This window comes from Marivirga lumbricoides, from assembly GCF_014636295.1.
Lineage (GTDB): Bacteria > Bacteroidota > Bacteroidia > Cytophagales > Cyclobacteriaceae > Marivirga > Marivirga lumbricoides.
The window spans coordinates 115,343-173,013 of sequence record NZ_BMEC01000001.1 but is presented as its reverse complement, the minus strand read 5'-3'; the positions used below and the strand labels follow the sequence as shown (position 1 = coordinate 173,013).

Here is a 57,671-nt window from a genome sequence, read left to right as displayed (position 1 = left end):
GGCTGTTGAGAAGCTTGGGCCGGAGAGAGTAATGATTGCACCCTCTTGTTCTCTGCTTCATTCGCCTTGCGATTTGGAGTATGAAAATAGCCTGAATGAGGAACTTAAACAATGGCTTTCTTTTGCCAGGCAGAAAATTGATGAAGTGGTTACATTGAAGGAGTTGGCTAACATAGAATACCTGCCTGCTGAAAATTTAACGCAATCAGGAAATCAGAAGACTTTAGAGAAATTACAGGCGAATCAGCTGGCGGTTAAGAGTCGTAAAAGTTCTGCACTTATCCATAATGAAAAGGTTAAAAGGAGGGTAGAGGCTATTACTGAAGCTGATGCAAAACGTGATAGCATTTTTGGCGAGCGAGTGGAGAAACAGCATAAAGGATTGAATTTGCCTTTATTCCCTACTACCACAATTGGTTCATTCCCTCAAACAAAGGAGGTGCGGAGTTGGAGGTCAAAATTTAAAAAAGGGGAGTTGAATGAAGCTCAATATGAAGGATTATTGAAGCAGGAAACGGAAAAAGCTATTCGCTGGCAGGAGGAAATAGGACTTGATGTATTGGTGCATGGTGAGTTTGAGCGTAATGATATGGTAGAGTATTTCGGTGAACAGCTGGAAGGAGTGGCATTTACCAAAAATGGATGGGTACAAAGTTACGGAAGCAGATGTGTAAAGCCCCCTATCATTTTTGGAGACATCCATCGTCCGAAGCCGATGACAGTTTTCTGGTCAGCATTTGCGCAGTCGCTTACCAAAAAGCATGTAAAAGGAATGCTTACTGGTCCGGTAACAATTTTACAATGGTCGTTTGTACGAAATGATCAGCCGAGGGCAGAAACCTGTACCCAAATAGCTTTGGCCATTAGAGATGAAGTAGCCGATTTGGAAGAGGCTGGTATTAAAATAATCCAGATTGATGAACCGGCCATTCGCGAAGGGCTTCCATTAAGAAAGGCGGACTGGCAAGCGTATTTGCAATGGGCAGTAAAAGCATTTCGTATAGCCTCTTCAGGTGTGAAAGATGAAACGCAAATCCATACTCATATGTGTTATTCTGAATTTAATGATATCATTCAGAACATTGCTGCAATGGATGCTGATGTAATAACCATAGAGTGTTCCCGTTCTCAAATGGAATTGCTGGATGCTTTTGCCGAGTTTAGGTATCCGAATGAAATTGGTCCCGGAGTGTATGACATCCATTCGCCTAGGGTGCCTTCTAAAGAAGAGATGCTTGCACTTTTGGAAAAAGCAAAAGCGGTTATTCCTGCCAGGCAGCTATGGGTAAACCCGGATTGTGGACTAAAAACACGAAATTGGGAGGAAACCAAGCTGGCATTAATTGCCATGGTAGAGGCTGCAAAACAAGCTTCTGTCTCTTTCGCAGAGTCCGAAGAAGTAAGCAACCATTAATTATTGAAGCTTGATTAATAAATTATTTCGTGATACCGCAAAATTAAGACTTACGTTTTGAGAAGACTTAATTTATGCGGTATCTAAAAATACTATTAGGTAGCTTAGCCGGACGAAATAACTTCTGCTTTTTAAATTAATGGGATAAAATATTTATATCTAAACAGAATGCATGTTAAATGATTAAACACGAAGAAAAATATTGCCCGCGATGTAATACACTTTTTGAGTGCAAAGTGGGCTCTATTTCTTTGTGCCAATGTACTGCTGTGATACTTACGGAAGAAGAAAGAAACTTTATGCGGAATAAATTTGATGATTGCCTTTGTGCAAGCTGTATGAAACAGGTAAAATCAGCATACCAAAATGAAAAACTCCGGCAGAAGATGAAATCAATTTTAGGAGGCTTTTATAAGAAACCCGGGGATAAGTAAAGTCTTATAAAAGGTGGAAACTTATTAATGACCGGTATGATATATTGAATAAATTGAGACAACTATTTTCTATCATTAAAGCTGCAACTGCCGGATAAGGAGTTGCAGCTTTATTTTATTGACTATTAGAAATATAGTAGGTCTTAAAATCTGATATAATTTCTTCTTTGTGAGTCTTAAAATCTTCAGGATTGTATGCATTCATATAAATGTCTGTGTAAATAGATTGAAGGCTTATATCTTTCCCTTGCTTATCAAACACTATAAAGGAAAGGGTTTCTTCTTCATTGTAGGTGTCATAATAGGTGAATACATAGAAAGAATAAGTTGTGTTATCTATTTGCTGTTCAAACTGTTTGAGATAGGTAACTTCCACATCATAGTAATCTTCAGAGGCAAGATGAGATTTTAAGTATATTCTTGCAATGGTTTCCATATCCAGGTATTTGGAAATAAAAGATTGATCATTGGTTCTCTCTATTCGTTTGAGCAGGAAGTCTGCCTCTTCTTCATTCTTTAATACTTCATCAGCTAGTTTTCTTTTTACAGGTTTACCACTATACATCATTCCAAGCAGGCTTACCATTTTAATGCCGGAACTTTTGGCTTTAGATAATGCTTTAAATTCGGCAGTCAGCTGCTTAGGGTTATTACCTGAAGCCATTGTTAAATCGAGCAGGTGGCCGAGGAAATAATAATCCCAATTATATTCATCTTCCAAATTGATAGTATCGGCTGTGTGTTTAAAACTTTTCAAAAAGGTGTTAGCATAAGGTTTTAAAATTTTTGCCAGATCATCGCTATTCTTCAATTGATTCACCAATACAGGAGCAATTATTTGCTGATTTTCAGTTTTTTGGAATAAATCCATAACGATGGGAAGGTCAGCTACCAGAAGAGCGGTGCTATCACGGTATTTTTCAAGATCCCAATATTCAATTTCTGTTGTTTTATTGGCGAGCAGCTTGCGATAATATTGAATGGCCAATTCAGAATTGAGTTCTTGCAAAGATTCCAAAATGGAGGATTCATAGTGAGGGTTGTTTACATACAGGCTGTCCAGAAAACCTATTGCGCTATCTTTTTGTAATTTAGTAATACGGGAAATGATATCGGCACCCGGGCTATTCCAGCTGTAACTATCCAGAGGAATGCCTTTGCGTAAAGTGTTTTTTAATTTATAAACCTCTCTTTCTTCCACCGGATAATCAGTAAATAAACCTTTTACCTGCTGAAAAATGGAGCTGTCATTACTTTGAATCATGGCAAGAACGGTATCCAGTTTGGACTCGAAAAAATTGAATTGAGTTGAGTCTGAGATTTGAAATGATTCAAGTACTTCTAGTGCATAAGTAGAATCCAGATCCAGAGGAGTAGCGATATCCACATTAAAGATTGAATTTCCACTCCATAAAAGCTTGTTGTAGTTTACATAGTTGTATAAACTATCTCTAAATATATTGGTAAAATAACCACTATGAATACTAGTAACAGTGTCTTGTTTAAGTATTAGTTTACCAGAGGCGTCTGGTTCATGAAAATAGGCAATAAGGCTATCTGCATTTTTAAAGAAAGCAAATTTGCTCACGTCATATTGGTATACCCTCACAGTAGTACCCGTACCCGGATCCATTGAGCTATAGGTCACTATGCTGTCTATTAAATTGTCATATGATTTCAATCCATTAACAGAAGAATTTGAACCCATTAATACTGAAAATTTAGGGTTGGTGTACTTTTCAAATGTAGGTTTTTCCCACGGAAGCATTTCCCAATCATATAAAAAAGATTTGAGTTCAGGTATTGGTTCTCCAACATACTCTGACATCCAGTAATATGCATAATTTCCCCTTGTGAAAAATACTTCTGAAAGCGTTACAGTATCCTGCATTGTGTAATTTACCATGTTTACTGTATAAGCTCCCTTTTGAAATGAACTGTCTAAAACTATTTTTGCATTTCGCTCTTCTTTAGTCATGTCAACAAGTGTGCTCTTTACTTCTTCATTAGTTGAAATTTCGTAGTTAGGAGGATAATTAAATCGCTGAAAAATTCCTGAGAAAGGATATGCTTTATCAATGAAAGTGATAGTATGCGCAATCATCAAATCTTCTCCTGAGAAATCTACAGGTATTTCTTGTTTAAACTCATTGGTAGTGAGAGGTAGTAATAAGTTAATATCATATTGTTGCTGATTTGTTTGATGCCAGGATAGACTTTCAAAATCGGCAATATCATAAATTTCTATATGATCAAAAAACGGAATTTTCTCGGGCAATTCTATTTTGGAATTCAGACTCCAATAAAAGAATACATATGCTTTTCCATTTTTTAGGAAATATCTCATTTTTCCATTTTGTATGCCCTGCATACTCATAATTAACTCTCTACCGGGAAGTCCGTCAAGCATCACTTTATGATTAGAAATAATTTCAAATTTTTGCTGAAGTCTGAAATTGTCAACCATTTCTTCTATCACGGCTTCTTTGTCTGCAAATATTTGCGGATAATCCACAGTCATGAGCATTTCCACTGAGTTATTCTTGATGTCCTGATATACAATACCTTTTATATTTGTATTGGGAACATTTATATCTAATGGCTTACCGGACATTTGAACTGAAAAACCAGAAGCGATATCTTCATATCTATACCCTGGTGCTGCTTCCCATTTTTTCTGTATCTTCTTTGCCATGCCGGTGAACGAGGCATTTACAGGAGTTAGCTGGTATCCTAATTCTTTCAATAGATCAATCATTCCTTTTTTACCAGCCAGATGCCCCGCACCAATGGCACAAAACACACTTGAATGTTGCATTAATGAATCCAGGCGTAATGCCATTATTTCATTTCTCCGGATCATATCATATTTTTCCATTTCATTATCTTCAAACTGAGATAATATAGCCTGGATATCTCCCTCATGATATATCTCTATCATTTTGTCAAATCCCTTATTGATATATTCTTTCAGAAATTTATTCATATCAAAAGAGGAGAGGGAGTCCCTTTGTTTTATATACCTCTTAACAAAATAGGCACGCTCCATTTCTGTACTGAAGCCTTTTCCGGCTCTTATACCCTCATTTGTTTTTTCCAATCCTACTATCTCTTTGCCCAGGCGCTTAGCTGAATAAAAAAGATAATTGTCGAGATCCAACTTGTTTTTATCTTCCGGATTAGTATGTTTACGGTTTAGCAAACGCTCTATGAGCATAGGACTGGCATTATCCAGCTCGTCCAGATCTATTTTAACTTCATCGAGCATTTTTTCTCGAAGCGTATTATAATTTTCTTTTCCAAGTTCCTCTTTAAACTGATTAGGAATGTCTCTTTTTCTACTAGTGTTAGCTATTGATTGTTTTAAGTAGTCATCGGAGCTCACTTCTAGGGCTAGCACATCGGATGCTTGTAAAGCTACAAGTACGGAATCGCTAAAGTCAAATGCTCGTTCATCATTCACATGCACAGTTCCAAAAAGATAGGATGCTTTTTCAATTCCATTACCTTCTATTTTCCAAAGTAATTTGTAGGTGTCCTCCCGTTGCTGGCTATAGGAGGCTACAGAAATAAAGAGTACACTTATTAACAGAAATATTCTTATCATCTTTTGTTTTTTTCAAACCCTAAAGTAAGCCGATTTATTAATATTATACCATGTGATGTAAGAATTATCATGATTGTATAGCAGAGAGTAGAGAGAGTCCTGCTAAAAATCGGGTGGCTTGTTACTTTCTATTACCACTTCATCAACTATTCCATTCGGACAAAGTCTAAGGATTTTGAATTCGATATTATGATTAGTGTTAATAGCGATTTTATCCTAAAACACATGGGTGCTGATGATTTTACAAAATCTTTAGCACTTTGATTAAAGCTTCTATCATCAACTTCTATCATTATTGAGTGTCTTCTTTGCGTTTATTAACGCAACTAAGTTGCATTAATAAAGAAATGTTGTAAATTTGTCTCTACAAGAATTTAATTGATTAAACATGACAGATAATAAGTACTTTGATGCAATAATAATAGGAGGGAGTTATGCAGGTCTTTCGGCTGCAATGGCTTTAGGCCGCTCCTTGCGCACAGTTTTAATTATTGATAGTGGGTTACCATGTAACAGGCAGACACCTCATTCGCATAATTTCCTAACACAGGACGGGGAAAAGCCGGCTGCTATAGCTGCAAAGGCAAAGGAACAGGTTTTGCAATATGAAACTGTTAAATTCTTTAAAGGAGAAGCAATAAAGGGTAAAATAAACGACAAGAGTTTTACTGTTACCACCACAGAAGGAGAAGAGTTTAATGCTGGAAAGCTTGTATTTGCTACAGGAATAAAAGACATATTGCCCGATATTAAAGGATTTGCAGAGAGCTGGGGAATTTCCTTAATTCATTGCCCTTACTGCCATGGGTATGAATTCAGGGGGAAAAAGACGGGAATAATGGCTAATGGGGACAAAGCTTTTCACTTGGCTTCTTTAGTAAAAAATTTAACGCAGGAAGTAACAATCTTAACCTCAGGAAAGAGCCTTTTTACACCTGAACAATCAGAGAAGCTTCAGGAACATGCTATTTCTGTTGTAGAGACTGAAGTGGAGGAGGTACACCATAAAAATGGATTCATCGAACATTTCAGTTTTACTAATGGAAGTCAATTAGCATTTGATGCAGTTTATGCAGCTGTTCCATTTCAGCAGCACTCAGATATTCCTGCTTCTTTAGGCTGTGAATTAACCGAGCATGGTTATATTAAGGTAGACCACCTTCAGAAAACCACTATTCCCGGTGTTTATGCCTGTGGTGATAACTCAATGATGCTACGCTCTGTAGCGAGTGCTGTGGCAGGAGGCAATTTGGCAGGGGCAATGGTAAATATGGAGCTTACTCATGAAAGCTTCTGAAAGATGACGGCTGGTTAAACTACTCTCTTACAGGATAGTCTTATTATTTCAGTAAGGCTATCCTGTATATAGTACTATACCTATTCACTTTTTCACTACTTCTGCCTTATCCAATATATAGTTGCAATGGTAAATATCTTCCTTATTAAGTCGCAGTATTCCTTTCATAGTTACCACCTGATCCATATCAAATTTATCCTTTTTATTTTTTAAGCCTAATTCAATAATAGATTCAGGACCCGCAGAACCACAAAAAAAACAGGAAGCAAAGGGGTTTTGTGATAAAATATAAAAATTGTTTTCAGGATCAATAGGAAGAACATATCCTCTTATCACCACTTCCTTACCCTCCAGATCTTTTACACTAGGGCCAAATGTAGGAAAGTAATAGTAGGCATCTACTTCATCACTCCATTTGTCAATAAAGCTAACATCTTTTAAAGTGAGCCAGTTAATTTCTGTTTGGCTATAGCTAATACTACATGAAAAAAAGAAAAGTAGGATTAAAGTAATTCTAACCATTTTTTAGAGTTTTAGAGATGTTGAGATTGAAAGCATTGAATGCAGGAATTATGGCAGCAATAATAGCTATGATAATAGTTATTAGAAGTAGCCATACTTCTTGTGGGATAATTAATGAAGCAGTTGAACGAGTTGATGAAAAGGCACTTCCCAGGTAAAAGTTAATAAACAGAAGCCCGATCCTGCTGATGAGCAAACCGCAAATGAAGCCAACTAACACCAGTAGTAATGCTTCTAAAAGCAATATGCCACCCAGCTGTAATCTTTTGGCTCCATAAATACGCATTAAAGCCATTTCTTCTTTTCTATCTTTCAAATTATTGTAGAGGCTAATAAACACACTGATGCCGGCTACAGTAATAATTAAATAAGCAATTAGCTTAATCAGTTGTACTGCATTTTCACTTAATTTGAGTAACCTGTTTACCTCAAAGATTGGGAAAGCAGCTTGCATTTGTGTGTTTTCGTTAATTTGTCGGGGAATTTGCATTAAGCCTAAAGGATTTCTGACCGATACAAGTAAAGCAGTGATAGCCTTATCTTCCTCGTGCCGGTGGCCTTGGCTTTCAGCCTGATGAGTTGACTGATGCTCCTCATTTTGAACATGATCGTGATGATCTTCTTCATTTTCTTTAGAAGAATCACTTTCAGAATCAGAATGTCCGTCATGGGCCTGCCAAATGCTTTCAAGCGAAGTTAAAATGAGCCTGTCAACAACTGAATTGGAGCGGTTCAAAATTCCCGTTACTTTATACATGTGTTCATCGTGAGCTTCCCCACCTTCCATAAGGCCATGTGCGCTGGCAAAGGAATCGCCTACTTTTAAGTTAAGTTGTTTTGCTACCTCTAAACCAATAACAGCATCAAATGCTTTACTCCATAATTCTCCTTTCATTATTGTAGCTTCGTATAAATCCAGATAAGAATATTCTGTGCCCACTATTCGGTAACCACCATAGTTATCCCCGTAAGAAAGTGGAATTGTTTGCTCAACTAAAGGGTTTTTACTCAGCTTCTGAGCCTCTTTAAGTGGAATATTTCCTGTAGGCGAATCTACATGAAAAATAGCCGACAGAATCAATTGTAAAGGACTACCTTTTGCGCCTACTACAATATCTGTACGTTGCGCTGTTTTTGAAAGTGTATCTGAAATTTGAATTTGAGCATGGCTTAATAAAGATATGATTCCCACACCTAAAGCCACTAAAAGTATGCACAAAAATGAATTGAGGGGCTTATGGGAAATATTTTTGATTACCAGAAGGAAAAAATTCATAAGCTAAGGATGTTGTTAAAATTATTTTTTAATCGCTGATCATGGGTGATGATGATGAGTGAAGCATTTAGTTCATTGCTCATATTTTTAAAGAGGGATACTACATTTTCACAATTCTCGTCATCCAGGCTGGAGGTAGGCTCATCTGCAAGAAGAAGTTGAGGCTTATTGATCATAGCCATAGCAATTGCGGCACGTTGTTTTTCTCCTTCGCTTAATTCAGAAGGTTTTTCATTCAACTTATCAGCCATATCCAAGGGCTCCAGTAAATGATAATAATACGCTCTGGGATTCCTAATTCCGCTGATATGAGCGATTAATTGAAAATTTTCTAATAGAGTTAAAGAGTTGATGAACCGTGCTTTTTGCAGAACCAGCCCAATATGTTTAGCTCTAAATTGATCAACTTCTTTTGCCGGGAGGTTCACAATATTTGTATCATTAATACTGATTTTACCTGATTGTGCTTTTAAAATTCCTGCCAGCAAATGCAAAAGCGTGGTTTTACCAATTCCGGATTTCCCAAGTACCAATAAGTGATCACCTTTTGCTATTTGAAAGTCAGGGAAGCGAAATTCCTGGCTGTCGGTGTATTTAAAATGAAGAGATTGTACTGATACCATAGCTGATTTTAAGTGTAAATTTAGTGCCTGAAATTATAAACGCAAAATTGTTGCGTTTATTTTTAATTCATTTATATTTGCAACATTGTTGCGTTAAAAAATAAAAATGAGAAATCGAATACTTAATTTCCCTCTGGATATATTTGGAATTTTAGCCTCTTTATTGTGCGCTATTCATTGTTTGGCCCTTCCTATATTACTTAGTATTTCCTCCCTGGCATTCTTGGATTTTTTAGCTAATCCGTGGATAGAATATTCAGTGATCATCATTAGTATCCTAATAGCATTTTATTCGCTATTGCCTGCTTACAAGCAGCATAGGAAAATTACACCATTAATTATTGTGCTTACAGGCTTTTTGCTAATCGCAATTGGACAGAGTGAATTTTTTATAGTTCCTGAGTTTACTTTCACTTCTGGTGGTGCAATATGTATAGCACTTGCCCACAGCATTAATTGGAGAATCTTAATGAAATCTAAAAAGAAATAATACTTAAACATTTTATGAGAATAGTAAAAAAACTTCCTGTTACCGTATTGAGTGGCTTCCTGGGAGCTGGTAAAACTACCCTGTTAAATCATGTTTTAAACAATCGGGAAGGCCTTAAAGTAGCCGTAATTGTAAACGATATGAGTGAAGTGAATATCGATAGTCAGTTGGTTCAGAATGAAGTGAAACTCTCCCGCACGGATGAGAAGCTGGTGGAAATGAGTAATGGATGCATTTGCTGTACTTTACGCGAAGATTTAATGATTGAAGTGGAAAAGCTGGCCAAAATGGGCAAATTCGATTATCTTTTGATAGAAAGCACTGGTATTTCGGAACCCATTCCTGTGGCGCAAACCTTTTCATTTGCTTCAGGAGATGAGCTTTTTGACCTCACGAAATTTAGTAAGCTGGATACTATGGTTACTGTGGTAGATGCTTTCAATTTTCTTAAAGATTTTGGTAGTGATGATACCATTGTGGACAGGAATATGACTGATGAAGCTGAGGATGCACGTACAATTGTTAACCTGCTTACAGATCAGATTGAGTTCGCAAATGTTATTATTCTTAATAAAACTGACCTTGTAGCTCCTAAAGAACTTGAATTAGTAGAAGCAATTATAAAAAAGCTGAATCCGGAGGCTAAACTGGTTAGGTCGGAATTTAGCAAGGTAGAACCAAAATTAATTTTAAATACTGGTCTTTTCGATTATGATAAGGCGGAAGAGTCAGCCGGCTGGATCAAAGAATTGAATAATGAACATACGCCTGAAACGGAAGAATATGGAATTTCTTCCTTTGTTTTTAGAAGTAGAAGCCCTTTTCATCCTCAAAGGTTCTGGGAATATGTAAGTCAGAAATGGCCCTCTAATATTATCAGAAGTAAGGGAATGTTTTGGATGGCCTCCCGACCGGATAATGCATTGATGTGGAGTCAGGCCGGAGGTTCCCTACGTGCTGAAATATATGGCCGATGGTGGGCTGCAGTGCCTTTTAAGGAGCGTGCTATGAACCCTTCCTATATGGAGTTTCAAGACCAAATCATGGAAAAATGGGATAAAGTTTGGGGAGATAGGATGACTGAAATTGTTTTAATAGGGCAGGCTCTGGATCACGAAAAAATAAAACAAGACCTCAATAAGTGCCTTATCGATAATATAGATGAGAAACTTATGGCCGCTGGTTTAGACTTTGAGGATAATTGGCCTATTTAAAAATGATTTATAAGATGCTTAATATTCTTAAGAAAAAGCTTAATTATACAATAGATGAAGATTGGATTGCTATTGAAGAAGCATTTCATAATGCTGATTTTAATTTAGTCGTTTGGAGACGAGGTATTAACCCCAATATTGTCAGATTAATTAAGTTTCTTTATACTACGAACTTTAGAAAGCTCCAACAGAAAATTAATATTGGAACAATTGAAGAAGACCTCACTTTCACTCTAAAATCTAACTTACCTACTTCTCCTTTTATCAGCTATGAAGACCTGAAAGATGATCTTTGCTTGTTATGCTATCATTTTCTTCAATTAACTGGTAAAGAAAATGTGGATATGCATTTGCGAATAGTGACGGACAATGCATGTAGCAAATTCCATGTTGATGGTTACGAATCCAGGCTTTTATGTACTTACGATGGTGCTGGTACTCAGTGGCTTTCAGATGATAATGTTAGAAGGCATTTTTTAGGTAAAACAAATTCTGATATAGTAAAAAACGAATCGAAAATAATGCAGATGCAACCTTTTGAAGTAGGGCTTCTTAAAGGTGAAAATTTTAAAAATCCTAGTAATAAGGGTATTGTTCATCGCTCACCACCTATCGAGTCTTCAGGTGGAAAACGCTTTGTAATAAGATTGGACGCTTAAAAAATTAATTACTTTAATATTTATGGCTATAATTGCAATTATGTTGCGTTTTTTAGTGTTAGTTGTTTCTTTTTCATTCTTTGGCTCATTAATTAAAGCACAATCTTTATCAGGGAAAGTTTCTGATAACCGGGGCAATCCTGTAACCGCAGCAACTGTTACTGTTCAAACATTTAAAAAGTTTACATTCACAGATGAAGAAGGTGTCTTTCTGATAGACTTAACTCACGATTCTTTACCGTGAATTTGTGAAATTAGTAGGAAGTAATGGAGATTTAAAAGGAGACAATAGTGTGGTTGAAGTAGCTGGCATCCACGGTGTAGCAGCTAATGGTAAATATGGAGTTTTTGGATTTACAGATGGTATAATTTTAGTTGATGATGAGGATAATATTGATTTGATTGAAAATATAGATGGGTTAAATGCGGAATCAGGAAATTGGATAGGCACATTAAAAGGTCATGATCATTCAGATATCTTTTTCGGTAGATCAAGTAATAAAGGGATTTTTATAATAGATCCTATTGCCAAATCACTTACCAATATTTATGCAGGTGCCGATGTAGTAGCTGATATGTTTAGTTTTGATGGTGAATATTATTTAGTTCATACATCTGATAATAAAATTAGAGTATTTGATGATGCCCATGATGGAGAAGAAATAGCCAACAGAGTGGTTGAAATGGCTAATATACCTGAAGAGCATAATCATAGAAATGCATTATCAGAAATAGAGCAATTGAGGAAAATGGACGATCCTAGTCCGGTACTAGTTACCTCTGATAAATTCCTTTACATTCTAGCCCCTAACAGAACTCAAATTAAAGTGTTAGAAATTGAAGATTTGCATCATGTTCATACTATTGAATTGTCTGTTCCTATCGAAAGCATGGTGAAAAATGGATTCTCGATTGAAGGCGACCAGGGGCATGATCACGAGCATTAAGATAAATTTTGGTTACAATAAATAGTCTCTTCTTTAAACCACAAGTGCATAGTGCTTGTGGTTTTTTTATTATAAAACGCTTCTATTTTTTTGCTAAATGGCCATGCTCTGCGTTCAGTATTAAAGCCCTTTATTAAAAATTTCATAAATACACTAGTATTGAGTATCATTGTTTTATGCTACAAACATGGAATAGGTATGCTTTTATACGATTTGTACTTTTCCTCATTCCGGGAATAATTTCCGGTGTATTTGCTGCTGAGTATTTCCCCCTCATTTGCTGGTTGTTTTGTACTTTAAGCATTGCTTATTTAATATTTCAGTTTTTCAGAGGGGCCAGATTTTCTATTCCTCATTCTGTTGTATCCGGCATAATAGCATTTATAGTTTGTTTTAGTTTTGGCTTTTTAAATACTTATTGGCAGGCCGAAAAGCATCAAAATAGGCATTTACTTAATATTGATTCAGAGGAAATATTGGCTTTCAGGTCTACTTTGATTAGTGCTGTTAAACCCACGGATAAAACATATGGGTTTAAAGCGGATGTCTCTCAAATAAAGCTTCCTTCTGGCTGGAAAAAAGCAGAAGGCAAACTGCTGCTATATCTTGAAAAAGATACTACTACTTCGATTTTTCAATATGGCGATGAAGTTTTAATAAGAGGAAAATTGACGGAATTAACTGAGCCTCGTAACCCTGAGGAATTCAATTACAAACGCTTTTCAGGTTTTAACCGGGTGTACCATCAACAATACGTACTGCAGGAAAATATTTGTCTTATTGATAGAAATCGCGGAAATATAATAGTAGCGGCCTCCATTAAAACCAGAAAATTTCTGGAAAAGCAGGTGGAGAAGTATATTCAGGATGCCCGCTCACTTGCCATTGCCAAAGCACTTACTTTAGGTATAAAAGAGGAATTGGACAATGATTTGAGAAATGCCTATGCAGCTGCCGGAGCTATGCACGTTTTAGCAGTTAGTGGATTACACGTAGGAATCATTTTTATTATTGTTTCTATAGTTCTTAAAAAGTGGAGATATCACAAGAAAGGCAGGTTTTTCTTTGCATTAATTAGTTTGTTAACGCTATGGTTTTATGCTTTCATTACCGGCCTTTCTCCCTCTGTACTCAGAGCAGCAACCATGTTCAGCTTCATCATTTTAGCGCAAACAGCAAGGAGACGTACCAATATTTATAATACGCTGGCGGCATCTGCTTTTGTATTGCTATGCTATAATCCTTATTTGATTTTCTCCGTTGGTTTTCAACTGTCATATCTGGCAGTTGCCGGAATTGTTTTCTTCCAGCCTAAAATCTATCACTTATTACAATTTAAATACACTTTAGCAGATAAAGTATGGCAGATAACCTGTGTTTCCATAGCGGCTCAGCTGGTAACTGCTCCCTTAGGATTATTATATTTCCACCAATTCCCCACTTATTTTTTCTTGTCGAATTTAGTAGTTATTCCGGGTGCAGTTGTCATACTTAATGGTACTTTACTAGTGTTATTATTTTCCTTTATTCCTATTGTAGCTTCAGCACTAGGGTTTCTATTGGATTATATTATTCGTTTTGTGAATTTGCTTGTGTTCGGACTGGATATTTTTCCAGGAAGCATTATTGATGGCGTTTACATCACCACTATAGAGGCGTGGCTCATATATTTTTTAATTGCTTGTCTGGCATTACTCATTGCAGAAAAGCGATATTTCTATATGAAAGCAGCATTTTTGTGTACATTATTACTTTCAACTTCCATGATTTCCAGACAGTGGACAAATTTTAAAGAGAAATCATTCATTGTTTATGATGTGAAAAGAAATTCGGCTTTAAGTCTCAGAGTAGGATTTAATCAATTTCTTTCTGTCTCTGATTCGCTTTCTAAAGATCCTGATAAATTACGCTTTCATATTTATCCCAGCCAGCTAAAAGCGGGTATTGCTAGCTTTCATCCTGATAGGTTCCAGCCGGATACACTTCCCTTATTTAAGAAATGGAATAATATAGAACTTGCTATCTGGCAGGGTAAAACTATTGCTTGTTTAAAGGAGCAATCACCTTCCGAAATTACATTGAAGGAGAAAGTACAGGTAGATCAGCTACTTGTGAGTAATAGTTCTGTTAGTAACTTTGACGAAATCAAAAGAATAGTCCACCCGAAGAAAATTATTGTTGATGCTTCCAACTCTTATTTTACCATTCAAAACTTAAAGGCTAGTTTTGAAGAAGAAAATATCGATTTTTATATTGTAGATGAAAAAGGAGCGTTTGAATTAAATATTAACTAATGGAGTATACTAAAATAGAAATAAAAGACAGAATAGGTTATATTACTTTAAACCGACCTGATAAAAGAAATGCATTAAGCTATGAATTTGTGGCTGAGATAAAGCAGGCATTTAATGAATTGAAAGAGAATAAAGAAGTCAAAGTAATCATATTAAGGGCTGAAGGAAAAGCTTTTTGCGCAGGTGCCGACTTGGCTTACATTCAGGGACTACAAAATAACACTTATGAAGAAAACCTGGAAGACTCTAACCACCTGAAGGAACTTTTCTATCAAATTTACACGTATCCTAAAGTGGTAATAGCGCAAGTTCAGGGGCATGCATTAGCAGGTGGTTGTGGCCTGGCAACTGTATGCGACTTTTCTTTTACTGTACCGGAAGCTAAATTTGGGTATACCGAAGTAAAAATTGGTTTTATCCCTGCTATTGTAAAGGTATTTTTGCTTAGAAAAATAGGTGAGGGCAAAGCAAAGGAATTACTTTTATCCGGTCAATTGTACACTGCGGAGCAAGCGCAGGCTTTTGGTTTGGTGAACAAAGTGGTGCCTTCTGAGGAGTTGGTTTCTTATGTGGAACAGTTTGCACAGCAGCTCATTACCAATAACTCAGGACAGTCAATGGCTTTTACCAAACAAATGATTGCAGAAGTGCAGGAGAAAGGGCTTGAAGAAGGCTTACGATATGCAGCAGAACAAAATGCTAAAGCCAGAGCTTCTGAAGATTGTAAAAAGGGAATTGCTGCCTTTCTGAATAAGGAAACTCCTGCATGGTAAAATAGTAACCTCTTAAGATTTAGTATACACCATTTCCTATGCAAAACCCAAAAGCTGTTGAAGTACTTAAAAAGTATTGGGGTTATGCTGCATTTCGTAGCATGCAGGAAGATATTATCCAATCGGTTTTAGAGGGAAATGATACACTCGCTTTGCTTCCTACCGGAGGCGGGAAATCAATTTGTTTTCAGGTGCCCGCATTAATGAAAGAGGGTGTTTGCCTGGTAGTTTCACCACTGATCGCTTTAATGAAAGACCAGGTTGAACAATTGAAGAGAAGGCAAATTCCTGCAGCAGCTATTTATTCAGGAATGACCTTGCGCGAAATTGATATACTTTTAGATAATGCAGCGCATGGCGCTTATAAATTTTTATACATCTCACCTGAGCGTTTAAAAACCGAACTTTTTTTGGCAAGAGCAGAGAAAATGAACATTTCTTTGCTGGCCATTGATGAAGCACATTGTATTTCGCAGTGGGGTTATGATTTTCGCCCCCCTTATCTGGAAATTTCAGAATTCAGACAACTTCATCCTGATGTAACCTGCCTGGCACTTACAGCTACTGCTACAGAACAAGTAAAGCAGGATATTCAGGAGAAGTTACTTTTTAAAGATGCCAAAGTATATCAGAAGAGTTTTGCACGCGATAATTTATCTTATTCAGTCAGAAAAGTAGAAAATAAGGAAGCCAAACTGTTTGAAATCCTCTCAAAAATTCCCGGTACTTCAGTGGTTTATGCTCGTAATAGAAGAACCACCATGGATTTAGCAGTTCTTTTACAGAAAAATGGTTTTGATGCTGATTATTATCATGCCGGGCTTCCACAGACGGAGCGAAGTGCGAAGCAGGATGCGTGGATTAAAGGCCATACAAGAATTATAGTTGCTACCAATGCATTTGGTATGGGAATAGATAAAGCAGATGTACGCACTGTAATTCACTGGGAAATGCCTGATAATCTGGAGGCCTATTACCAGGAAGCAGGAAGGGCAGGAAGAGATGAAAGAAAAGCTTTTGCGGTTGCGCTGTACCATCCGCAGGATTTTATTGAAATGGAGAAAAAGGTTCATTTAGCTCATCCTGAAATTGCTTATTTGAAGAAGCTCTATCAATCTTTAGCTAACTATTATAAAATAGCTATAGGATCGGGTGAGTTGCAAAGCTATCCTTTCAATATAAAAGCTTTTTGCGAGCAAGCCAAGCTGGAGGCCTTTGAGGTATTTCATGGGTTGAAAATATTGGAGCAGGAGGGTTTTATTCAACTCAACGAACATTTCTACAGACCATCGGGACTGCACATAAATTTAGATTATAAAGAACTATACTCGTACGAAATAGCAAACGAAAGATTTGAAAGGATTTTAAAATCTCTTTTGAGAATATACGGAGGAGAGTTATATCAGCAAGTGGTTTTCATTAATGAATATGAAATAGGAAAGATAGCAGAGTTAAATGAAAAGCAGGTTTTTACCCAGCTTACTTACTTAGATAAAGAAGGAGTGCTGGATTATTCACCCCGGTCAGACCAGCCTCAATTAACTTTTTTACAGGCCCGACATGATGCTAATCGCTTGCCGTTAAATGAGAAAACGTTAAAGGAGCGTAAAGAAAATAAGCTGAATAAGTTAAAATCAGTGCACCAGTACGCTGAAAATGATCAGTACTGCAGAACACTTTCTTTATTGCAGTACTTTGGAGAAGATAAGAATGAAGTATGTGGCGTTTGCGATATTTGCATAAAGAATAAAAGAACTCATCCTGATTACAAGGACATTGAGAAGCAAATAATTGCCCAATTACTCAAGTCCCCAATGAATTATAGAGAGCTGGCCAGAAATATTCAGCAATTCTCTGAAGATAAAGTGATTGAAGCCCTCCGCGCTATGGATGAAACTGGCTTGATAACTATGGACAGATCAGGAGTAGTGACGATTATCTGATTTCTGTTAATCCTTTTACTTCGACTTTTGTTGTTTAGGGAAAATCAAGTTTTCTTTTATTTGTCAAAAATGTAATTATTTATTGTTCATCATTAAGTAAATAGATTATTCCCTCTAATTTTGTAAAATGAAATGAGCAGCACTGATAAATATACCCTAAGATGAATATCAGCTCTACGAATTCCATGTGACAACTGGAAATTAAATATATACACATGAATTACCTATCAGTAGAAAACTTAAGTAAGCGCTTTGGAGACAGAGTACTTTTTGAAAATATATCATTTGGCCTGGCCCAAGGCGATAAAATGGCTTTAGTGGGAATTAATGGATCGGGCAAATCCACGTTGCTAAAAATCTTAACTGGAGAGGAGGGGCCGGATACAGGAAATTTCAGCTTCAGAAATGATATAACTGTCGGTTTTCTATCTCAGAATCCTCAATTTGATGAAGGAATTAATGCAATGCAGGCTATTTTTAGCAGCGAACATGAATCTTTACAAATAATCAGGCAATATGAAGCTTTGGCTGCTAATCCGGATATGAACGAGAAGCAACAAAAGCAATTTCAGGATTTGCTGGAAAGGATGGAGTCGCTTCAATTATGGGATTATGAAAGTCAGGTAGAACAAATTTTAGGTCAACTTGGGATTAACGATTTTGAACAGCCGGTGAGTTCCATGTCAGGTGGACAGAAGAAGCGGGTAGCCTTAGCTGCTCAGCTTGTAATTAAACCTGATTTATTGATTTTAGATGAGCCTACTAACCACCTGGATATTGATGTGATAGAGTGGTTGGAAAAATACCTGTCCATTCAAAATATCACTCTTTTGATGGTAACACACGATAGATACTTTTTAGATAGGGTTTGTAATGGTATTTTAGAAATTGACAGGCAAAGTATTTTTAAATATCAGGGCAATTACGAAGAGTTTTTGGTGAAGAAGGATGAAAGAGAGGCCAATGAGCAAATGGAAGTGGATAAGGCCAAAAACCTGATGAAAAAGGAGCAGGAATGGATGCGAAGGATGCCTAAAGCAAGAGGTACAAAGGCGAAATACCGTGTGGAAGCTTTTGGGGAGCTAAAAGAAAAAGCAAGTAAAAACTTGAGCAGAGATCAGGTAGACCTTCAGGTATCTCAAAAGAGATTAGGAGGTAAAATTCTCGAATTGAAAAAAGTAAAGAAGCAATTCGGGGAAAAAATGCTTTTTAATGACTTCAACTATGTTTTCAAAAAAGGAGATAGAATTGGTATAGTTGGAAAAAATGGAACAGGAAAGAGCACTTTCCTAAACATTTTAACAGGAAATATTAGTCCTGATGAAGGAGAGTTGGATAAAGGTGTAAATACCCACTTTGGGTATTATAAACAGCAGGAAATTCAATTTGATCCCAATAAGAAGGTGATTGATGTAGTGCTGGAAATTGCAGAGCATTTTAAGCTGCCTGATGGCTCTGAAATATCAGCCTCTCAGTTTTTGAATAAGTTTCTGTTTCCTCCTAAACAACAACACGATTTTGTGTACAAGTTAAGTGGGGGAGAGAAAAGACGTTTGCAATTACTATTGGTGCTTATTAAGAATCCTAATTTCCTTATTTTAGATGAGCCTACCAATGATCTGGATCTTCAGACCTTATCTATTTTAGAAGATTTTCTGGATAGGTTTCAAGGCTGTTTGCTTATTGTTTCTCATGATAGATATTTTATGGATAGCTTAACGGAACAGCTATTTTTATTCGAGGGCGACCATCAGATCAAGTTATTTAATGGCAATTATTCAGAATATCGTGAAAGCAAACAGAACGATGAAAAAGTTAAAAAACAAGAGCCGGTAAAAGTAGATAAAGTAGAACCGACCCCAAAAGTAAAAGCAGATAGTACTGCTAAACTGAGCTATAAAGAGAAACTGGAGCTTCAGGACATAGAAAAAGAAATTCCTCAGCTTACAAGTGAGAAAAAAAGATTGGAAGATTTATTGGCAAAAGGAGAAGGACAGCCGGAAGATTTTGCAGTATGGGGCAAAGAGCTCAATAAGATTTCAGATATTTTGGATGAGAGAGAAATGAGATGGCTTGAACTTAAGGAAATGGAATAGGTTCGTCTTTAATAATACTTTATTGATAAGGTTAACTTACTTAAGTATTGAATTATTTTTGTAATTTCTTAGAAATTTAATGTTTTAAGTGGGCTAATTGCTAGGATTAAGTAATTATTACAACTATTTTAGAATTGTATTTAAACAATTTTAATTATGTCAAGCAAAATTCCAGGAGGCGGAGGCTCTCCAATAAGCAAAACTGATGCAGCCAAAATGATCGAAGCCTATAAAACTAAGAGATTAAAACTTATTAAAGAAACTTATGGTATTGATGATACCCAATCTGTATGGTTTAAAAGAGAGGTTTTTGAGCAAATGCTGAAATCAAATCCGAATATGGATGGTATAAGAATATATTTTGGTGTAAATTACCAGGGTGTTATGGAAGGCCATCAAAATGTGGTGCTGGTTGGAACTACTAAAGTTAAAGAAGGGATGGAAAGCTCTGATGGAGCACAATCTGAGGATGATGAAGGCTCTATATATGATATGGGTACACCATGTCCTCCAGCTTGTTCTAAAGGGGGAATTGGATAGGTTTCAAATAAATAAAGCTGTAAAAGTAATCAAAGCTTTTACGGCTTTTTTCTTAATGTTGAATGGACAGTATAACATTAGCATTTAATACATATTTTTCTTTTTTAACTATTGCATGTCTGCTATCAGTTAATCTTCAAAGTAAAGATTTACGCATCAATCTGCTTCGATTTTTAATGATCTATACTTTTCTTTCAGAAGTTTTAGCTGTAATATTTATTATGCTATTTCAGAACAATATTATTATTAATAATATCTGGCTTTTAATTGTCCCAGCACTATTTATTTTTATAGTGAGTTCAGAAATTAACTGTTTAAAGAAACCTGTTAAAGGCAGTTTATCAATAATATATGTAGGTTTTGCTATCCTTAATTTACTCTTTTTTGAAGGTTTACATACGTTTAATGCTTACACTTCTCATTTTGGAGTATTAGTGGTTTTAATGCTTGTATTTTTTAAGTTTAAAGAATATTTTGATGATCCATCCTCAGATATAGTAAGAGACCCATTATTTTATTTTTTGATTGCTTTATTTTTCTTTTACATCGGTGGATTTTTAGTAAATATTGCAATTAACTATTTGATAGAAATCAATATGAATATCGCTGTTCAATTGTTAGTAATTAGAAACATAGTAAACTGTATAACTTACTCTCTCTTTTCTTTGGCGCTCATTATAGATTATTTCAACCGGAAAAAGCTAAGTTTGACTTCAGCTACTTGAACTGAATTTTCCTTTCTTTACATCATTACTTAAATAGAACCTTTTTTTATTGAGAAAGAAGCGTAGGTATTTTAATAGTATTATTTGTAGTTTAGCGTATTTTAGAAACTATATTGAGCTACTAAAATAGTTATAAACTATAATTACCTGCCATAAATGACCGAAAGCGGACCAGAATATTTTTTTATTATAGCATCAGGAACTGCAATTTTGATGTTGCTGGTTACTTTTATTATTGCCTTTCTCTTTATTCATCAAAGAAAATATTTTGAGCATCAAAGAAAATTAGCTCATCTTGATGCGAAGTACCAGGAAGAAACCATGAAGGCCCAAATGGAAATGCAGGAGAAAACACTAGAATACGTTGGTAGGGAATTGCACGATAATATTGGACAGATTTTATCTCTTATCAAATTAAACCTCAGCAATCCTGAGCCGGAGCAAATTAGGGAGTCAAAGGGACTGGTGTCTAATGCGATTAAAGATTTGCGAGCTTTATCGCACAGAATGAATTTAAATTGGGCCAATGAAATAAGTTTAATAGATTTTATAGAATCAGAGGCTAAAAAGATTAGGAATATTGGTAGCTTTAAAGTGTATTTTGAGCAGCACGGACAGCTAAGTATAGAAAATACTGAGAACAAAGTAGTATTATTCAGAATTATTCAGGAGTGTATTAATAATACTATCAAACATTCTGCTGCTGAGGAGATTTCTTTTACTATACCTGAAAATCAACATTTGGTTTTAAAAGACAATGGTAAAGGTTTTGATTTGGGAGAAGTAGAAAGAGGCTCAGGCCTCGTAAACCTCCAACAGAGAGCAAAGGTTATTGGAGCAGAATTATTGATAAATTCAAAACCAGGAGAAGGAACGCGTATAGATATTTATTTACCCCAAAATAAAGCTTAAGTGATAAAAATAGTATTAGCGGATGATCACAATCTTTTTGCTGAAGGACTGGCAAATTTGTTAAGGAAAAACAAAGATTTTTCAGTAGAAGGAGTGTTTAATGATGGTAGAAAATTAATTAGTTATTTAAGGCTTAATCTCACTCACGTAGCTTTAATAGATCTTAATATGCCAAGGATGGATGGATTTACAGCCATTAAGCATATAAAAGAGGAAGGTATAGAATGTAAATTGATTATATTATCAACTTATGCTGATGAAAAGCTGGTAAGGCAGGCTGAAGAAATTGGAGTAGATGCTTACGTTCTAAAAGATGCAGAACCTGATGAATTAGCTTATACGATTAAAGAAGTAGTAGAGGAACGATATAATTTTCATATAAACCATATACTTAAACAAGCAGATAGTAACGATCGCTTTCCGGATGAATTCCTAATGAAGTACAGACTTACCGGAAGGGAGATTCAAATTATACAAATGATCAAAGATGGTTTAACAACTCAGGAAATTGCTGAGAGATTGTACTTATCCTCTTTAACCATTAATACCCATAGAAAGAATATAGTCAGTAAGTTAGGAGTGAAGAATACAGCTGGTTTAGTTCGTTTTGCCTTGGAAAATAACCTTTAAGATTTAATAATCCCTTTCCATTTCATTTTGGCTCATTGGCATAGCATCTATTTGTTGAGAAAAACAGAAAAACCAAGGTCTGTGGCTCACAGACCTTCCCCTTTTTGCTGGACTGTAAGTCCCAGACCAGTGAAAAAAAGACCTAAATAAGCAAGCACTAAATGTTTATCATCACCACAAAAGCCGGCAAGTGTCGTAATCCCCGAAATTTTGGAGAGCAACGGAAAAAAAATTATCAGGGATCTTTTCAATGAAATTTCATTACCTGACTTTTCTAGAATAATAGAGAAGATTGCTTTGTTTCTGGCAGAGACTATTTAATTGTAGGTTTATAGCATAAGCCAATTCTATAAAAAAGACACTATTCCAACATGCTGTTGAAATGGACAGATTCCCTTCTGCAAGGGAATGACGTTCTAATTGTAATTTGAGTAAAAAACTATCTTATTGCACAAATGAAGAGAAAAACCAAGGTCTGTGGCTCACAGACCTTCCCCTTTTTGCTGGACTGTAAGCCGCAGACCAGCGGAAAAAAAGACCTAAATAAGCAAGCACTAAATGCTTGTCACCACCACAAAAGCCGGCAATTATCGTCATCCCGGAAATTTTTGTAGAGCAACGGAAAGAATTACCAGGGATCTTTTCAATGAAATTTCATTACCTGAATTTTATTGAATAATAGAAAAGATTGCTTTGTGCCTGGCAATGACTATTAATTGCAGGAGATTAGCTGAGTTCAATGAATAAAATGGCGTCCCAGGCTCTCCCAATCGGAAACGCTCTGACAGACTTTGAAATAAATTAAGAATCGAACTCAGGGTTGTGATTATTCAGCGGATTTTGTTGCGCCCTAGCAATGAGACTGTTAAAAATTATAAAAAGTAGAATTGAAAGTCGCTTCATACTATTTTAATAAGTCAAAAAGTGATATGTTTTAATTCACAGTTTTTGAAATGCAGAGGTTGGTACGAAGGTCTATATATGACTTCTGGATGGGTATGAAAAATATTTTTTAAAAGTGCAGTCTTATATTACTTTTTTCAGAATAATACATATATTTGCATCCCGTTAAGGAAATGCCTTGGTGGCGGAATTGGTAGACGCGTTGGTCTCAAACACCAATGAGGTAACACTCGTGCCGGTTCGACTCCGGCCCAAGGTACAATAAATAAAAAGCCCTGTTAATCGAGAGATTTTCAGGGCTTTTTTAGTTTTACGAGGAAAATCACAATAAGGGAATATTTACACACAGCGTTGAGGTAGTCATAATATCAATGGTTATTGCATTCTAAGTAATCTTATGTGATAAGTTACATTAGTGAAAGAATTCTTAAAAAACACTAGGTGAAGCAATATGAGGTAATCTATTTTTACTATCTTAAATGCTTTAAACTGCTAAATGGAAAACCCGACCCCTCTTCCGCTACAAATACTTGAACCTTTTGAATACCACAAGAAACTTAAAGCTCATTTTAAGTCTAGGAAAAAAACCTGGAATTGGTTTAGTGGTGAAAAATTAAAGGAACAACAAATTCAGGAGTTTAAAACGAATTTACTTAAGAACACCTACAGAATGGATAGGGATGTATATCCTGAATTGTATACAACAGCTGATGAGATTTGCAAAAAATTAGCGATTGATGCTAAGGTATTTATATACCAGGAAAACAATAGTACGCAATTCAATGCAGGTATATCTGTTATAAATGCAGAAGCTCATATAATGCTATCCGGCAATCTTCTCAATCTATTGACGAAGGAAGAAATGAAAGCTTTGTTGGCTCATGAATTGAGTCATTATTTGTTTTATAAAATAGAGAATGAGGAGTACGAGATCGCTCAACGAATAGTATTGGCTTTGGCAAATGATTCAAGGAGCGAAGATGCAATTATCGAAACTGCCCGAATCTTTCAATTGTACCTCGAGCTTTTCTGTGATGCTGGCGCATTGCTTATTTGCGAGGATCATCACGTTGTAATCAGGACATTGGTTAAAATGAACACAGGTTTAAGCGAGGTTAATCCTGAAAGTTATCTGGAACAAGCAAAAGAAATTATGAAGGGAGATACTGAAAGCTCCCAGCATCATACCCATCCGGAATCCTATATAAGAAGCTTAGCTTTAATGTTGAGGTTTGAAAAAGATGAGGAGTATTTTGACAAGATTAAGAAAATGATCTGCGGACCTTTAAACTTGAATTCTCTGGATATTTTTGAACAAGTAGAAATGTCTGAATTAACAGAAAGGTTAATTCAATTAATTGTAAGGCCCAAATGGATCAACACAGCAAGTATAATGAACCTTTGTACAAAATACTTCTCCAATTTTACAAAATCGGAATCTTTAGAAAAGATAGAAGCAATTGCAGAGAGAATTGAAAGTGCACATGATTCTGTTAAAGAATATGCTTGCTATGTTCTGCTTGATTTTACAATGGTAGACAGTGACCTCGAAGGACTTGGAATGGGCCATACTCTTCAAATTGCTGAACTGCTTTCTATTAGCAAAGAGTATGAAAATATTGTAAGAAAAGAGTTAAAGTTAACAGCAAGAGACTTTAAACAAATACAAGAAAGAGTCATCAAAGAACTGGAGCAATTAACAGAAGGAAAGGAGGATAGTATTTACAATGAATGATTTAAACAAGACATCCCAATTTTTTGATTTGTTGGAGATCGTCAGGGATCATGGCTTGATAGGTTCCGCAGACTTTGTAGCATATGTTATTCCTTTACTTGAAAGCGCTAAAAAACTTCATGAAAATAAGCAGGTGATGCACCTTACGTCACCCTTATGCTTAGATTATCATAATGGTCAACTTACATATGTCGGTAGTCCTGTTGATTTCAAATATGCTACTAACCCTCTTTTTTTAAAACCAGTTGAGCATGAAGCTATTGATTTTGCAGCCTCCGTTCGCTCAAAAACCGATTTAGAAACATCATCCGTAGCTTATGAAACTACCCTCATTAAAAATGATGAGGAAGATTTGACCCAACCTGCTTATTTAAAAAGCTATAAATCATGGGAGATGGAATTAGGCCATTGCGATCCCTTAACTGATACTTTTGTTATAGGTTTATATTTGGCAAGTCTGGCTTACGGTCTGGATTTTAATGAGAAAGATAAGCTTTCCAGATTTGTTGAAAATAGAAAAGGACTATACTTCCTCAATAAGGAGTTACATCCTACTATTCACAATGTCATTTTTGAAATGACTCAGATTTATAGGGAAGATAGGACCAGAAACATTGAAGAAGCTTATATAAAGTTAAAGAATTATCGTACTTATAACCCTGAACATTATGTAGACCTTACTACCACTGAAGGTTTTAGAAGCCAGGATGTTTCTGCAAGATCTAACTGGATTCTTGCAAGACTAAAAAGCAGATTATTTGATATTAGCAGAAGAAACAAACTTCTTTATTTTACTGATAAAGAGAGTTTCCTTAATTTATCTGTTGGATCTGTCCCATTGCTTTTAGATCATAATAATATCAGGGAAGAAGACCTTATTTTTTGGAATGATAAGATCAAAGATAAGCTTATTTCTAAGAGGAAACTGTCTCTCAATGATTACCTGGATATAAAAAATAACCGATTTATTGCTCCAACTTTAAACCAAATTCGGTTGACTGCCAGGAAGAATAAGACGGAATACGGATTTAGTACCATGCGTGTAATTGTAGCTTTTTTACACTGGTATAATTTTAAGCAAAATCCTGATGAAATGATTACTTCTCCACTTTTATTGCTTCCCGCTGAAGTAGTGGTGAAGAAAGGAGTGAATGAACGATTTGAATTACTGGTGGAAGATTGCGAAGCGATGGTTAATCCAATCTTAAGCTTTTACCTGAAGGATTTATACGATATAACGTTGCCTGATTATGTTGATTTGAGTTCAACTTCTATTGAAGACCTAATTAAAAGTATTGAACAACAGATAGCAGAGGGAGGTACTGGAATTACTTTAGAATGGAGAAAAAAACCGAGGATACAACTTATACACAGCATTGCAAAAAAGAACTTCAATCTAAAAAATAAAAACCTCAGGAATAGAAGTAGTGGCATGAACCTTCGGTCATTCAATTACTCCTATGCTTCTGGCAGCTTTCAACCATTAGGATTACAGATTTTCGATTCAAGGATAAAGAGAAAAAATAATGCTTTAGAGTACGTTATCAATGAAGACTTAACACCTGATGAAAATAAGGCAGTTTCCGAGAGGTTAAGAACATTATATACAACAAGAGAAGACGGAGATGTAAATCCCACTGTTTGGCAAATAGATACTTGTAATATTACAATTGGTAATTTCAATTACCGCAAAATGAGTCTGGTCAGAGATTATAACCATATTATTAATGAGACCATTGAGGACGAAATATTTGAGACACTATTTAGTGACAAGCCGAAAAGAACCAAAGAATTAGAGAATAAGGAAACATCTTTACAGGATAATTATCCTATTATTTCTTGTGACCCCACCCAATCATCGGCAATTCAATTAGCCAGAACTGGAGAGAGCTATATCATTCAAGGACCTCCAGGCACTGGAAAATCGCAAACCATTACCAACCTTATTGCAGACTATGTTGCCAGAGATAAAAAAATTCTCTTTGTCTGTGAAAAGAGAGCTGCACTTGATGTTGTATATCATAGGTTGAAAAACAGGTCATTAGATGAGCTTTGTTGTTTAGTGCATGATTCACAAGCTGACAAGAAATCTTTCATTATGGACCTGAAGGAAACCTATGAAGATTTTCTAAAGAACGATTTTGATTTCAACCAGATTGAAACGAAAAGAGGCGCAATAATAAAGGCTATTGACACAGAAGTGAGTAAGCTTACCTACTTCCATGATATGATGGGAAATGGTGATATTACCCCACTTCAACTCTATGAAATACTTCATGCCACAAAGGGAGAAAATGACTTTCCTAAAGGAAAAGATATTTTAAGATACCCTAACTATTCAGAATGGAAACAGCATTTGACATGGATTGATGAATGGTTTAGCACCCTTAAATTGAATGAAATGGGTGATGTTATAGCGAACCATCCCTTTGTTAATCTTAGTTTGGACATTTCTGAAGGAGACAACCCAAAAGCCCGAATACAGGATGTACTCAATAGAGCCACCCGCTTAATTGATGGGTTTTCAGAAAGCATTGATGATTTAGATGAAAATGTTGATGATTTTACAATACTTGAATGGGAGGAACACATCCATGTAGCAGTTAGAGTAGCTGGTATTTTTTCGAAAGGGAAATTAGAAGTCTTTAATAGTGAGAGTGAAGTAGCAAGGCATTTGAGAGAAGCTGAAGAAAAAGTAACTCAATTGGAAAAAAGTTTGAATGAAATAAGACAAAAAAATACTCACTGGGTAAAAAAACTCTCAGCTCAAGACATCGAAGCCGCAATTTCACAATGGAATAACTACCAGAAAAGTATCTTCAGATTTGTTAATCCATCCTACTATAAGCTTAAAAAAATTATTAGTGACAACTATAATTTCTCTGCACATGCAGTTGCTCCTGATATAAATTCAATTTTGTCAAACTTAAGTTTAGAATACACACTACTTAAGGAATTGAATGATCAAAGAGAAGCAGTAGTCACTAATTTTGGACTTGATAATTATGATCTCGATACCGAATGGATAAAGAGTAAACAAAATGATAAGGGAAGCATATTAGAAAAGTGGCTAAAAGATGACCATAATGAACTGATTCGAAATCTAAACAAATTCAGTGATAAATTTTTATCACTAACCAGGGATCTCCGTAAATTGTATGGCGAAAGTTTAGACTACACTTTCAAACAGTTTGAAGTTGTCTTACATAATTCAGAAAAAGCTTTAGCCTCTTTGTCTGCTTTCCTTCCATTTATAAATAAGCTAGCCGATGTTTCTGAGGAAATGAAAAGCTGCCTCACTTCAAAAAAGTGGAAACGCTCAGATTTTGAATTTTATTTAGCATACAAATCACTTGCAGAAATTTATGAAAAAGAGCGTCAGTTTGCAGAAATAGATGAAGATGGTATCAGGTTAAGCATTAACCGCATCAATTCACTATTTGATAAATACTATGCTGCAAATGTTGAAATCATTCGTGCAGCAATACGTCAGAAGTTTCTTAATATCATCAAAGTAACAGAATCTACATCTGCACAATTAACTGAAAGTGGTAAAAAATTAAAGAAGACTTACCTGAATAGCAGACGGATATTGGAGAATGAATTTAATAAATCTATGAGATATAAGTCTATCAGGGACTTGGCTTCTAGTGACGCTAATGAAATTATGACAGCACTGAAACCTGTTTGGTTAATGAGTCCTTTAAGTGTTTCAGATACCATGCCTATAGATCCCTCTTTGTTTGATGTAGTCATTTTTGATGAGGCTAGCCAAATCACTGTGGAAGAAGGTGTCCCCGCATTATTTAGAACTAAGCAAACCATTATTGTAGGGGATGAAATGCAAATGCCACCTACCAATTTCTTCAACGCCATTAATTTACAAGATGACGAAGATGAAGAATTAGAAGATAAGATTGGTATAACACTTGATGCCGATAGTTTATTAAATCAGGGAACTCGCAAGTTATCATCTGTAATGTTAGGTTGGCACTATAGATCCAGACATGAGAGCTTAATCTCTTTTAGTAATGCTGCCTTCTATCGAAGAGGTTTAATGACCATTCCGGATAATACTATTCAATCAGCCAATATAGAGGCTATTCCACCTGTTTTAGATGTTGAAAAGCCAGTAGATGTAAGTAATATACTAAGCAGAAGTATAAGTTATCATTACCTGGAAAATGGCACTTATGATAAGCAGAGAAATAAAGATGAGTCAGCTTACATAGCCAATATGGTAAGAGAACTTTTAAAGTCAAAAAGCAGAAAGAGTATTGGTATCGTTGCCTTTTCTAAAGAGCAACAATCAGAGATTGAAGAAACCCTTGACCGTTTTGCCTCCTACGATCCAGAATTTGAAGCACTTCTTGAAAAGGAATACCAACGTATGGATGAGGATCAGTATAATGGCTTATTTGTTAAGAATCTTGAAAATGTTCAGGGAGATGAGAGAGATATAATTATCATGAGTGTGTGTTATGGTTATAACCACAATGGGAAGATGTTAATGAATTTTGGTCCAATAAATAGAAGGGGAGGCGAAAAGCGATTAAATGTAATCTTCTCCAGGGCAAAGATGCATATGGTGGTGGTTACATCTATTACTCCTATAGAAATTAAAAATGATTATAATGAAGGAGCTAATTACTTTAAAAAATTCTTGTCATACGCCCTACACATATCAAATGGAAAACTGAGTGAAGCCAATTCTATTCTTGATAGTTTAAATCTTACGCAAAATAGTGCAGGTGAAGCAACTGAAAGAATCATTTCACGGCAGCTAAAGTTAGCATTGGAACAAAGAGGCTATAAAGTAGATACCTCAATCGGACAATCCTATTTCAAATGTGATTTGGGTATTCGTGATAAGAAAGAAGAAAGATACAACACAGGAATCCTAATTGATCATGAAGAGCATTACAATAATCGAAATGTCCTTGAACAGTATTGTCAAAGACCGCAAATTTTGAATGCCTTTGGTTGGAATGTGATAACAGTATTTTCTAAAGATTGGTTAGAAAAGCCAGAACGCGTGCTTGAACGAATAGAGCAGGTAATTCGCGGTGAAGCAAAAGAACCAGAGGAAGTGGAGTCTTTAATTGAACTTAAAGAAGAGCAGGAAAAGACTTTTGACTATTATACTCCTGTTAATTCTCAACCTTCTAAGGAGGAGGTAAAAAAATTAGAGGTCAAACCTGAATCTGAAGAGAAAAATAAGGGGCTACTAAAAACAGAGCTTCATTTTGAAAGACTGGTTTATACAGAGGGAAATAGTAACAAGTATTGGCAGATAGCTCAGGAGGGTACGCAGTTAATAGTTCAGTTTGGCAGAATTGGTAATCACCCTCAACAAAATTTAAAAGACTTTGCGTCTCCTGAAAAAGCAGAGGAAGAAATGCAGAAGATGATTCATAAAAAAATAGCTAAAGGGTACAAAAAGAGTTCTTAAAAATATAAGCAGATATGGGTTTTTTTGACAAATTTTTTAAATCGAAGAAATCATCTTCAGTAAAAGTAAAGTCATTTGCTGAAGAGGAATCAGAAGTTATTCCAGACCTAAAGCAACTAGTGTTAAAGCAATATGAAATTAATGGATTATCAATAGAAGCGATAAACTCTCACTTTCTAGCTCCATGTCTTGAGGTGCTCTTAGCAAATAGCTACGAAAAAAATAATTATGATCATAATCCTGAAGCCTATAGAGAGAAATATTTTCTTTTTTTAGCTATTACCAATCTGGTCTATCATTATCCTTTCGATGAAATTATTGAGGGTATATTGAGTCATTTCTTTAAAGAGGGAAAACCTTATTATGCTATTTCGGATTTAATTAGATCAGGCGGCAGTCATCTATTGACAGCACATCCTGAAAAACACTTGATAATTAGTAGTGGCTCTTCCATATTACGAATCTATCATGCCTTATATATCAGAAAGGATCAGAATTTCAGTTACGCATTACAAGTACATTCCATCCTGAATAATGCCAGGACATCTGAATTTAAGGATGGTTTTTCAATATTATTGGAGATTGCCACCAGAAGGATTGTATATGAGACTCCCTGGATTTTATCGCATTTGGTAATATTTAAAGAGTATGATCGTAGAACTAAGCTTACCACTACTTATACTGATAAAAAAGAGGAAGTAATTTTAAAATTAGAGAAAGTGCTGAGTGATTTTAACTCATCGTATATTTTCAATCTGGAGTTAAGCAAATTATTATTAATTACAGAGCACATTTTGTACCTGGAAAGAAATGAAATATTTTTAAAAACTAACTATAGGGATAGAAAAAAAATAGGGTTAAAAGAAATAGGAGAAGAATTAGAGCCCTTCATAAATGCTGCAAAAGATTCAATGCCTTCTTTTATGGATGTTTGGATGTATCATGGTTCTTTCTACTTTTCATCAGATATATCTAAATTGTATAAAGAGATTACCGAAAATTTACTTTCCATCAATAAATTTTCAAATTCAGACTATAATCGCTGGCTTTCTGTATATCAATATATTGGTAAAGAGCATGTTAAATCATTCTATTCACCTCTATTTGATAACTATGTAAAAACGCAAAATTTTAGTGACTATGCTACGCAACAATTTACGAAATACTTCTACACCTTTTATGGTATAAATGAAAGTAGACCGATGCCAAAGAAGTTGGTGGAGGGGCTTTGTAAAATAGCGGATGCTAATAATAACACATTTGAAAGAGAATTTTTAAAACAATGTTATCGGAGCCCTATTTCAGTTTCAATGCTTACCTCAGATTCTTATGGATTTTATACAGGTTCAAAAAATGCACTTGAAGAATCTGTTCTAACAATCCATTCGCAATTTAATGCTTATGTCCCCTCTTCAGTTAAAAGTGTAAATAAGGGTCAGTATTATCAGGAAGAGCATGAGTTGTTTGCTTTAAATATAGAGGGAGAAGACTACAAAGTTCCTCACTCTTTTACCGGAGTACTGAATAAAATTTTAGCTGAGCGACAAGTCGGTGTAAGGTTGGTACCTGTACCTATTTGTAGTTCTAAGGATTATTATGGTAATACCAGGTACATCGCAACGCTTTCTATAATTAACGTAACACAGTTTAAGTATCTAACTGAGCAATATATTCCACTCAGATTTCCGGAATTGAGGGGTGTCCGGGCATATGAGAGTATTTCATATATTAACATGGAAGGAAAAGCCTTTCATGAAATAAACTCAAAAGATGTGTTTGAAGGTGGAGAGCAGGTTTTTTCAGCTGGCTTTGCTAAAAATGTTAAGTGGAGCTGGTTTAAAGAAACATACGTTGATCAACTCAGAAGCAAACATAAATGGTACCGGGCGATGGATACCCTTACTTCTTTTGCAGGTACTAAAAATCCAAATAAGAAGTGGGTCTCGGACATGAATAGCATCATTGATGAGATGGGTGAAGAGCAATATTTTGACGAACTGAATTCCTTAATTTATGAAAGCAGGGAAGAGAAGTCATGGTTTTTTGATGAATATAATAAAACTCTCAAAGGCATGATTTGGTCTTGTATATTAAGGTCTACAGAGCGTTCTCTTCTGATAGTTAAAGCAGTTACAGAATTGTCCTATGTCAAAATATCAGGTATAGGTCCAAGGTCTACAAAAACAGGTAATTTTTGTATGGAAGCTTTGGCCAACTCTCCTTCAGAGATAGCCTATGGAATATTACAATTAATGAGGCTTAAATCTAAGTATCCTCGGTTTGTTAAAGCTATAGATAAGTACATAGAAAAGTACAAGGCAAACAATAAAAGCAATTTGGAAGAGCTTGAAGATAAGGCGTTACCAAATTTTGGCTTTTCTCAGGGAGTGAAAACCTACAACTTTAAAGATGTTTTACTACAATTAACTTTTAATAAAGGTAAAATTGCGAAAACCTACATAGTCAACCATAAAAGTCAGAAAACTATACCAGATGTCTTAAAAATGCAACACGCTGCACGATTTAAAGAAGTTACTGCAGAGGTAAAGCAGATTAGTGATATTTTGAAGGGCCTGCAGGAAAGGTTAAAATCATTTTGGCTCTACAATAGAAGCTGGAAATTTACCGAGTGGAATAAATATATCTTTCAACATGAGTTGATGAACCCTCTGATAGAAAATATGGTATGGAAGAGTATTGATAGTGAAGAATTATTTATCTCCAAACGAGATCAACTCATTCAAATAAATGGAGCAATAATTGAGTTGGATGAAGAGGAAGAAGTTTGCTTATGGCATCCGGTTATTGCAGATACCGAAGAAATAAACGAGTTGCTAGCTTATTTCAAAAAGAATAAGTTGAATCAGGTAGAAAGGCAAATAGATCGTGAGTATTATTCATTTTCGCCAGATGAGCTTAATGAAGTGGAAAACGATCGTTTTGCAAATCAGCAGCTTGAAGTCAGGAAACTGATGGCATTGGCAAATTCAGCCGGCTGGGTTTTTACTTATGTGCACGAAGATGTAAGCTGGCCAAGGATTTATTTAAAAGCCCTTGATCTAACAGCACATTTCAAGTGTGATTTTGATAGAACAGCTGAATATATACCATCAGGGTCATTTTTTATTAGCAAAGGGGATACTACTAAAATTTCTTACAGTACTAAATTTGATAAACTAAAATTATCTACTATACCTGCAACTACTTTGTCTGAAGTTTGTAGGGATATTGATATGTTTGTTTCAGTGGCTAAACATAAAAAATAGAAAGTAGTATTGTGTATTTAAAACGCTACCTCCAGTATCAGCACTGATCAAATCTTTAAGCAGAGCTGATTTCATATCGCCAAACAAAAAAGCCATTACTTTTCAGCAATGGCTTTTCTACTATCTTTAATTTTAGTCTCTTAACAATACTCATCAAACACCTGTACAAGGTGTTCTCCAATCATTTGTGCTGAGCGACCTTCAATGTGGTGTCTCTCTACAAAATGAACCAATTCACCATCCTTAAATAAAGCGATAGAAGGTGAAGATGGTGGATAAGGAGCTGTCATCTCTCTTACTTTAGCTACTGCTTCCTGATCTACACCAGCAAATACAGTAGTTAAATGATTTGGCTTTTTCTCGCTTGAAGTAACAGCCCATTTCACACCGGGACGAGCCGCACCTGCAGCACAACCACAAACTGAGTTAATTACCATTAATGAAGTCCCTTTATGGTCTTTCAGGTGATTAACAACCGCGTCTGAAGTTCTTAATTCTTCAAAACCTACTTCTGTTAGATCAGCACGCATTGGTGCTACCATTTCTTCTGGATACATATATTTTGATCTTTTATTTTAAAAATTAATAATTCTACTTTACCTTTTAATTCTTTAATCTGGAGTCTATGCCCTAAAATCCGGCTTCTAATTAACTACATAAACCCTAACTCCAGTTTAGCAGCTTCACTCATCATTTCCTGAGAGTATGGAGGATCAAACGTCAATTCTACTTTAACATCATTCACTCCTTCAATTGCTTTAACCTTCATCTCCACCTCTCCGGGAATTTCTTCAGCGGAAGGGCAGGAGGGGGAAGTTAATGTCATTAAAATATAAACATTATTGACAGGATATACATTTACCTCATAAATAAGGCCTAATTCATAAATATCTACAGGTATTTCCGGGTCATAAACAGACTTAATCGCCTCCATCACTTTGTCCCGCAAATTAGTTGCTGCGGCCGTATTATCTTGTTTTGTATCCGACATATCGTATTAATTTTAAGCCTCGTTTTCTAATTTTGTTTTGTAAGCAAAAGCGTACATTTTAAACTGCTTAATCATTGACATAAAACCGTTAGAGCGTTGCGTACCAATAAACCTGTTCATATTTATTTTATGAATAAAGTACAAATCAGCATCTAAAATATCATTAGCAGTTTGTCCGTTTAAAATGCTAACAAGTAAACTCACAAGCCCTTTTGTAATGGCAGTATTGCTATCAGCCTGAAAATATATCTTACCATTATCTTCTGAAGCATATAGCCATACTTTTGATTGACAACCTTTAACAATTTGCTCTTCAGTTTTTAGAGATTCAGGCATTTCAGGAAGCTTTTGTCCCAATTCCATCAGGTAGCCAATCATCATTTCCATATCGCCATCCAACATGGAGAACTTCTCTATAATATCATCTTGTATATTATTGATACTTTGATTACTCATTCTAAAAGTGTTAATTGTTTTTAGGAGAATTTAGAGACTATATCTTTTAAAGATTCAGCCAAAAAATCAATTTCTTCTTTCGTATTATAAACGGAAAAGGAAGCACGTATGGTTCCCTCAATTCCGAAGTGATCCATTAAGGGCTGAGTGCAATGATGACCTGTCCTAACCGCTATTCCTTTTGCATCTAACATCATTCCGGCATCATACGGATGAACGTTATCCAATGTAAAAGATACTACACTGACTTTATTCTCAGTGGTACCATAAAAATTAATGCCAGGAACTTCAGCAAGTCTTTTATGTGCATGAGCAGTAATTTCATTTTCATGACGTACAATATTTTCCTTCCCTAAGGCATTGATATATTCCACCGCTGCTTTAAGAGCAACAATATCTGCTATATTGGGTGTGCCTGCCTCAAATTTATAGGGAATGTCATTATATGTGGTTTTCTTAAAGCTAACGTCTTTAATCATTTCACCACCACCCTGGTAAGGATTCATCTTTTCAAGGATTGCTCGTTTTCCGTATAAAATACCACTGCCGGTAGGGCCATACATTTTATGGCCTGAGGTGGCAAAAAAGTCACAATCCAAATCCTGCACATCCACCTTACAATGCGAAGCTGCCTGCGCACCATCGATCATCATAACTGCGCCTGCCTGATGTGCCAGTTGAGCGATCTCTTTCACCGGATTTACAGTTCCTAATGAATTGGAAGCAAAAACAACAGAAACCATTTTAGTTTTTTCTGTAATTAATTCTTTCACTTCATCAATAGAAATGGCACCATCTTTATGTACAGGAATTACTTTAAGTATAGCACCTTTTTCTTCACAAAGCATTTGCCAGGGCACTATATTGGAATGATGCTCCATTCCACTAACCAGTATTTCATCTCCCGGTTGGATAAACTTTCTTCCGTAGGCTGTAGCAACCAGGTTAATACTATCGGTAGTCCCTTTAGTAAAAATAACTTCTTCACTTTCTGCGGCATTTATAAACTGCTGAAAGGTGGTTCGTGTAGCTTCAAAAGCAGTAGTGGCTTTTTCTGCCAGTGAATGTAAGCCTCTATGAATATTGGCATTATAACCTTCATAATACTGAGTAATAGCATTAATTACCTGCTTAGGTTTCTGCGTAGTGGCAGCATTATCAAAATATACCAGCGGTTTCCCATTCACCTTTTGTGAAAGGATGGGGAAATCTGCTCTTATCTTTTGAATATCTAAATTAGTTTCAGTGGCTATACTACTCATATTACTGATTTTATAATCTTTCTGTAATTTTGCTTTCAACTAAGGTCTTCAAAGCTTCAATTTTTATTTTGTTTACCACATCTGAAGCGAAAGCATTTAATAGCATAGATTTAGCTGTTTTCTCATCTAAACCTCTGGCTCTTAGATAGAACAACTGATCTTTATCTAACTGCCCTACAGTACATCCGTGAGAACATTTTACATCGTCAGCCCAAATTTCCAGCTGAGGTTTTGTGTCCATTTCTGCTTCATCAGATAATAGAATGTTTCTATTGGATTGGAAGGCATTTGTTTTCTGTGCAGGCTGTCTAACGAATATTTTGCCATTAAAAACGCCTTTTGATTTACCATCAAGCACGCCTTTATAAGTTTCGTTACTTTCACAGTTTGCCACTTTATGGTCTACCACTGTATGATTATCCACATGGGTAGAATTATTTATAAAGTACAATCCTGACATATTAGTTTCAGAATGTTCTTTATGCACTGCAATGCTCAAATTATTTCTGATTACTGCTCCGGAAAAACTGAACGTACTAGAATTAAAAACTGATTTACCTAACTGGTGAACTAAAGTAGCTCCCACATGAATAGCTTTTGCCGATTCATTTTGCAATTTGTAATAATCGAAAATCGCATCATCCTTTATTACTATTTCAGTAGCTGCATTAGTGAAACTTGAGTTGTTTCCAAGCGTAACATAGGTTTCAAGCATATTTGCCTGACTGTTTTGTTCGGCAATTACCAGATTTCTTGGCTGAGAAATAACATCTTTTCGTTCAGCATCCGAAAAATAATAACAAGCGATAGTTTTTTCAATAATTGCACTTTTAGCAATTTTAATAAAAGCACCGCTATTTGTAAATGCAGTATTTAATGAAGAGAAGCTATCGGCTCCCTCAATGCTATGCTGATGGAAATGTTGCGCAAAATCATCGGAAAAATCATTTTGAGCTGTTTTTATAGACTGAATATGTAAACCCTCAGGTAAATTTTGCAAATGGGAAAGACTTTCATTGAATTGGCCATTTACAAACACAAGATTAATAGCTTCTAAGTCAGGGATGAAGTGCTTTTGAATATCATCAGTAGTAAATTCTGAGGCCTCTTCTGCCAGGGCTTCCACATTCAAATTTCTTCCAAAAGCTTTTGCTATATTCGTATATTTATATTCTTCGTTCTTAGCAACAGGTAAACCATTTTCCCTGAAGGCTTCAAAAGCATTTCTTCTTACCTGATGCAAAGGTTTCTTACTTTCACCATTCAGTTTGCTTTCAAATGATTGAAACTGAGAAATGAAAAATTGATCTATTTGCTCTTTAGTTAATTTACTCATACTTACTGATTATGCTTTTGCAACATCTGCTTCTTCTTTCACCCAGTCGTACCCTCTTTTTTCTAATTCCTTAGCCAGGTCTTTTCCACCGGATTTTACAATTTTTCCATCGTACAAAACATGCACAAAGTCTGGAACTATATAGTCTAATAATCTTTGATAGTGAGTCACTACAATAGTTGCGTTATCAGCATTCTTCAATGTATTTACACCATTGGAAACGATTCTTAACGCATCAATGTCGAGGCCGGAATCAGTTTCATCTAAAACAGCAAGCGTTGGCTCTAGCATAGCCATCTGAAAAATCTCATTTCTTTTTTTCTCACCGCCTGAAAAGCCTTCGTTTAACGAGCGGCTTAAAAGTGACTGATCAATCTCTACTAATTTCATCTTCTCTTTCATCAACTGGAGAAAAGAAACAGCATCTAATGGCTCTAAACCTCTATGTTCTCTTACCTTATTAATAGCTGTTTTCATGAAATTGGTGGTGGTAACACCCGGTATTTCAATAGGGTATTGAAAAGCTAAAAATACGCCTTCTTTCGCACGCTCATCTGCGGCTAGTTCCAATAAATCTTTTCCTTTAAAAACTATTTCCCCTGAATCAACAGTATAATCTTCTCTACCTGCTAAAACAGAAGCTAAAGTACTTTTACCTGAACCATTAGGACCCATTATAGCATGTACTTCACCAGGTTTTACTTCAAGGTTAATCCCTTTTAATATTTGTTTCCCCTCTATTGAGGCATGTAAATTCTTTATTGATAACATTCTATATTCTATTTATTAATATTAATCAGCTATTGATCAAATTCTTTTCCATAAGGAGGATATTACCCTACCGAACCTTCTAAAGTAAGCGCCAATAATTTTTGAGCTTCCACTGCAAACTCCATGGGTAGCTTATTTAAAACCTCTTTACAATATCCATTTACAATTAAAGCAACAGCGCTCTCTTCATCAATTCCTCTTTGGGTACAATAGAAAATCTGATCTTCTCCAATTTTAGAAGTAGTAGCTTCATGCTCTATCTGAGACGATTTATTTTTAACTTCTATATAAGGGAAAGTGTGAGCACCACATTGGTCTCCCATTAACAGGGAATCACATTGAGAAAAATTTCTTGAGTTTGTTGCCCTTGGGTGGATTTCCACTAAGCCTCTGTAAGAGTTTTGACTTCTACCGCCTGATACACCTTTCGAAACGATTCTGCTTTTAGTATTTTTACCAATGTGAATCATTTTAGTACCTGTGTCAGCTTGCTGAAAATTGTTCGTTACCGCCACTGAGTAAAATTCACCTTGTGAATAATCACCTTTTAGTATACAGCTGGGGTATTTCCAGGTAACTGCTGATCCCGTTTCCACCTGCGTCCAGGAAATTTTTGCATAATCGCCTGCGCAAATTCCTCTTTTCGTTACAAAATTATAAATACCGCCTTTTCCTTGCTTATCACCAGGGTACCAGTTTTGAACAGTTGAATATTTTACTTCAGCATTTTTTGCAGCATAAATTTCTACTACCGCAGCATGAAGCTGGTTTTCATCTCTCTGAGGTGCAGTACAACCCTCAAGATAACTAACATACGAATCTTCCTCAGCAACAATTAAAGTACGTTCAAACTGACCTGTATTAGCTGCATTGATGCGGAAATAAGTGGAAAGTTCAACCGGGCATCTTACCCCTTTAGGAATGTAGCAAAATGAACCATCAGAGAAAACTGCTGAATTTAAAGCAGCGTAAAAATTATCATTTGAAGGTACTACCGAGCCAATATATTTTTTAACCAGTTCAGGATGCTCTTTCACAGCTTCGCTGAATGAACAAAAGATAATCCCTTGTTCCAGAAGTTGTTTTTTGAAGGTTGTTCCTACTGATACGGAATCCATTACGGCATCAACAGCTACTCCGGTCAATCTTTTTTGCTCTGTTAATGAAATCCCTAATCTCTCAAAGGTTTTCAATAACTCAGGATCAACTTCGTCTAAACTGTTGGCAGTTTTCTTTTTCTTTGGTGCAGAATAATAAATGATATCCTCAAATTGAGGTTTTGGATAATGTACATTTGCCCAGTTAGGCTCAGTCATTTTTCTCCAATTTCTATAGGCTTTTAATCGCCACTCTAATAGCCATTCAGGCTCTTCTTTTTTAGCTGAAATAAATCTTACAATATCTTCATTAAGGCCTGGAGGGGCTGAATCTGCTTCAATATCCACCGTCCAACCATGTTCATATTCTTTGGAGGCGAATTGTTCTAATATTTGATCGTCTTTACTCATGTACGAATTATTTAGACTAATTTCAATTAATATACAAAGTTAACATAATTAGCTGCTTTATGTTAATGAAAGGGCAATAATTTTTAGTGATATACGTATAGCAAAAATTTATCAAATCTTTGCATTTCATTTATCTCAAAAGTTTGTTTTGAGGAAAAATATTTCACTTACTCTACCATAAGTTTCTCTACAACTTAATATTACCTACTGCTCCTATCATTCTTTCTTTGGTGAATAACGTTTGAGTGTTTAATAAGTTCAATCTCTCATTTATGCTGGTATGTACTTTTTTGGGAGAAAATTCTTTGAGTATTTACAGGTTTTAATTTGTTGATTGACAGCCTCTTTTGACTTAATAGGGAGGTTGTTGAATGTATTTATCGTCAATGCCTTTATGTAAGAATCATATTTTTTAGTAATTTCAGACCGAAACGATTTTTAGAAATAAATTATATGAGTGATTTTCCATGGTATAAGCACTATCCTAAGGGAGTGCCTAGGGAGATAAATCCTGATCAATACAAAAACCTGCCTGAATTATTTGCTGAAGTTTTTCAAAAGCATGCTGATGCAGAAGCCTACGAAAATATGGGTAAGGTGCTTACCTATGCTGAAGTTGATACTTTATCAAATAATTTTGCAGCTTATCTACAGCGTGAGGCTCAATTGCAGAAAGGTGATAGAATAGCAATTCAAATGCCTAACTGCTTACAATATCCTATTGCTATGATTGGAGCCATAAAAGCCGGATTAATTGTAGTGGGTACTAATCCTTTGTACACTTCAAGAGAAATGGCTCATCAGTTTAAAGATTCCGGAGCCAAAGCGATAGTAATCGTGGCTAATTTTGCTTCAAATTTGGAGAAAATTCTTCCTGAGACTGAAATAAAAACTGTTATTCATACCCAGCTGGGAGATATGTTGGGAGGGTTGAAAGGTCCAATTGTTAATTTTGTGGTAAAGTATATTAAAAAGATGGTGCCATCTTACAATATACCCTCTGCTATAAGTTTCAGGGAGGTGCTAAAAAAAGGAAGGAATCATCAGTTTAAAGCACCCGAAATTGCATCATCCGACCTGGCTTTGCTGCAATATACAGGAGGCACAACAGGAGTGAGTAAAGGAGCAAAACTTTCTCACAGAAATTTGATAGCTCATACTTTACAAACTAAGGAGTGGTTCAAGCCGCTTTTTACGGAAGGTACACAAGAGCAAATGATTACAGCATTGCCACTATATCACATTTTTGCTTTGGCGGTGAACGGCTTGTTAATGTTTAGTATTGGTGCTAAAAGTATTCTCATTACCAATCCCAGAGATATGCCAGCCTTTATTAAAGAGTTAAAAAAGCATCCATTTACTTTGATGACAGGTGTAAACACCTTATTTAATGGATTACTTAATCAACCGAAATTTAAAGAGGTTGATTTTAGCCACTTAAAAGGATCAATTGGAGGCGGTATGGCAGTGCAAAGAGCAGTAGCGGAGAAATGGAAGAAAATAACAGGCGGACCACTGGTTGAGGGGTACGGTTTAAGTGAGACATCACCTGTATTAAGTGTGAATCCTTTAGATGGAACAGAGAGAATAGGCACTATTGGGTTACCAACTCCAAGTACCGATATGAAAGTAATGGATGAAAGTGGTAATGAGATGCCTGTAGGCGAACCTGGAGAGATTTGCGGAAAAGGACCTCAGGTAATGTCTGGTTACTGGAATAAGGATGAACTGAATGACACCACTTTCTTTAAGAAAGAATGGTTTCGCACAGGTGACATAGGTGTTCAGGACGAAGATGGCTTCTTTAAAATTGTTGATCGAAAAAAAGATATGATAAATGTGTCAGGCTTTAATGTTTACCCGAATGAAGTGGAAGATGTGATAGCTGCTATGGACAAAGTACTTGAAGTAGCTGTTGTCGGTGTGCCTGATGAAAAATCAACTGAAGTGGTAAAGGCTTTTATAGTTAAAAAAGATTCTTCTTTAACGGAGGAAGAAGTGTTTGCTTATTGTAAAGAAGAATTAACTGCTTATAAAAGGCCTAAATCAATCTCTTTTGAGAAGGAATTGCCAAAATCGAATGTTGGTAAAATCATCAGAAGGCATTTAAGAGACAAAGAGGCTAAATAGCCTCTTTTTTTTATCTGTTAAATAATCAGATTTATCATATATATAATTCTTCTGGTAGAATTTCTATTAACCTACTATTTCCAAGCCTCCCTTACTTTAATTTTTAGTTGCTATTTAATAACAAAGGCATAATGGTTTTTGAGCTTTACTAACATCCTCCCACTTTATCTTTGATCTATAATTGGGTAAATTATGAGATTTAAAGATTTAGCTATACGTAAAAAATTCATTTTTGCTTTCTCTTTTTTATTGCTATTAGCATTTTCAGGAGGGCTTCTGGTTTACAGTTTTTTTGTGAAAATCCAGAATTTCCAAGCCTTGAAAAATGAAACTGCTGAGCTTATGCTGGAATTGAATAAAGCGCAAAAGTTAGAAAAGGAGTTTCTTCTTTACGGATGGAAATCCACGGATTTTCTGGAGGATGGATCAACCGAGTTTACTGAGCTATATTTTCAGAAAATTCAATGGGTGGAAGATGAGTTATTGAAACAGTCTGCAAAGGAAATAGCAGGAAGTGTTGGTCTTGACTGGGAACTGAAGTCACTTAGACAATCGGTTGTTAACTATAAAAGAACGTTTGATCGGTTGAGAGAAATGTTGCTTAAAAGAGGCTTTAAGGATCATGGCCTGGAAGGTGAAATGAGAAATTACGCTCACAATTTGCAAAAGTGTATATCTTCCGATGAGAAAGTATTTGCATTTAGCTTAAGGAAACATGAGAAAGACTTTGCCTTACGAAAGGATCTTGCATATGTGCAGAAACTACATAAGCTTTCATCAGAGTTCATTCATTTCATTGAACAGGCTTCGGTTGAGGAATACCCTCACATGACTTCTGGTTATAAAACTGAGATAATTAATGCAATCAATGCTTACAAGAATCACTTTGATAAAATAGTGCAGGCTGAGATTAGTATCGGACTTACCCAACGTAATGGTTTGCTTCTAGAGCTGGAAAATATTATTGATAAAATCAGCCCCAGATTAAATAGCCTTAACCAGAAAATAAGCCAGAAAAATGCTGAGTTACAGGAGCGGGCTTTTTTAGTTACAACAGCTACTTTACTTCTATTGCTAACAAGTGTTGTCGGATTAATTTACTTGTTTAGGCACACTGTTTTATATCCTATTACGCATCTTGATAATATAGTAAAGAAAGTTTTAGTAGGAGATACTAAAGCGGATAAAGAATTAGATACCTCTTCAAAAGACGAAATAGGTAGTTTAAGCAGGAACTTTCAGCTTATGTTGGAAAATTTACGCATTAACTTAAAGCAAATAAAAGAAAAGAATAAAGAATTGGAAATTAAAGCCTTAAGAGATGCACAGCAACAATGGAAAATGGAAGGGTTGGATAAGTTCTCTGATTTGATGAAAACAGAAAGTGTTAACCTTAAGACTTTCGCATATATGGTAATAAGTGAATTAGTGAGGTATATTGAAGCTAATCAGGCAGCTTTTTTTATCGCGGCAGAAGAAGGTAGTCATGAGTTCATGGATATGAAAGCATGCTATGCTTATGAAAGAAAGAAAAGTGTTCAATTGAAAGTTTCGAAAGGAGAGGGGCTGGTAGGTCAGGCCTGGTTGGAAGGCGAACTGATTTATGTAACCGATATTCCGGATTCGTATGTAAAAATTAAATCTGGTTTAGGTGGAGCTAATCCCAACAACATTGTGGTACTTCCGCTGGAAGTTAATGATAAAATTATTGGTATAATTGAGATTGCTTCTTTTAAAGTGCTTGGGCAATTTGAAGTAGATTTCCTTATAGAAGTTGGCAGTAGAATAGCTACTACTTTAAATAACCTGCAGATGCAGCAACATACTAAAGAATTGCTTGCTAAAAGCCAGCAAATGACTGAAGATCTTAGGGCTCAGGAAGAGGAGGTGAGGCAAAATATGGAGGAATTAGCAGCTACTCAGGACGAAATGAGTAGGCAGAATCAACAAACAGCTTTTTACCTGAATAAAATTGAAAAGACTAACCATATTCTGAATGGTACATTATCTAAAATATATAATGGTTTGATCATAATGGATGATCAACAGCGCATAATGGAAGTCAATGCTTACATAAAAGAGAAGCTATACTATAATGATGATGATGTTGAAGGAAATTCTCCTGAATTGATCCTCAAAACTTCTATAAATAAAATAATTAAAAACTTACACAATGATCCCCATTTTCTTTCTAAAGGCATATCAGAATCTAAAGTTTGCAAAATGATGGATAAATTCGGCAAGATTGAGGAGGCTCAATTTGTAATTACGGAAATTGAATCAGATGGTATTCATTTCTACTCTATTATGTTTAACAAGTTGGAAAAGCAAAAATCCAACAAGATTATTCTGAAAAGGAATACCAGAAAGCTATAAATTAGCTTTCTGTTACCAGATTGATAGAAGCAGAATTAATGCAATACCTTAAACCGGAAGGTTCAGGTCCATCAGGGAAAACATGCCCCAAATGTGCATCGCAAACATTACACATTACTTCTACCCGCACCATACCGTAAGAGGTGTCCTTTTCGTGTTTTACTACATTGTCATTGTAAGGTTCTGTAAAGCTAGGCCATCCGGAATTAGATTCAAATTTCAACTGGGAATCAAATAAGATGGTGTTGCAGCATATACAGGCGTATTTTCCAGGAGTGTGGGATTCACAGTAAGCGCCAGTGTAGGCTCTCTCAGTTCCCTTTTTACGGGTTATTTGGTATTGCTCCGGACTTAGTTGTTCTTTCCACTCCTTTTCTGTTTTTTCAACTTTTCTGGGAGGTTCAGGGCTGCCATGGTTTGCTTGTTTAATTACTTCGTTCCAATTCCAGTTTGTCATTTGTTTTGTTTTTATAGAGAGTAAACTAGCATTTTAATAATAGGTTTCGAAGAAATTTAAAAGGCAAAAAAAAAGCCTCTCTTTGGGAGAAGCCTTCATTCATTAAATGATTTAAAATGTATTATTTATCAATTAAGCTAATTTCACATTCACTGCATTTAAACCTTTTTTGCCATCTTGTAATTCGTAAACTACGTCATCATTTTCTCTAATATCATCAATTAGACCAGAAACGTGTACGAAATACTCTTTTTGTGTTGCTTCATCAACGATAAATCCAAAACCTTTAGAGTCGTTGAAGAATTTTACTGTTCCTTTATTCATTATTATAATTTTAATATTTCGTCAAAGATAGTCCTTTATATTTCAATTGCACAATATTGGTAAAATTAATTTATAATTACCCTTATTTATTTTCAGATAATGTGTTAAGCTTGTTAAAACTACTATCAGGAAATATTTTTTTATTTTTTTTGACTCGAAATCTTTTAAGAATAGCTTTAATTTGCATCCTTATCAAGTACATACCGATGAATTTAAAGTTTATAGATTTTTTACCTATCGTTTTCACCTTGTTTTGTAGTTGCTCCCACACAGATAAAAATAATGAGCAGGTTGATACTAAAGTAACTTTTATTGATAAAAAAGTGATCCCCAATAATTACTATTATAAGGAAACATTAGTTGGAGGGCTTTCTTCTATAGAATACGTTCATGATAGCTCCTGGTATTTTATTTCAGATGACCGGTCCGAGTACTCGCTGTCAAGATTGTATAATTTTGAGGTTGACTACAGTTTGCAGGGTATTGATTCTGTTATTTTTAAAGGGGTTATTTATCTTAAAAATGAGCAAGGTAACAGATTTGATTTTGATGATATTGATCCGGAATCTTTAAGGTTTAATAAAAGCACTAATTCATTTTTCTTTAGCAGTGAAGGAGGAAGAACAGAGGGGAATACATCACCTTTTATAAGAGAGGCCAGTTTAACTGGCGATTTTGTAAGGGAAATAACAGTTCCGGCTCAATTCGACTTTTATAATGAGAAGAAAGGACTAAGAAAAAATGGTGCTTTTGAAAGCCTTGCCTTCCAAAATGATAGTGTTCTTTGGTTTGTTAATGAATTGCCTCTGATTGAGGATGGCGAAACTCCACAGTTTGAAAAAACTAACTCGCCTGTGAGGCTAACTAAAATAAATATAAATACAGGCGAAGTACTGGGGCAATTTGTCTACATGATAGAGCCTGTCCAAGCTAAACCCATTGAAGAGGACGGCTTCAGTATTAATTCTGTAGTGGAGCTTCTTTGCTTAGATAGTAACCATTTGTTAGTAATGGAAAGGTCTTACATACTTGGAGTAGGTAATTATGTTAAGGTGTTTAAAATTAGCATAGAAAACGCAACAGATGTAACTCTTGTAAAATCCTTACTTTCCGAACAATATGTTCCGGTAGATAAGGAGCTTTTGATCGATTTTTCCGATTACAATGAGAAAATTGATAATGTGGAAGGGATGGCTTTTGGAAAATCTTTTGCTGACGGTCGGAAAAGCTTATTATGTATTTCAGATAATAATTTTAGTGATTCGCAGGAAACCCAACTTTGGTTATTTGCGATTGAAGGACTTTAAAATAGTTGAAGTGAGGATAGTTGGATCGGGATTTAAAACTTAAAGGTGTATAAAAAGTGAAAGGTCCCTCCCCAGGGACCTTTCTATTTCAACCAAAACCTTACAAAGTCATTGACCTATATAAGATGTAACAATATTACGGCAATAAACTTTATCAATCAAATGATTAAATAAAATTTAATTAAAATTTAGGTTAAGCGGTCATTTTTGTCTACTAAAAGACATTTTTAATATATGATTGTAAGGCTAATTAAAATTGAAAAAGAAATAAACTACGGCCGCCCATTCCTTTTTTACCCCGCTAGCAAAACCAATTGTACTATGGCTGCTATCTTCCACTCTGCCTTCATCAGTAACATATCCTATTGTTCTTCTGCTGCTATTTTCCACAGTACCATCTTCTTTAACATAACCCACTGTGCTTCTGCTACTATTCTCTATGGCACCATTGTTTTTAATATATCCGATAGTCTGATGTGAACTATTTTCAATAGTACCGTCACTCTTGATATAGCCAACGGTACTATGTTGACTGTCTTCAATAATTCCACTGGATTTTATATAGCCTTTGGTGCTTCTGGTAGATGTCTCAATTACCTGACTACAAGCTTGATTAATACTACTTAAGAATACTATGGAGATGAAGAGGTATTTAAACATAATAAGTGAGTTATGTAATCATTAACAATAATCTTGCTACAATTGATAGTTTTTTATTTCGTACTTAAAAAATTTACAGACCAGACATCATTTGTGTCGTATAATATTTAAAGGTGTGCTATGTAATCTAAAATTAGATTATACAATGAGTCATCCTTTGTTGTTGACTTTCAGGTGTATATCATTGATTCTCGTGTAATTATCTATGGACTCTATTTAAATTTAAGCTTTTACTATTTAAAATCAATTTTTGGTCTTTATTGGCAAAGTACAAAAAAAGATATGAAAGTTTGGTTTGCATCGTGCTACAGAAACTACTTTAGTAAGCAAGATTTCATAATAAATATATAAACTTGCTGTTAAAATTTTTGGTCTGTTATGTTTTCCTTAATTTTATATGTGCTTTAAAGCGCATTTTTGCAATACAACATTTACAAATGAGTACTGAAGAAGAGAATTATATTCCGGAGATTACGAACGATTTACGTAGTAAGATAATCTATATTCCGGAGGAAATTAATGAGGCAAGTGGTATCAATATTTTTGGTAGAACACTGAAATCTTTCATTTTCTCTACAGATGTGGCTATTATCAGAAATAATAATGCCGATGCTATTTTTTCAGTATATCCATTTACACCTCAGCCTGCCATTACTCAGGCTCTTATTCTGGCGGCAGACGCCCCAATCTTCTGTGGTGTTGGAGGAGGAATTACAGGAGGGAATAGGGTGCTGGATATAGCACGTGATGCAGAGTTTCAAGGGGCATCAGGAGTAGTGGTGAACCAACCTACTCAAAATGATATAATTGAAAAGCTGAAGAAGGTTATAGAAATCCCTATTATTTGGACTATCAGTTCAATAGAAGAGCCAATTCAGCCTAAACTAGATGCTGGGGTAGACATAATTAATGTAAGTGGGGGAAGGGAAACTTCTAATATCCTCAGAAGAATTAGAGAAAACCATGAACACTTACCTATTATAGCCACCGGAGGTAGAAATGATGACAGAATCATTGAAACCATTGAAGCTGGAGCCAATGCAATTACTTATACTCCGCCCTCATCAGCTGAGTTGCTCCGAAGGATTATGCGGGCACACAGAGCAGGGGAGACACTGGACTTTTCCAAGGGATTCAAAAAGTGATTTTATTATATTTTGAAAAATAGACATTCATCTTACTCTACAGTAGCGTCTTAAATTCTATTTCATAAATAATTTCCTTTAACGGTAATCCTATTCCACTCATTAACTCATTCTTTTTGGATGTAATTTTCATCGTAAAAATAATTTTTTTATATAAAATCGATATTTTTTAAATATTTATTAATCAGCACATTAGTATTTTTTGCAATCGTTTACATTGTTAAAATGTTGTTTAAGCCTTTGTAAGGGTTTTTTGAAAAATGAAATTTAATATTTAGGTTAGTATTTTATTTCAGAATAAAATATTTATTTTTTTTCAAATTTTAACCAAAAAACCTATGAAATCACCCAAACTCATTATTTTATTTTATCTATTTATAGTTTCACAGAATTTATTTTCTCAAACAAAAATCATTAATGGAATTGTAAAAGATGCGGCCGATCAATCTCCTATTCCAGGAGTAAACGTTGTGATTAAAGGAACCACACAAGGAGCTTCAACGGATGCTGATGGTAAATTTTCTCTTCAAGCACCGAGTGATGCTAAAATTTTAATTGTATCATTTATTGGTTATACTACCAAAGAAGTAGCGATCCCTCCATCGGGTAATATTACAGTTGAGCTTTATCAGGGAATTTCTCAAATGGATGAAGTGGTTGTATCTGTAGGACGAGGCGTTCAACGTACAACCACCGACACGCCAGTACCGGTAGATATATTAAAAGCAACTGAACTGCAAGAGACGGGCCAGTTTACCTTTGACAAAGCGCTACAGTATAAGGTACCTTCGTTCAATACAGTTCAAACACCTGTAAATGATGCTACATCTTTATTGGATCCTTATGAGATTAGAAATATGGGGCCCAGTAGAACATTGATTTTAATCAATGGTAAAAGGAAAAACCTTAGCTCATTATTGTATACACAAACTTCCCCGGGAAGAGGTGAAACCGGGGCTGACATATCTGCCATTCCTACTGATGCTATCAAAAGAGTGGAGATATTAAGGGATGGTGCATCTGCACAATATGGATCTGATGCTATTGCCGGAGTGATGAATATTATTCTAAAAGATGCTTCAGATGCTGGTTCATTTAATGTAAGAACTGGAATAACATCAGAAGGTGATGGCGAAATGATTGGTATTTCATTAAACAATGGTAGTAGCATTTTTAAAGAGGGCTTTATAAATTATACTGTTGGGTTTAAGAAGGTAGAATTAGCCAACAGGCCGGGAAGAGTAGATGCTCTTGGAGAAGCAACAGATTTTTTAAATGGTACCGCAGAAGATGTGGCCAGAGTAAATCAATTTTTGGCTTTAAAGCCAGATGCCGGAAATATCAATGGTTCGCCAGAAACAGCAACAGCTAACTTCTTAGTAAATAGCGGCATAAATATCAGTGAGAATACAGAGCTTTATTTTAATGCTGCTTATGTGTACAAAAAAGTGAATAGTTTTGCCAATTATAGAACGCCTTACTGGAGACAATTAGCAGATGCTCCTTACTTACAAGATTTCTTTCCTAATGGCCCTAATGGTTCATATGTAGGTTACGTGCCTACATTTGAAGGAGATTTGAATGATTATAATGCAACTTTAGGCCTCACTACCACTAAAAATAAGTGGAAGTTTGACTTAAGTTTTACAACAGGTGGAAACCAACAAACTTATTCTGTCAATAATACGCATAATGCCAATTCAGTGCTTTCACCTATCACTCATGATGATTTAGATGGGGATGGAGTTATTGATGATGGTGAGTTGTTGCCCGGAGTAAACTTATACAGAGAAAATAGTCCTATTAATTTTGATCCGGGTGGAACACGATTTTCTCATAATGTAGGTAATATCGATATTTTCAGAGCAATCAATTCCAAATTAACTATAGGATTTGGTTCAGAGTTCAGAAATGAGTTATTCACTGTTATTGAAGGTGAGTTAGCTTCTTATGATGGGGGTGGAAGTGATTCATTTGCTGGAAACAGGCCAGAAAATTCCGGTACATTTAGCAGGTACAATTTGGGTGGATATGTAGACTTATCATATGATATCACCAATAATTTTCTTATCAATGCAACTGCCAGAGTAGAAAATTATAGCGATTTTGGAAATGCATTTGTGTATAAATTTAGCTCAAGATATAAATTATTAGATGATAAGGTGACAATCAGAGCTTCCTATTCAACAGGTTTCAGGGCTCCAACACTCCACCAGATTTATACACAAAAAGCACAGTACAGCTTTGTTCCTGGTCAGGGCATTCAGGTAGGTGGTTTGGTGAATAATGTATCTCCTCAGGCCAGATTACTTGGAATACCTGAATTAGAAGCAGAAAACTCAATCAATTTTACTGCCGGTTTTGGTACGCAGTTATCTCGACAATTTAATATTACTTTGGATTATTATAATATTGCTGTTAAAGACAGAATTGTTTTAAGCACCGAAATTGGTGGAACAGAAGCAGGAGACACTGAGTTGGATGCGGTATTGCAAGCAAATAACCTGAGCGATGTTAGTTTCTTTGTAAACGCTATTGACACCCGAACTTCAGGTATCGATCTTGTGGCCGCATATGCTGATCTTCCCGTTGGAAGAGGTTTTCTGGATATGAGTTTGGCAGGAAATTATACCATTCAAAATGAGAGGGAAGGAGCTGTGAAAAACCTGCAACTTGTAGAAGACGCTGGTCAATCAGTAGTTAATTTCACTCAAGAAGCTTTGTTTTTTACTTCAAGGCCAGAAATGAAATACATCCTTGGGCTTAATTATCAACTTAATAAATTCGGGTTTGCTTTAAATAATACCTACTTCGGAAAGGCCACTTTCAGGCAGCAGGGAATGAATCCCGGATTAAAGACAGAATTTATACCTAAAATAGTTACTGACTTAGCAATTAATTATGATTTGACAGAAAATTTGTCAGCAAGTTTTAATGTGAATAATCTATTCAATGTTTTACCAGAATGGGAATTCGTTGCGCTTACTCAGGCGGGTCAGGAAATTTTAGATAATCCTGCCGATAGAAAAGTACAGTCAAATCTTATTACATTTAATCAGCGCTACTCACAAATGACTTACGATGGCTATCATTTCAGTCAGCTGGGGACAATATTCGCTTTTGCTCTTACTTTGGATCTCTAATTAATAAGCAAGCGTTGGTAGTATACGGTAGAAATGGTTTCAGTTAAAAATTGAGGCCATTTTTTTATTCTTACTTAATAAGCTTAAGAGTCATTGAAGTGTAGATACAAATCTTTTTATGTTATGTGTTTTCCTTTGATAAAAGAACTTCATTGAAAGCATGTTTAATAAAGCTAATGAATTATAGGTTAAACACACTGATTTTCAGTGTCTTACAAGAGGTGGTTATGGTTTTTTTAATTATTTCTGACCACTAAAACCTATTTTTTTCTTCCAATACCGGCTTCCTCTGATAAACAAAAGTTTCTTTTGCCCTATTAGAAATTTGAAAGTATGGGATCCATATAGCCGCTGCGATAAATGCCTTCAGAAAAGCTATAAAAGGATTTAAATTGAGCTCGATATTAAAGAATACATTTAAAATGATCAATCCCATCGCATAAGATAAGTTTAAAGCATAGAATACAGTAATAAGGCTTCTTAAACTACTTCTTTTCTTAAAAAATTGATAGATAATTAAACCGCAAAAAACAAGATGTAAGAGAGTGAACGCAAAGTCTAAAGAGAGAATGAAAGCAAGGAATGGATTGAAATTTGCCGACTGGGTACTCGTGATCGCGCTCCATACTGAGCTATCAAAGTAAATGCCCTGTACCAGGTTTTTAATTATGAGAATAGGAGAGATGAGTAAGCCTATACATACCAACCATAGCACACCTTCAATTTTTTCGTATCTATATCTGTAAAACTTAGAAACCGGATCAAACTTCTTATTGAGAATAGTCGCTAGAAAAGTAAAAAGAAGAGTTAGAAAAATTCCCGCCACAATAAAAGGCCAATTTATGGTAGAAGTAGTGCCTGCACTCAGATTGCCTTGAAGCGGAGGGTCAATTTCAATGCCCAACAGCTCATTTACTTGTTCTATCCTCGCTTTGTAGTATTCCACTTTATTCGGAGGTACATGATCTTTTAGCACCTTGAATTTACAAATAAAGTTTACTTTTTGGTTATAACTATCATAGGAGAGAGATCTGCTGAACTCGAAAAATTCATTTTTAACTTCCTGCCAATCCGGGTAGAAATTAGTAGGTTCGGGCATGTGAATGTATATTCTTTGAATTATTTCTGTGGGAAAGTTGAGAGACAAAGGAGAATTTCTTCGCTTTTGAAATTCAGTTAGCATATTATTGTACACAATTTCCGCATATATAGCTTTTGATTGCAATCCTGGGTTTTTTGGGTCTTTCCAAAAATCTTTCAATTCATAGTTTTCAAGTACTTTGAACAAATTTGTTTCAGGATAACTTAAAGATTCTATCTCTGAGCTGAATTCAACATTATCAAAAAAACGTTCATAATGGTCAATATAACTATCCTTTATTGTCTGCTGGTCGGCAAGCTCAAATGAGGGTCTATATTCATCTGCGTTTCTGCCATAGTATTCAGTCAGGACTTTAAATTGAACAGGCTCCTGGCTGCCTTTTATATAAAAATCCTGAGTAATTTCTGTCCTTCCATTACTACTTTGTGGTATATCCGAATAGGTAACAGATGTGTCAGTTACGATATACCCTTTACCATAATCAGGTAAGTAGGTGTTGTAAAGTGTACCTCCCTGCTGGCTTATAGTGGGGTCAATAAAAATACTTTTACTTTCCCATTCCAGCATTACAATACAATGATTGAAAATCTGCGGTGTGAGAGGTAAATCAGCTACATGTTCTCTGTCATAGGTGTTGACAAGAACAGGAAATGCATTTATCCCAATACTTTTAAGCATGGTGACAAGTAACAGAGATTTATCTTTACAGTCACCATAACGGTCTTTTAATGCTTTTGCAGGGCCTTTAGGCTTGTAAGCACTCATTCCGGCAGATAGTGACAAGTACCTGATTTCATCTTGTGTAAAATTAATTAACTTTTCAGCCATCCCGATTTTTGTAGATTCTCCGGCAATCAATTCTTCTACTATATTAGATACTGACTTATGCTCTGAAGAGCTAATAGAGAACAACCTAGAGGACCAGTCAGTAAATTTTTGCTGGTTAAACTGCGTGAAAATGATAAAATCAGAAAATTCATACCACAAAGGTGCCTGATCTTCATATTTAATCCCTTCTAATTCGGTAAGGTTTACTGTATAACCGGAAGGGGTTTTAACAAGCTCTTTTAAATTTCCAGATGAAGAGTAATGAGTCAGTTTATTTTGGCTGGTATTGATCACCTCAATATTTCTTCTACTAATTGAATAGAAGCCTTTTAAATAGCATGTTTTGCTGAACAGGCCATTCTGTACCGGATTCATTCCTTGTATCGTATGTTCGAATTCTATAATATCTCCCACTCTAATATCTTCCAGATTCATGATAGCAGTGTAAGACCCATCATACATATTGATTTCTGCGTTCTCTTCCCTTTGAAGAAGCATGAAATCAGGAGCTATCTCTTTAGATTTTTGGTTTCCCCGATGAATAGTGATGGAGTGAATACTCAATTTTTCATAAGTGGGATCGAATGAAATCTGAATCGTGGCTCCATCAGATATTCCATTGGCGTCTACAATTTTATAAGCATTTTTAACATACACCTCTTCTGTTTGAAGATTGTATTGATGGCTTAATAACAGGTTATGTATTCCTTTTGTAGTGTATGGTTTCTCACTGTCATCAGTCCAGCTGTAGCTTTTTATCCAACCTGGTGCTTTGGTTGTTTTGATCTGTTGGCTAAAGACAGGTAAAAACTGAAGTAGGAGTAGGGAGATGAGGAAAAGAAATCGCATTAATTTTTTCTTTGCAAACTACAAAATGTTGATTAAATATTGATGAAAGTTTATATTGAATCAACAATTTATTTAGCTGAAAGTATGGGGGAAATGGTGTGCTTATTCGACCTGATAATTGCTGAAGGAAAAGTGGAAACCAGTAACAAAAAAAGGAAGCCGGGCTTTTATACCAGACTTCCTTTATCATTGTAATTTTTGTAGAAGATTATTGTCTTCCTTCTCTCATTTCTTTTTCAACGTGAGCCACTAATTTATCGCATAAGTCATTCATTTGTTGCGACATAAACTCATCGCCTGTTGAATTTAATACACTTTGCGCCATTCCTCCCAGGCAATCTATATAAAATCTCTTCATCTCATCAACAGGCATTTCTTTGGTCCACAAATCTATGCGCATTGAATTTTTTTGAACATGGTCCCAAAGGGAAATGCTAATGCTATTGGTATCCTGAAGACTATCATCCCCTGAATCAGTAGCATTCCATTGTATTTTTTCCGGAACATTGTCCTTATCAAGTTCTATTTCAAAATTAATTGATGACTTTTTCATTATTGTTATTTGTACTTTTATTAATTCAAGTTAAAATTTAGGGGAGCAATTGCTTAAAATCCTCATAAGTAGTAGGGTTTAATGCATCTGTTTCACAACCTACTTCTGTAGCTTTAGCATTAATATCCTCTACTCTGTTAGCAGGGCTGGGGTGTGTACTTAAAAATTGAGGTGTTCCACCAGCCTGCCCTTGATCTATTAGTTTTTGAAAGAATGAAGCAGCAGCATTGCAAGCGTATTTAGTTTTAGCTAAGTAGTCTACTGATTTTGCATCTGCTTCAGTCTCAAATTCTCTGGAAAAGCTTAATCCCGCTGCTGTCCCTGCTATTTGTCCTGCAATGGATTCAAGTTGAGAGGCATTTTCACCCACTAACAAACCTAAAAGAACCTGAATTCCATATTGTCTCTGCAAATTCCGGCTGGTGTGTCTTAAGTCAGCATGTGCTATTTCGTGCCCCAGTACACCCATTAAGTCATCTTCCTGATCCAGGTATTTAATCAAACCAGTATACACATAGATATATCCCCCGGGAGTAGCAAAAGCATTTAATACACTGTCATCTGCGATAATTTTGAATTCCCAGGCAAACTCATCCTTATATTCTACTTCACCGGATTCTAGTATCTCATCAACTAAATCGCCTAAGTAAGCATATGCCGCAGCGTACTCTTCTTCATCTAAAATCGGGTACTGGGTCGGGTCATTCTCAATTTCTGCTGAAACCTGAGCACCTAATTCTACATCTTGTTCAATTGAGAGAAAAACAAAATTGTCGTTCTTATCCTTACAGCCTAAAAATACTATAAATAATAAAGCTATAATTGTATAATTGAGTTTATTCATATTTAATCAATTTTCATTTCCGGGATATCACCTGTTACTTCTAATTTTCCTTCAGTAGCTTCTTTTATCTCTTCTACACTTACGCCAGGCGCTCTTTCTAAAAGCTTAAAACCTCCATTTTCTTTTACCTCTATCACAGCAAGGTTGGTAACAATTTTTCTTACACACTGTAAACCTGTAATAGGTAAAGTACATTTTTTTAATAGCTTAGATTCCCCATCGCGGCTGGTATGTTGCATAGCTACAATAATATTTTTGGCTGAGGCTACTAAATCCATTGCTCCACCCATACCTTTCACCATTTTGCCAGGAATTTTCCAGTTGGCAATATCTCCGTTTTCCGAAACCTCCATGGCACCTAATATGGTCAAATCAACATGTCCTCCGCGGATCATTCCAAAACTTTCTGAAGAATCGAATAGAACGGAGCCTGGTCTCATAGTGATGGTTTGTTTACCTGCATTAATAAGGTCGGCATCAACATTCTCTTCTGTGGGGAATGCGCCAATGCCTAATAACCCATTTTCGGACTGTAAAACAACACTTAGCTCATCAGGAATATAATTAGCCACAAGGGTGGGTATCCCTATCCCTAAATTGATGTACATGCCGTCTTTTACTTCTTGTGCTATTCTTTTAGCAATTCCTATTTTATCTAATGACATAGCCTTATGATCTTACGGTTCTTTGTTCAATTCTTTTTTCGTAATTAGTGCCTTTAAAAATTCTTTGCACATAAATACCCGGAGTATGAATTTCATTAGGATTTAATTCACCAGCAGGTACCAGCTCTTCTACTTCTGCAATGGTTATTTTTCCTGCAGCTGCCATCATTGGGTTAAAATTTCTCGCAGTACCTTTAAATACCAGGTTTCCTGCGGTATCACCTTTCCAGGCTTTTACAAGCGAAAAATCAGCTCTAAGCCATTCTTCCATGAGGTACATTTTACCCTCAAACTCTCTGGTTTCTTTTCCTTCAGCAACTTCTGTTCCATACCCTGCAGGTGTGAAAAACGCAGGGATTCCGGCTCCACCCGCCCTGATGCGTTCTGCTAAAGTACCCTGAGGTATCAAATCCACTTCTAATTCTCCTTCTAACAATTGCCTTTCAAACTCAGCATTTTCCCCAACATAAGAAGAGATCATTTTTTTTACCTGATGTGTTTTAAGCAGTAAGCCTATGCCAAAGTCATCAACTCCTGCATTGTTGGAGATACATGTAAGGCCTTTTACTCCTGATTTTAGTAAAGCCTGTATAGCATTTTCAGGAATTCCACAGAGGCCAAATCCTCCCAGCATCAAAACAGCATTATCAGGGATATCCTTTACCGCTTCTTCCGCATTTTTTACAGTCTTATCAATCATAATGCTCAAATTTTCTTAAAAATTAATCATTCAAAATCTTAATTGCTAATTCTTTATCCTTTGCTAATTGTTGGATCAGCGCCTCTTTGGATTCAAACTTTTGCTCATCTCGCAGTTTTTTGATGAAATGTACTGTCACTTTTTCATCATAAATTTTCTTATCGAAATTGAATAGATGTGCTTCCATTCTTTTCTCTTTGCCATTAACAGTGGGGCGCATTCCAATGTTCATCATCGCACCAAATTCCTGTTGCCCAACTTTTACTTTTACAGCATAGGTGCCATCGGCAGGTATCAATTTATAAGAGGCATCGGTATTAATATTGGCTGTCGGAAACCCTAAAGTTCGTCCTATCTGATCCCCCGGAATTACAGTCCCAATTATTTCATAGGGCCTTCCAAGGAATTCAGCAGCCATTTCTACGGCACCTTCATTGAGCGCATTTCTTATTTTGGTAGAGCTTATTCCTACATCATCAATATCTTGTCTTGAAATCTCTTCAACTGTGAAG

General features: G+C 35.6%; 45 protein-coding genes and 1 tRNA gene (2 of these 46 running past the window's edge). 26 read left to right on the top strand and 20 right to left on the bottom strand.

Features of this window, described 5'->3' with window-relative positions; genetic code table 11:
* A protein-coding gene (gene metE, locus IEV85_RS00750) for a 5-methyltetrahydropteroyltriglutamate--homocysteine S-methyltransferase (protein ID WP_188459888.1) crosses the window boundary here: on the top strand, positions 1-1,414 show its 3' portion. Its footprint begins 938 nt before the window's first position; 1,414 of the gene's 2,352 nt are visible here — the last part of the coding sequence; the start codon falls outside the window, past its left edge; it ends in the stop codon at positions 1,412-1,414.
* A gap of 179 nt (positions 1,415-1,593) precedes the next feature.
* Positions 1,594-1,848 carry a cysteine-rich CWC family protein gene (locus IEV85_RS00745; RefSeq protein ID WP_188459887.1) on the top strand — a complete coding sequence of 85 codons (255 nt, stop codon included), beginning with the start codon at positions 1,594-1,596 and terminating at the stop codon, positions 1,846-1,848.
* 115 nt (positions 1,849-1,963) lie between these two features.
* Here the strand turns inward: IEV85_RS00745 and IEV85_RS00740 are convergent, their stop codons facing one another.
* Positions 1,964-5,455, bottom strand: coding sequence for a TraB/GumN family protein (locus IEV85_RS00740; protein WP_188459886.1), 3,492 nt, complete (start codon positions 5,453-5,455; stop codon positions 1,964-1,966).
* A 388-nt stretch (positions 5,456-5,843) separates the two neighbouring features.
* On the opposite strand from IEV85_RS00740, the gene IEV85_RS00735 reads away from it, so the two are divergent.
* Positions 5,844-6,752: an NAD(P)/FAD-dependent oxidoreductase gene (locus tag IEV85_RS00735; RefSeq protein ID WP_188459885.1), complete on the top strand. Its 909-nt coding sequence runs from the start codon at positions 5,844-5,846 to the stop codon at positions 6,750-6,752.
* Positions 6,753-6,836: 84 nt separating this feature from the next.
* Here IEV85_RS00735 and IEV85_RS00730 read toward each other — a convergent pair whose 3' ends face one another.
* From IEV85_RS00730 to IEV85_RS00720, 3 genes are read right to left on the bottom strand one after another with little or no spacing between them, the layout of a single operon-like run.
* A complete protein-coding gene (locus IEV85_RS00730; RefSeq protein WP_188459884.1) occupies positions 6,837-7,274 on the bottom strand; it encodes a DUF3299 domain-containing protein in 438 nt (145 codons plus the stop codon).
* Complete coding sequence (locus IEV85_RS00725; RefSeq protein WP_188459883.1) at positions 7,267-8,550, bottom strand: FtsX-like permease family protein; 1,284 nt, start codon at positions 8,548-8,550, stop codon at positions 7,267-7,269. The genes IEV85_RS00730 and IEV85_RS00725 overlap by 8 nt, the downstream gene beginning before the upstream one ends.
* Positions 8,547-9,173: an ABC transporter ATP-binding protein gene (locus IEV85_RS00720; RefSeq protein WP_188459882.1), complete on the bottom strand. Its 627-nt coding sequence runs from the start codon at positions 9,171-9,173 to the stop codon at positions 8,547-8,549. The genes IEV85_RS00725 and IEV85_RS00720 overlap by 4 nt, the downstream gene beginning before the upstream one ends.
* Before the next feature lie 106 nt (positions 9,174-9,279).
* On the opposite strand from IEV85_RS00720, the gene IEV85_RS00715 reads away from it, so the two are divergent.
* From IEV85_RS00715 to IEV85_RS00630, 17 genes are all read left to right on the top strand, one after another.
* Entirely contained in the window at positions 9,280-9,663 is a 384-nt protein-coding gene (locus IEV85_RS00715; RefSeq protein WP_188459881.1) for a MerC family mercury resistance protein, read from the top strand.
* Between the two features lie 14 nt (positions 9,664-9,677).
* Complete coding sequence (locus IEV85_RS00710) at positions 9,678-10,877, top strand: GTP-binding protein (RefSeq protein ID WP_188459880.1); 1,200 nt, start codon at positions 9,678-9,680, stop codon at positions 10,875-10,877.
* A gap of 14 nt (positions 10,878-10,891) precedes the next feature.
* The gene (locus IEV85_RS00705) at positions 10,892-11,536 is read left to right on the top strand and encodes a DUF1826 domain-containing protein (RefSeq protein ID WP_188459879.1); all 645 of its coding nucleotides are present in this window, start codon (positions 10,892-10,894) and stop codon (positions 11,534-11,536) included.
* 22 nt (positions 11,537-11,558) lie between these two features.
* Positions 11,559-11,780, top strand: a complete 222-nt coding sequence (locus IEV85_RS00700) for a peptidase associated/transthyretin-like domain-containing protein (RefSeq protein ID WP_188459878.1) — start codon at positions 11,559-11,561, stop codon at positions 11,778-11,780.
* A 4-nt stretch (positions 11,781-11,784) separates the two neighbouring features.
* A complete protein-coding gene (locus IEV85_RS00695; protein WP_188459877.1) occupies positions 11,785-12,483 on the top strand; it encodes a hypothetical protein in 699 nt (232 codons plus the stop codon).
* 176 nt (positions 12,484-12,659) lie between these two features.
* Positions 12,660-14,777: a ComEC/Rec2 family competence protein gene (locus IEV85_RS00690; protein WP_188459876.1), complete on the top strand. Its 2,118-nt coding sequence runs from the start codon at positions 12,660-12,662 to the stop codon at positions 14,775-14,777.
* Positions 14,777-15,550: an enoyl-CoA hydratase/isomerase family protein gene (locus tag IEV85_RS00685; RefSeq protein WP_188459875.1), complete on the top strand. Its 774-nt coding sequence runs from the start codon at positions 14,777-14,779 to the stop codon at positions 15,548-15,550. Before IEV85_RS00690 ends, IEV85_RS00685 begins: the two co-directional genes overlap by 1 nt.
* Positions 15,551-15,588: 38 nt before the next feature.
* On the top strand, positions 15,589-17,493 hold the full coding sequence (locus tag IEV85_RS00680) for a RecQ family ATP-dependent DNA helicase (RefSeq protein ID WP_188459874.1): 1,905 nt from the start codon (positions 15,589-15,591) through the stop codon (positions 17,491-17,493).
* A gap of 215 nt (positions 17,494-17,708) precedes the next feature.
* Positions 17,709-19,589 carry an ABC-F family ATP-binding cassette domain-containing protein gene (locus IEV85_RS00675; RefSeq protein ID WP_188459873.1) on the top strand — a complete coding sequence of 627 codons (1,881 nt, stop codon included), beginning with the start codon at positions 17,709-17,711 and terminating at the stop codon, positions 19,587-19,589.
* A gap of 156 nt (positions 19,590-19,745) precedes the next feature.
* Positions 19,746-20,129, top strand: coding sequence for a hypothetical protein (locus IEV85_RS00670; RefSeq protein WP_188459872.1), 384 nt, complete (start codon positions 19,746-19,748; stop codon positions 20,127-20,129).
* Positions 20,130-20,305: 176 nt separating this feature from the next.
* A complete protein-coding gene (locus IEV85_RS00665; RefSeq protein WP_188459871.1) occupies positions 20,306-20,854 on the top strand; it encodes a hypothetical protein in 549 nt (182 codons plus the stop codon).
* Between the two features lie 156 nt (positions 20,855-21,010).
* Positions 21,011-21,766, top strand: coding sequence for a sensor histidine kinase (locus IEV85_RS00660; protein WP_188459870.1), 756 nt, complete (start codon positions 21,011-21,013; stop codon positions 21,764-21,766).
* Complete coding sequence (locus IEV85_RS00655) at positions 21,767-22,396, top strand: response regulator transcription factor (protein WP_188459869.1); 630 nt, start codon at positions 21,767-21,769, stop codon at positions 22,394-22,396.
* Between the two features lie 1,078 nt (positions 22,397-23,474).
* A tRNA-Leu gene (locus IEV85_RS00645) sits at positions 23,475-23,558 on the top strand.
* A gap of 237 nt (positions 23,559-23,795) precedes the next feature.
* Positions 23,796-25,034, top strand: coding sequence for a M48 family metalloprotease (locus IEV85_RS00640; protein ID WP_188459867.1), 1,239 nt, complete (start codon positions 23,796-23,798; stop codon positions 25,032-25,034).
* Complete coding sequence (locus IEV85_RS00635; protein WP_188459866.1) at positions 25,027-30,486, top strand: AAA domain-containing protein; 5,460 nt, start codon at positions 25,027-25,029, stop codon at positions 30,484-30,486. The genes IEV85_RS00640 and IEV85_RS00635 overlap by 8 nt, the downstream gene beginning before the upstream one ends.
* Before the next feature lie 14 nt (positions 30,487-30,500).
* Positions 30,501-33,752, top strand: a complete 3,252-nt coding sequence (locus tag IEV85_RS00630; RefSeq protein WP_188459865.1) for a DUF4132 domain-containing protein — start codon at positions 30,501-30,503, stop codon at positions 33,750-33,752.
* A gap of 140 nt (positions 33,753-33,892) precedes the next feature.
* Here the strand turns inward: IEV85_RS00630 and IEV85_RS00625 are convergent, their stop codons facing one another.
* The 7 genes from IEV85_RS00625 to sufB form a co-directional block, all read right to left on the bottom strand.
* Positions 33,893-34,309: a BrxA/BrxB family bacilliredoxin gene (locus IEV85_RS00625; protein WP_188459864.1), complete on the bottom strand. Its 417-nt coding sequence runs from the start codon at positions 34,307-34,309 to the stop codon at positions 33,893-33,895.
* A gap of 95 nt (positions 34,310-34,404) precedes the next feature.
* The gene (locus IEV85_RS00620; RefSeq protein WP_188459863.1) at positions 34,405-34,743 is read right to left on the bottom strand and encodes an SUF system Fe-S cluster assembly protein; all 339 of its coding nucleotides are present in this window, start codon (positions 34,741-34,743) and stop codon (positions 34,405-34,407) included.
* Between the two features lie 12 nt (positions 34,744-34,755).
* Positions 34,756-35,199 carry a SufE family protein gene (locus IEV85_RS00615; protein ID WP_188459862.1) on the bottom strand — a complete coding sequence of 148 codons (444 nt, stop codon included), beginning with the start codon at positions 35,197-35,199 and terminating at the stop codon, positions 34,756-34,758.
* Positions 35,200-35,219: 20 nt separating this feature from the next.
* Positions 35,220-36,461, bottom strand: coding sequence for an aminotransferase class V-fold PLP-dependent enzyme (locus IEV85_RS00610; RefSeq protein WP_188459861.1), 1,242 nt, complete (start codon positions 36,459-36,461; stop codon positions 35,220-35,222).
* Between the two features lie 10 nt (positions 36,462-36,471).
* On the bottom strand, positions 36,472-37,797 hold the full coding sequence (sufD, locus tag IEV85_RS00605; protein WP_188459860.1) for a Fe-S cluster assembly protein SufD: 1,326 nt from the start codon (positions 37,795-37,797) through the stop codon (positions 36,472-36,474).
* A gap of 9 nt (positions 37,798-37,806) precedes the next feature.
* The gene (sufC, locus tag IEV85_RS00600) at positions 37,807-38,568 is read right to left on the bottom strand and encodes a Fe-S cluster assembly ATPase SufC (protein WP_188459859.1); all 762 of its coding nucleotides are present in this window, start codon (positions 38,566-38,568) and stop codon (positions 37,807-37,809) included.
* Positions 38,569-38,630: 62 nt separating this feature from the next.
* Entirely contained in the window at positions 38,631-40,076 is a 1,446-nt protein-coding gene (gene sufB, locus IEV85_RS00595) for a Fe-S cluster assembly protein SufB (RefSeq protein ID WP_188459858.1), read from the bottom strand.
* A gap of 453 nt (positions 40,077-40,529) precedes the next feature.
* Here sufB and IEV85_RS00590 point away from each other — a divergent pair, with 453 nt between their 5' ends.
* Positions 40,530-42,206, top strand: coding sequence for an AMP-binding protein (locus IEV85_RS00590; RefSeq protein ID WP_188459857.1), 1,677 nt, complete (start codon positions 40,530-40,532; stop codon positions 42,204-42,206).
* Positions 42,207-42,398: 192 nt separating this feature from the next.
* Entirely contained in the window at positions 42,399-44,582 is a 2,184-nt protein-coding gene (locus tag IEV85_RS00585) for a GAF domain-containing protein (protein ID WP_188459856.1), read from the top strand.
* 1 nt (position 44,583) lies between these two features.
* Here the strand turns inward: IEV85_RS00585 and msrB are convergent, their stop codons facing one another.
* Entirely contained in the window at positions 44,584-45,039 is a 456-nt protein-coding gene (gene msrB / locus IEV85_RS00580) for a peptide-methionine (R)-S-oxide reductase MsrB (protein WP_188459855.1), read from the bottom strand.
* Positions 45,040-45,171: 132 nt separating this feature from the next.
* The gene (locus tag IEV85_RS00575; RefSeq protein ID WP_188459854.1) at positions 45,172-45,363 is read right to left on the bottom strand and encodes a cold-shock protein; all 192 of its coding nucleotides are present in this window, start codon (positions 45,361-45,363) and stop codon (positions 45,172-45,174) included.
* A 206-nt stretch (positions 45,364-45,569) separates the two neighbouring features.
* On the opposite strand from IEV85_RS00575, the gene IEV85_RS00570 reads away from it, so the two are divergent.
* Positions 45,570-46,670 (top strand): esterase-like activity of phytase family protein, encoded by a 1,101-nt coding sequence (locus IEV85_RS00570; RefSeq protein WP_188459853.1) that lies wholly within the window; start codon positions 45,570-45,572, stop codon positions 46,668-46,670.
* Between the two features lie 246 nt (positions 46,671-46,916).
* On the opposite strand, the gene IEV85_RS00565 is transcribed toward IEV85_RS00570, so the two are convergent.
* Positions 46,917-47,330 (bottom strand): 5-fold beta-flower protein, encoded by a 414-nt coding sequence (locus IEV85_RS00565; RefSeq protein ID WP_188459852.1) that lies wholly within the window; start codon positions 47,328-47,330, stop codon positions 46,917-46,919.
* A 437-nt stretch (positions 47,331-47,767) separates the two neighbouring features.
* Between IEV85_RS00565 and IEV85_RS00560 the strand changes: the two genes are divergently transcribed.
* Together IEV85_RS00560 and IEV85_RS00555 are read left to right on the top strand one after the other, a co-directional pair.
* Positions 47,768-48,475: a hydrolase gene (locus IEV85_RS00560; RefSeq protein WP_188459851.1), complete on the top strand. Its 708-nt coding sequence runs from the start codon at positions 47,768-47,770 to the stop codon at positions 48,473-48,475.
* 338 nt (positions 48,476-48,813) lie between these two features.
* Positions 48,814-51,618, top strand: coding sequence for a TonB-dependent receptor (locus IEV85_RS00555; protein WP_188459850.1), 2,805 nt, complete (start codon positions 48,814-48,816; stop codon positions 51,616-51,618).
* Between the two features lie 253 nt (positions 51,619-51,871).
* Here IEV85_RS00555 and IEV85_RS00550 read toward each other — a convergent pair whose 3' ends face one another.
* On the bottom strand, positions 51,872-54,397 hold the full coding sequence (locus tag IEV85_RS00550; RefSeq protein ID WP_188459849.1) for a DUF3857 domain-containing protein: 2,526 nt from the start codon (positions 54,395-54,397) through the stop codon (positions 51,872-51,874).
* Positions 54,398-54,439: 42 nt separating this feature from the next.
* On the opposite strand from IEV85_RS00550, the gene IEV85_RS00545 reads away from it, so the two are divergent.
* Complete coding sequence (locus IEV85_RS00545; protein ID WP_188459848.1) at positions 54,440-54,592, top strand: hypothetical protein; 153 nt, start codon at positions 54,440-54,442, stop codon at positions 54,590-54,592.
* 13 nt (positions 54,593-54,605) lie between these two features.
* Here the strand turns inward: IEV85_RS00545 and gldC are convergent, their stop codons facing one another.
* The 5 genes in view from gldC to IEV85_RS00520 are tightly spaced (at most 37 nt apart) and all read right to left on the bottom strand, a layout consistent with a single transcriptional unit that may run on beyond the window.
* Positions 54,606-54,950, bottom strand: a complete 345-nt coding sequence (gene gldC / locus IEV85_RS00540; RefSeq protein ID WP_188459847.1) for a gliding motility protein GldC — start codon at positions 54,948-54,950, stop codon at positions 54,606-54,608.
* A gap of 37 nt (positions 54,951-54,987) precedes the next feature.
* Positions 54,988-55,794, bottom strand: a complete 807-nt coding sequence (locus IEV85_RS00535) for a M48 family metalloprotease (RefSeq protein ID WP_188459846.1) — start codon at positions 55,792-55,794, stop codon at positions 54,988-54,990.
* Positions 55,795-55,796: 2 nt separating this feature from the next.
* The gene (locus IEV85_RS00530) at positions 55,797-56,459 is read right to left on the bottom strand and encodes a 3-oxoacid CoA-transferase subunit B (RefSeq protein WP_188459845.1); all 663 of its coding nucleotides are present in this window, start codon (positions 56,457-56,459) and stop codon (positions 55,797-55,799) included.
* Between the two features lie 4 nt (positions 56,460-56,463).
* Entirely contained in the window at positions 56,464-57,159 is a 696-nt protein-coding gene (locus IEV85_RS00525; protein WP_188459844.1) for a CoA transferase subunit A, read from the bottom strand.
* Positions 57,160-57,181: 22 nt separating this feature from the next.
* Positions 57,182-57,671, bottom strand: the 3' portion of a protein-coding gene (locus IEV85_RS00520; protein WP_188459843.1) for a bifunctional riboflavin kinase/FAD synthetase. 440 nt of this gene lie beyond the right edge of the window; only the last 490 of its 930 coding nucleotides appear in the window; its start codon lies beyond the right edge, outside the window — the gene reads right to left on this strand; the stop codon is at positions 57,182-57,184.

What these genes read in the sequence shown, in the direction of transcription:
- IEV85_RS00745 (WP_188459887.1), top strand. Translation starts at nt 1,594, where the DNA reads ATGATTAAACACGAAGAAAAATATTGCCCGCGATGTAATACACTTTTT.
- IEV85_RS00740 (WP_188459886.1), bottom strand. Translation starts at nt 5,455, where the DNA reads ATGATAAGAATATTTCTGTTAATAAGTGTACTCTTTATTTCTGTAGCC.
- IEV85_RS00735 (WP_188459885.1), top strand. Translation starts at nt 5,844, where the DNA reads ATGACAGATAATAAGTACTTTGATGCAATAATAATAGGAGGGAGTTAT.
- IEV85_RS00730 (WP_188459884.1), bottom strand. Translation starts at nt 7,274, where the DNA reads ATGGTTAGAATTACTTTAATCCTACTTTTCTTTTTTTCATGTAGTATT.
- IEV85_RS00725 (WP_188459883.1), bottom strand. Translation starts at nt 8,550, where the DNA reads ATGAATTTTTTCCTTCTGGTAATCAAAAATATTTCCCATAAGCCCCTC.
- IEV85_RS00720 (WP_188459882.1), bottom strand. Translation starts at nt 9,173, where the DNA reads ATGGTATCAGTACAATCTCTTCATTTTAAATACACCGACAGCCAGGAA.
- IEV85_RS00715 (WP_188459881.1), top strand. Translation starts at nt 9,280, where the DNA reads ATGAGAAATCGAATACTTAATTTCCCTCTGGATATATTTGGAATTTTA.
- IEV85_RS00710 (WP_188459880.1), top strand. Translation starts at nt 9,678, where the DNA reads ATGAGAATAGTAAAAAAACTTCCTGTTACCGTATTGAGTGGCTTCCTG.
- IEV85_RS00705 (WP_188459879.1), top strand. Translation starts at nt 10,892, where the DNA reads ATGCTTAATATTCTTAAGAAAAAGCTTAATTATACAATAGATGAAGAT.
- IEV85_RS00700 (WP_188459878.1), top strand. Translation starts at nt 11,559, where the DNA reads ATGGCTATAATTGCAATTATGTTGCGTTTTTTAGTGTTAGTTGTTTCT.
- IEV85_RS00690 (WP_188459876.1), top strand. Translation starts at nt 12,660, where the DNA reads ATGCTACAAACATGGAATAGGTATGCTTTTATACGATTTGTACTTTTC.
- IEV85_RS00685 (WP_188459875.1), top strand. Translation starts at nt 14,777, where the DNA reads ATGGAGTATACTAAAATAGAAATAAAAGACAGAATAGGTTATATTACT.
- IEV85_RS00680 (WP_188459874.1), top strand. Translation starts at nt 15,589, where the DNA reads ATGCAAAACCCAAAAGCTGTTGAAGTACTTAAAAAGTATTGGGGTTAT.
- IEV85_RS00675 (WP_188459873.1), top strand. Translation starts at nt 17,709, where the DNA reads ATGAATTACCTATCAGTAGAAAACTTAAGTAAGCGCTTTGGAGACAGA.
- IEV85_RS00670 (WP_188459872.1), top strand. Translation starts at nt 19,746, where the DNA reads ATGTCAAGCAAAATTCCAGGAGGCGGAGGCTCTCCAATAAGCAAAACT.
- IEV85_RS00665 (WP_188459871.1), top strand. Translation starts at nt 20,306, where the DNA reads ATGATCTATACTTTTCTTTCAGAAGTTTTAGCTGTAATATTTATTATG.
- IEV85_RS00660 (WP_188459870.1), top strand. Translation starts at nt 21,011, where the DNA reads ATGACCGAAAGCGGACCAGAATATTTTTTTATTATAGCATCAGGAACT.
- IEV85_RS00640 (WP_188459867.1), top strand. Translation starts at nt 23,796, where the DNA reads ATGGAAAACCCGACCCCTCTTCCGCTACAAATACTTGAACCTTTTGAA.
- IEV85_RS00635 (WP_188459866.1), top strand. Translation starts at nt 25,027, where the DNA reads ATGAATGATTTAAACAAGACATCCCAATTTTTTGATTTGTTGGAGATC.
- IEV85_RS00630 (WP_188459865.1), top strand. Translation starts at nt 30,501, where the DNA reads ATGGGTTTTTTTGACAAATTTTTTAAATCGAAGAAATCATCTTCAGTA.
- IEV85_RS00625 (WP_188459864.1), bottom strand. Translation starts at nt 34,309, where the DNA reads ATGTATCCAGAAGAAATGGTAGCACCAATGCGTGCTGATCTAACAGAA.
- IEV85_RS00620 (WP_188459863.1), bottom strand. Translation starts at nt 34,743, where the DNA reads ATGTCGGATACAAAACAAGATAATACGGCCGCAGCAACTAATTTGCGG.
- IEV85_RS00615 (WP_188459862.1), bottom strand. Translation starts at nt 35,199, where the DNA reads ATGAGTAATCAAAGTATCAATAATATACAAGATGATATTATAGAGAAG.
- IEV85_RS00610 (WP_188459861.1), bottom strand. Translation starts at nt 36,461, where the DNA reads ATGAGTAGTATAGCCACTGAAACTAATTTAGATATTCAAAAGATAAGA.
- sufD (WP_188459860.1), bottom strand. Translation starts at nt 37,797, where the DNA reads ATGAGTAAATTAACTAAAGAGCAAATAGATCAATTTTTCATTTCTCAG.
- sufC (WP_188459859.1), bottom strand. Translation starts at nt 38,568, where the DNA reads ATGTTATCAATAAAGAATTTACATGCCTCAATAGAGGGGAAACAAATA.
- sufB (WP_188459858.1), bottom strand. Translation starts at nt 40,076, where the DNA reads ATGAGTAAAGACGATCAAATATTAGAACAATTCGCCTCCAAAGAATAT.
- IEV85_RS00590 (WP_188459857.1), top strand. Translation starts at nt 40,530, where the DNA reads ATGAGTGATTTTCCATGGTATAAGCACTATCCTAAGGGAGTGCCTAGG.
- IEV85_RS00585 (WP_188459856.1), top strand. Translation starts at nt 42,399, where the DNA reads ATGAGATTTAAAGATTTAGCTATACGTAAAAAATTCATTTTTGCTTTC.
- msrB (WP_188459855.1), bottom strand. Translation starts at nt 45,039, where the DNA reads ATGACAAACTGGAATTGGAACGAAGTAATTAAACAAGCAAACCATGGC.
- IEV85_RS00575 (WP_188459854.1), bottom strand. Translation starts at nt 45,363, where the DNA reads ATGAATAAAGGAACAGTAAAATTCTTCAACGACTCTAAAGGTTTTGGA.
- IEV85_RS00570 (WP_188459853.1), top strand. Translation starts at nt 45,570, where the DNA reads ATGAATTTAAAGTTTATAGATTTTTTACCTATCGTTTTCACCTTGTTT.
- IEV85_RS00565 (WP_188459852.1), bottom strand. Translation starts at nt 47,330, where the DNA reads ATGTTTAAATACCTCTTCATCTCCATAGTATTCTTAAGTAGTATTAAT.
- IEV85_RS00560 (WP_188459851.1), top strand. Translation starts at nt 47,768, where the DNA reads ATGAGTACTGAAGAAGAGAATTATATTCCGGAGATTACGAACGATTTA.
- IEV85_RS00555 (WP_188459850.1), top strand. Translation starts at nt 48,814, where the DNA reads ATGAAATCACCCAAACTCATTATTTTATTTTATCTATTTATAGTTTCA.
- IEV85_RS00550 (WP_188459849.1), bottom strand. Translation starts at nt 54,397, where the DNA reads ATGCGATTTCTTTTCCTCATCTCCCTACTCCTACTTCAGTTTTTACCT.
- IEV85_RS00545 (WP_188459848.1), top strand. Translation starts at nt 54,440, where the DNA reads ATGAAAGTTTATATTGAATCAACAATTTATTTAGCTGAAAGTATGGGG.
- gldC (WP_188459847.1), bottom strand. Translation starts at nt 54,950, where the DNA reads ATGAAAAAGTCATCAATTAATTTTGAAATAGAACTTGATAAGGACAAT.
- IEV85_RS00535 (WP_188459846.1), bottom strand. Translation starts at nt 55,794, where the DNA reads ATGAATAAACTCAATTATACAATTATAGCTTTATTATTTATAGTATTT.
- IEV85_RS00530 (WP_188459845.1), bottom strand. Translation starts at nt 56,459, where the DNA reads ATGTCATTAGATAAAATAGGAATTGCTAAAAGAATAGCACAAGAAGTA.
- IEV85_RS00525 (WP_188459844.1), bottom strand. Translation starts at nt 57,159, where the DNA reads ATGATTGATAAGACTGTAAAAAATGCGGAAGAAGCGGTAAAGGATATC.